This window comes from Microbacterium sp. NPDC090007 (genome assembly GCF_044748345.1).
Classification (GTDB): Bacteria; Actinomycetota; Actinomycetes; order Actinomycetales; family Microbacteriaceae; genus Microbacterium.
The window spans coordinates 1,365,044-1,421,439 of the sequence record NZ_JBIVFV010000001.1 but is presented as its reverse complement, the minus strand read 5'-3'; the positions used below and the strand labels follow the sequence as shown (position 1 = coordinate 1,421,439).

At 71.5% G+C, this 56,396-nt stretch carries 52 protein-coding genes (2 of these 52 running past the window's edge); 17 read left to right on the top strand and 35 right to left on the bottom strand.

What is annotated here, in order from left to right; translation table 11 throughout:
* From ACIPVB_RS06570 to ACIPVB_RS06515, 12 genes are all read right to left on the bottom strand, one after another.
* Positions 1–99, bottom strand: partial view of a FliH/SctL family protein gene (locus ACIPVB_RS06570; protein ID WP_400367712.1) — the start only. It extends 528 nt beyond the left edge of the window; the window shows 99 of its 627 coding nt (coding positions 1–99); it begins with the start codon at positions 97–99; its stop codon lies off the left edge, out of view.
* A 115-nt stretch (positions 100–214) separates the two neighbouring features.
* Positions 215–1,306 (bottom strand): flagellar motor switch protein FliG, encoded by a 1,092-nt coding sequence (locus ACIPVB_RS06565; protein WP_400367711.1) that lies wholly within the window; start codon positions 1,304–1,306, stop codon positions 215–217.
* Positions 1,303–2,925, bottom strand: a complete 1,623-nt coding sequence (fliF, locus tag ACIPVB_RS06560) for a flagellar basal-body MS-ring/collar protein FliF (RefSeq protein WP_400367710.1) — start codon at positions 2,923–2,925, stop codon at positions 1,303–1,305. The genes ACIPVB_RS06565 and fliF overlap by 4 nt, the downstream gene beginning before the upstream one ends.
* A gap of 14 nt (positions 2,926–2,939) precedes the next feature.
* On the bottom strand, positions 2,940–3,266 hold the full coding sequence (gene fliE / locus ACIPVB_RS06555; RefSeq protein ID WP_400367709.1) for a flagellar hook-basal body complex protein FliE: 327 nt from the start codon (positions 3,264–3,266) through the stop codon (positions 2,940–2,942).
* Entirely contained in the window at positions 3,266–3,658 is a 393-nt protein-coding gene (gene flgC / locus ACIPVB_RS06550) for a flagellar basal body rod protein FlgC (protein ID WP_400367708.1), read from the bottom strand. Before flgC ends, fliE begins: the two co-directional genes overlap by 1 nt.
* Complete coding sequence (locus tag ACIPVB_RS06545; RefSeq protein ID WP_400367707.1) at positions 3,655–4,002, bottom strand: flagellar basal body rod protein FlgB; 348 nt, start codon at positions 4,000–4,002, stop codon at positions 3,655–3,657. The genes flgC and ACIPVB_RS06545 overlap by 4 nt, the downstream gene beginning before the upstream one ends.
* A gap of 103 nt (positions 4,003–4,105) precedes the next feature.
* On the bottom strand, positions 4,106–4,381 hold the full coding sequence (locus ACIPVB_RS06540) for a hypothetical protein (protein WP_400367706.1): 276 nt from the start codon (positions 4,379–4,381) through the stop codon (positions 4,106–4,108).
* Positions 4,378–4,761, bottom strand: a complete 384-nt coding sequence (gene fliS / locus ACIPVB_RS06535) for a flagellar export chaperone FliS (protein WP_400367705.1) — start codon at positions 4,759–4,761, stop codon at positions 4,378–4,380. Before fliS ends, ACIPVB_RS06540 begins: the two co-directional genes overlap by 4 nt.
* Before the next feature lie 35 nt (positions 4,762–4,796).
* On the bottom strand, positions 4,797–6,167 hold the full coding sequence (fliD, locus tag ACIPVB_RS06530) for a flagellar filament capping protein FliD (RefSeq protein ID WP_400367704.1): 1,371 nt from the start codon (positions 6,165–6,167) through the stop codon (positions 4,797–4,799).
* Between the two features lie 101 nt (positions 6,168–6,268).
* Complete coding sequence (locus ACIPVB_RS06525; RefSeq protein WP_400367703.1) at positions 6,269–7,129, bottom strand: flagellin; 861 nt, start codon at positions 7,127–7,129, stop codon at positions 6,269–6,271.
* 125 nt (positions 7,130–7,254) lie between these two features.
* Positions 7,255–8,097 carry a sigma-70 family RNA polymerase sigma factor gene (locus ACIPVB_RS06520; RefSeq protein WP_400367702.1) on the bottom strand — a complete coding sequence of 281 codons (843 nt, stop codon included), beginning with the start codon at positions 8,095–8,097 and terminating at the stop codon, positions 7,255–7,257.
* Positions 8,098–8,191: 94 nt separating this feature from the next.
* The gene (locus tag ACIPVB_RS06515; protein WP_400367701.1) at positions 8,192–8,917 is read right to left on the bottom strand and encodes a hypothetical protein; all 726 of its coding nucleotides are present in this window, start codon (positions 8,915–8,917) and stop codon (positions 8,192–8,194) included.
* A gap of 132 nt (positions 8,918–9,049) precedes the next feature.
* Here ACIPVB_RS06515 and ACIPVB_RS06510 point away from each other — a divergent pair, with 132 nt between their 5' ends.
* Positions 9,050–10,537: an MFS transporter gene (locus ACIPVB_RS06510; RefSeq protein WP_400367700.1), complete on the top strand. Its 1,488-nt coding sequence runs from the start codon at positions 9,050–9,052 to the stop codon at positions 10,535–10,537.
* 13 nt (positions 10,538–10,550) lie between these two features.
* Here the strand turns inward: ACIPVB_RS06510 and ACIPVB_RS06505 are convergent, their stop codons facing one another.
* On the bottom strand, positions 10,551–11,321 hold the full coding sequence (locus ACIPVB_RS06505; RefSeq protein WP_400367699.1) for an SDR family oxidoreductase: 771 nt from the start codon (positions 11,319–11,321) through the stop codon (positions 10,551–10,553).
* A 166-nt stretch (positions 11,322–11,487) separates the two neighbouring features.
* Here ACIPVB_RS06505 and ACIPVB_RS06500 point away from each other — a divergent pair, with 166 nt between their 5' ends.
* Positions 11,488–12,810 (top strand): bifunctional o-acetylhomoserine/o-acetylserine sulfhydrylase, encoded by a 1,323-nt coding sequence (locus tag ACIPVB_RS06500; RefSeq protein WP_400367698.1) that lies wholly within the window; start codon positions 11,488–11,490, stop codon positions 12,808–12,810.
* A 96-nt stretch (positions 12,811–12,906) separates the two neighbouring features.
* On the opposite strand, the gene ACIPVB_RS06495 is transcribed toward ACIPVB_RS06500, so the two are convergent.
* A complete protein-coding gene (locus ACIPVB_RS06495; protein WP_400367697.1) occupies positions 12,907–13,605 on the bottom strand; it encodes an SDR family NAD(P)-dependent oxidoreductase in 699 nt (232 codons plus the stop codon).
* A gap of 123 nt (positions 13,606–13,728) precedes the next feature.
* Here ACIPVB_RS06495 and ACIPVB_RS06490 point away from each other — a divergent pair, with 123 nt between their 5' ends.
* Positions 13,729–14,934, top strand: a complete 1,206-nt coding sequence (locus ACIPVB_RS06490; RefSeq protein WP_400367696.1) for a homoserine O-acetyltransferase — start codon at positions 13,729–13,731, stop codon at positions 14,932–14,934.
* A 59-nt stretch (positions 14,935–14,993) separates the two neighbouring features.
* On the opposite strand, the gene ACIPVB_RS06485 is transcribed toward ACIPVB_RS06490, so the two are convergent.
* Positions 14,994–16,241 carry an MFS transporter gene (locus tag ACIPVB_RS06485; RefSeq protein ID WP_400368197.1) on the bottom strand — a complete coding sequence of 416 codons (1,248 nt, stop codon included), beginning with the start codon at positions 16,239–16,241 and terminating at the stop codon, positions 14,994–14,996.
* A gap of 219 nt (positions 16,242–16,460) precedes the next feature.
* Between ACIPVB_RS06485 and ACIPVB_RS06480 the strand changes: the two genes are divergently transcribed.
* The gene (locus ACIPVB_RS06480) at positions 16,461–16,919 is read left to right on the top strand and encodes a hypothetical protein (protein WP_400367695.1); all 459 of its coding nucleotides are present in this window, start codon (positions 16,461–16,463) and stop codon (positions 16,917–16,919) included.
* A 16-nt stretch (positions 16,920–16,935) separates the two neighbouring features.
* Here ACIPVB_RS06480 and ACIPVB_RS06475 read toward each other — a convergent pair whose 3' ends face one another.
* The 3 genes from ACIPVB_RS06475 to ACIPVB_RS06465 form a co-directional block, all read right to left on the bottom strand.
* Complete coding sequence (locus tag ACIPVB_RS06475; RefSeq protein WP_400367694.1) at positions 16,936–17,262, bottom strand: MTH1187 family thiamine-binding protein; 327 nt, start codon at positions 17,260–17,262, stop codon at positions 16,936–16,938.
* 76 nt (positions 17,263–17,338) lie between these two features.
* Positions 17,339–18,646 (bottom strand): hypothetical protein, encoded by a 1,308-nt coding sequence (locus ACIPVB_RS06470; protein WP_400367693.1) that lies wholly within the window; start codon positions 18,644–18,646, stop codon positions 17,339–17,341.
* A gap of 75 nt (positions 18,647–18,721) precedes the next feature.
* Complete coding sequence (locus tag ACIPVB_RS06465) at positions 18,722–19,570, bottom strand: NAD(P)H-hydrate dehydratase (RefSeq protein ID WP_400367692.1); 849 nt, start codon at positions 19,568–19,570, stop codon at positions 18,722–18,724.
* 29 nt (positions 19,571–19,599) lie between these two features.
* Here ACIPVB_RS06465 and ACIPVB_RS06460 point away from each other — a divergent pair, with 29 nt between their 5' ends.
* Positions 19,600–20,658, top strand: a complete 1,059-nt coding sequence (locus ACIPVB_RS06460; protein WP_400367691.1) for an NADH:flavin oxidoreductase/NADH oxidase — start codon at positions 19,600–19,602, stop codon at positions 20,656–20,658.
* 41 nt (positions 20,659–20,699) lie between these two features.
* On the opposite strand, the gene ACIPVB_RS06455 is transcribed toward ACIPVB_RS06460, so the two are convergent.
* Positions 20,700–21,755 (bottom strand): hemolysin family protein, encoded by a 1,056-nt coding sequence (locus ACIPVB_RS06455; RefSeq protein WP_400367690.1) that lies wholly within the window; start codon positions 21,753–21,755, stop codon positions 20,700–20,702.
* The gene (locus ACIPVB_RS06450; RefSeq protein ID WP_400367689.1) at positions 21,752–23,095 is read right to left on the bottom strand and encodes a hemolysin family protein; all 1,344 of its coding nucleotides are present in this window, start codon (positions 23,093–23,095) and stop codon (positions 21,752–21,754) included. Before ACIPVB_RS06450 ends, ACIPVB_RS06455 begins: the two co-directional genes overlap by 4 nt.
* 157 nt (positions 23,096–23,252) lie before the next feature.
* Here ACIPVB_RS06450 and ACIPVB_RS06445 point away from each other — a divergent pair, with 157 nt between their 5' ends.
* Positions 23,253–24,290, top strand: coding sequence for a glycoside hydrolase family 76 protein (locus tag ACIPVB_RS06445; protein ID WP_400367688.1), 1,038 nt, complete (start codon positions 23,253–23,255; stop codon positions 24,288–24,290).
* Here ACIPVB_RS06445 and ACIPVB_RS06440 read toward each other — a convergent pair.
* On the bottom strand, positions 24,280–25,740 hold the full coding sequence (locus ACIPVB_RS06440) for a GuaB1 family IMP dehydrogenase-related protein (protein WP_400367687.1): 1,461 nt from the start codon (positions 25,738–25,740) through the stop codon (positions 24,280–24,282). The two genes, ACIPVB_RS06445 and ACIPVB_RS06440, sit on opposite strands and share 11 nt — an antisense overlap.
* Positions 25,741–25,910: 170 nt before the next feature.
* Between ACIPVB_RS06440 and ACIPVB_RS06435 the strand changes: the two genes are divergently transcribed.
* Positions 25,911–29,600, top strand: a complete 3,690-nt coding sequence (locus tag ACIPVB_RS06435) for a multifunctional oxoglutarate decarboxylase/oxoglutarate dehydrogenase thiamine pyrophosphate-binding subunit/dihydrolipoyllysine-residue succinyltransferase subunit (protein ID WP_400367686.1) — start codon at positions 25,911–25,913, stop codon at positions 29,598–29,600.
* A gap of 59 nt (positions 29,601–29,659) precedes the next feature.
* Here the strand turns inward: ACIPVB_RS06435 and ACIPVB_RS06430 are convergent, their stop codons facing one another.
* From ACIPVB_RS06430 to ACIPVB_RS06410, 5 genes are read right to left on the bottom strand one after another with little or no spacing between them, the layout of a single operon-like run.
* Positions 29,660–30,961 (bottom strand): alpha/beta hydrolase, encoded by a 1,302-nt coding sequence (locus ACIPVB_RS06430; protein WP_400367685.1) that lies wholly within the window; start codon positions 30,959–30,961, stop codon positions 29,660–29,662.
* Positions 30,958–33,471: a phosphatidylglycerol lysyltransferase domain-containing protein gene (locus tag ACIPVB_RS06425; protein WP_400367684.1), complete on the bottom strand. Its 2,514-nt coding sequence runs from the start codon at positions 33,469–33,471 to the stop codon at positions 30,958–30,960. The genes ACIPVB_RS06430 and ACIPVB_RS06425 overlap by 4 nt, the downstream gene beginning before the upstream one ends.
* Positions 33,472–33,507: 36 nt before the next feature.
* On the bottom strand, positions 33,508–34,812 hold the full coding sequence (locus tag ACIPVB_RS06420) for a GNAT family N-acetyltransferase (protein ID WP_400367683.1): 1,305 nt from the start codon (positions 34,810–34,812) through the stop codon (positions 33,508–33,510).
* Positions 34,813–34,840: 28 nt separating this feature from the next.
* Positions 34,841–35,083, bottom strand: a complete 243-nt coding sequence (locus ACIPVB_RS06415) for a zf-HC2 domain-containing protein (protein ID WP_136586975.1) — start codon at positions 35,081–35,083, stop codon at positions 34,841–34,843.
* A complete protein-coding gene (locus ACIPVB_RS06410; RefSeq protein WP_400367682.1) occupies positions 35,080–35,754 on the bottom strand; it encodes a sigma-70 family RNA polymerase sigma factor in 675 nt (224 codons plus the stop codon). The genes ACIPVB_RS06415 and ACIPVB_RS06410 overlap by 4 nt, the downstream gene beginning before the upstream one ends.
* A 31-nt stretch (positions 35,755–35,785) precedes the next feature.
* Here ACIPVB_RS06410 and aroA point away from each other — a divergent pair, with 31 nt between their 5' ends.
* From aroA to bcp, 3 genes are read left to right on the top strand one after another with little or no spacing between them, the layout of a single operon-like run.
* On the top strand, positions 35,786–37,126 hold the full coding sequence (aroA, locus tag ACIPVB_RS06405) for a 3-phosphoshikimate 1-carboxyvinyltransferase (protein WP_400367681.1): 1,341 nt from the start codon (positions 35,786–35,788) through the stop codon (positions 37,124–37,126).
* A gap of 3 nt (positions 37,127–37,129) precedes the next feature.
* Positions 37,130–38,194, top strand: coding sequence for a ribosome small subunit-dependent GTPase A (gene rsgA / locus ACIPVB_RS06400; RefSeq protein ID WP_400367680.1), 1,065 nt, complete (start codon positions 37,130–37,132; stop codon positions 38,192–38,194).
* On the top strand, positions 38,191–38,664 hold the full coding sequence (bcp, locus tag ACIPVB_RS06395) for a thioredoxin-dependent thiol peroxidase (protein WP_400367679.1): 474 nt from the start codon (positions 38,191–38,193) through the stop codon (positions 38,662–38,664). Before rsgA ends, bcp begins: the two co-directional genes overlap by 4 nt.
* Before the next feature lie 60 nt (positions 38,665–38,724).
* Here bcp and ACIPVB_RS06390 read toward each other — a convergent pair whose 3' ends face one another.
* Positions 38,725–39,108 (bottom strand): histidine kinase, encoded by a 384-nt coding sequence (locus ACIPVB_RS06390; protein WP_400367678.1) that lies wholly within the window; start codon positions 39,106–39,108, stop codon positions 38,725–38,727.
* Between the two features lie 211 nt (positions 39,109–39,319).
* On the opposite strand from ACIPVB_RS06390, the gene ACIPVB_RS06385 reads away from it, so the two are divergent.
* Entirely contained in the window at positions 39,320–39,568 is a 249-nt protein-coding gene (locus ACIPVB_RS06385) for a WhiB family transcriptional regulator (protein WP_013583608.1), read from the top strand.
* Positions 39,569–39,769: 201 nt separating this feature from the next.
* Here ACIPVB_RS06385 and ACIPVB_RS06380 read toward each other — a convergent pair whose 3' ends face one another.
* Positions 39,770–41,266 (bottom strand): sensor histidine kinase, encoded by a 1,497-nt coding sequence (locus tag ACIPVB_RS06380; RefSeq protein WP_400367677.1) that lies wholly within the window; start codon positions 41,264–41,266, stop codon positions 39,770–39,772.
* Positions 41,267–41,627: 361 nt separating this feature from the next.
* Between ACIPVB_RS06380 and ACIPVB_RS06375 the strand changes: the two genes are divergently transcribed.
* A complete protein-coding gene (locus ACIPVB_RS06375; RefSeq protein WP_400367676.1) occupies positions 41,628–42,077 on the top strand; it encodes an Rv3235 family protein in 450 nt (149 codons plus the stop codon).
* A gap of 144 nt (positions 42,078–42,221) precedes the next feature.
* Positions 42,222–42,410 (top strand): hypothetical protein, encoded by a 189-nt coding sequence (locus ACIPVB_RS06370; RefSeq protein WP_400367675.1) that lies wholly within the window; start codon positions 42,222–42,224, stop codon positions 42,408–42,410.
* Positions 42,411–42,426: 16 nt separating this feature from the next.
* Here the strand turns inward: ACIPVB_RS06370 and ACIPVB_RS06365 are convergent, their stop codons facing one another.
* On the bottom strand, positions 42,427–43,653 hold the full coding sequence (locus tag ACIPVB_RS06365; RefSeq protein WP_400367674.1) for a pyridoxal phosphate-dependent aminotransferase: 1,227 nt from the start codon (positions 43,651–43,653) through the stop codon (positions 42,427–42,429).
* A gap of 358 nt (positions 43,654–44,011) precedes the next feature.
* A complete protein-coding gene (gene secA, locus ACIPVB_RS06360) occupies positions 44,012–46,798 on the bottom strand; it encodes a preprotein translocase subunit SecA (RefSeq protein WP_400367673.1) in 2,787 nt (928 codons plus the stop codon).
* 183 nt (positions 46,799–46,981) lie between these two features.
* On the opposite strand from secA, the gene ACIPVB_RS06355 reads away from it, so the two are divergent.
* The gene (locus tag ACIPVB_RS06355; RefSeq protein ID WP_400367672.1) at positions 46,982–48,301 is read left to right on the top strand and encodes a hypothetical protein; all 1,320 of its coding nucleotides are present in this window, start codon (positions 46,982–46,984) and stop codon (positions 48,299–48,301) included.
* A gap of 60 nt (positions 48,302–48,361) precedes the next feature.
* Here the strand turns inward: ACIPVB_RS06355 and hpf are convergent, their stop codons facing one another.
* The 5 genes from hpf to mtrA form a co-directional block, all read right to left on the bottom strand.
* Positions 48,362–49,024 (bottom strand): ribosome hibernation-promoting factor, HPF/YfiA family, encoded by a 663-nt coding sequence (gene hpf, locus ACIPVB_RS06350; protein WP_400367671.1) that lies wholly within the window; start codon positions 49,022–49,024, stop codon positions 48,362–48,364.
* Positions 49,025–49,128: 104 nt separating this feature from the next.
* Entirely contained in the window at positions 49,129–49,803 is a 675-nt protein-coding gene (locus tag ACIPVB_RS06345) for a ComF family protein (protein WP_400367670.1), read from the bottom strand.
* A 91-nt stretch (positions 49,804–49,894) separates the two neighbouring features.
* Positions 49,895–51,553, bottom strand: a complete 1,659-nt coding sequence (locus tag ACIPVB_RS06340) for an LpqB family beta-propeller domain-containing protein (protein WP_400367669.1) — start codon at positions 51,551–51,553, stop codon at positions 49,895–49,897.
* Complete coding sequence (gene mtrB, locus ACIPVB_RS06335) at positions 51,550–53,232, bottom strand: MtrAB system histidine kinase MtrB (protein ID WP_400367668.1); 1,683 nt, start codon at positions 53,230–53,232, stop codon at positions 51,550–51,552. Before mtrB ends, ACIPVB_RS06340 begins: the two co-directional genes overlap by 4 nt.
* Before the next feature lie 7 nt (positions 53,233–53,239).
* Positions 53,240–53,920, bottom strand: coding sequence for an MtrAB system response regulator MtrA (gene mtrA, locus ACIPVB_RS06330; RefSeq protein WP_400367667.1), 681 nt, complete (start codon positions 53,918–53,920; stop codon positions 53,240–53,242).
* A 163-nt stretch (positions 53,921–54,083) separates the two neighbouring features.
* On the opposite strand from mtrA, the gene ACIPVB_RS06325 reads away from it, so the two are divergent.
* The 3 genes in view from ACIPVB_RS06325 to ACIPVB_RS06315 are tightly spaced (each overlapping or abutting the next) and all read left to right on the top strand, a layout consistent with a single transcriptional unit that may run on beyond the window.
* Positions 54,084–55,421, top strand: a complete 1,338-nt coding sequence (locus ACIPVB_RS06325; protein WP_400367666.1) for a glycerophosphoryl diester phosphodiesterase membrane domain-containing protein — start codon at positions 54,084–54,086, stop codon at positions 55,419–55,421.
* A complete protein-coding gene (locus ACIPVB_RS06320) occupies positions 55,418–56,077 on the top strand; it encodes a DUF4129 domain-containing protein (protein ID WP_400367665.1) in 660 nt (219 codons plus the stop codon). Before ACIPVB_RS06325 ends, ACIPVB_RS06320 begins: the two co-directional genes overlap by 4 nt.
* Positions 56,074–56,396: the beginning of a DUF4350 domain-containing protein gene (locus ACIPVB_RS06315; RefSeq protein WP_400367664.1), read on the top strand. The gene runs 847 nt beyond the window's last position; 323 of the gene's 1,170 nt are visible here — the first part of the coding sequence; it begins with the start codon at positions 56,074–56,076; its stop codon lies beyond the right edge, outside the window. Before ACIPVB_RS06320 ends, ACIPVB_RS06315 begins: the two co-directional genes overlap by 4 nt.

The following is a 56,396-nucleotide window of genomic DNA, read 5'->3' as shown; positions in this document are numbered from 1 at the left end:
GTATCCGCGCGCCCGGGCCCGCTCGGCGGCCGCGCGGGGGTCAGCGGCGGCATCGCCGATGCGCGGCGGAACCAGCGGCGCGAAGGCGGAATCGGTCACGGCTATCACCCAGGGACGTGTGGCGAAGCCGATCCGTGGCCTCCTCGACGAGCGATCCGTGCTCGCCTCCGACTATCGCGACGACCGCGGCGGCCGGTAACCGCGCGCGGCGGTCTCAGTCGACGAGTTCGTCCTCGTCCTCTCGCGAGATCGTGATCTCTTCGGCGGCCTCGAGTTCGCGGATGACGCGCACGACCTCGGCCCGCGCCTCGTCCACCTGACGCACGCGCACCGGCCCCAGAGCTGATGCCTCTTCGTCGAGGTTCTCGCGATTGCGTTCGGTCATGTTCCGGCGGATCACCTCGGCGATCTGCGGGTCGGCGCCCTTGAGGGCCAGGGCGAGCACACGCAGGTCGATGCCGCGCAGGACGCGCTGGGCGTCGCGGTCCTCGAGGCGCGCGATGTCGGCGAAGGTCAGCATGCGGCTGCGCACCTCTTCGGCGAGCAGACGGTCGCGGTCCTCGAGACCGGCGAGGAGCGCCTTCTCGAGCACGGTGTCGGAGCGGTTGATGATGTCGACGAGCGGCTGCACCCCGCCCACGGGCTCGTGCGCATCGCGCAGCCCAAACACGCCGGTGCGGGCGCGCAGCGAGTCCGCGACCACGGCAATGGCGTCCTGCGAGGCCGCCCCGAGCGTCGCGATGGCCTGGGCGACGTCGGTGCGCTGCGGGTCCTGCAGGGCCGCCAGCACGGCCGCGGCACGGTCGGCCCGCAGGTTGGCCAGGACGACGGCCACGGTCGTGGGCATCTCCCCGTCCAGGAGGGTCGCCAGGTGCCCCGCGTCGACGCTGTCGAGGAACTTGAACGACACCACGCCCTGCGTCAGAACGCGCCCGACCATCCCGACGGCCTTCTCCCGACCGAATGCGGTCTCGAGAAGACCGGTCGCGGCCTCCTGTCCGCCGCGGCCCACCGTGGTGCCCCCCGACGCGATGCGGCCGAAGTCGGCGAGCGCGGTGGCGATCGCGGCGGTGTCGACGTCGCCGAGCTGCGTGAGCTCCGCGGCCAGCAGTTCGGCGCGGGTCTCGCCGAGGTGGCGCAGCACCTCGGCACCGACCTCGCGGTCGAGGGTGAGCATGACGATCGCGGCCCGCCGCAGCCCCGACAGGGGCGCGACCGGTACCGAGAGCACCTCGGTGGCCGCCTCCGGCGTCACGTCGGGTGCTACGGCATCCTGCACCGTCGGCCGAGGACCGAGCAGGCTCACGCGAGGGCCTCGTCCATCATGCGCGCCAGCGCCTGCGCGGCGGTGGAGGGATCGGCGCGGGCGAGCTGCTCCACGTCACGGCGGTGACGTTCGACGAGCACCTGCGGGGTCTCGGGCTGTTCCTCGACGTCGAGCAGCGTCGGCAGCACCCGGGTGGGCGGCGCCGCGGGCAGGGCGATCGGGTCGGCCAGGCCCTTGAGGGTCTTGAGCTTCTGCTCCTCGGTCTCGGTCAGGGTCGAGAGGTACTCGATGGGTCCCTCTTCGGTGTAGAGAGTGCGCCTCTTCATCCGGCGGCGGATCAGCAGCGCGATCACCAGGATGAGCGCGGCGAGCACGATCGAGGCGCCGATGATGCCGGAGCGCAGGATCTCGGCCTGCGCCTGCCGGGCCTGCTCGGCCTCGGCGGCCTGCAGCGCCGCGGCGGCCGCGTCCGCCCCCGACTGGCTGAACTCCACGAACTCCACCGTCACGGCGTCGCCCCGGGCCGCGTCGACGCCGGCGGCATCCGACACCAGCGCCTGCACCTGCTGCGCGGTGACCCCGGTGACCGCGGCGCGATCCAGAGCGATGCTGATCGTCTGGCGGGTCAGGCGTCCGGCGGGGGTGGTGGTCTTCTCGGTCGACTTGTTCACGGCGTTGCTGCGTGTGGCCTCCGAGGTCTCCACGGTCGCGGCGCCCCCGGCGCCCGGCACCGCGATGTTGTCGGGTCCCAGCACCCCGGCGCCCTGGCCCTCCCCGCCGGTGGACTTCTCGGTCTTGGTCTGCTCCGAGGTGCTCACTCCGCCCTCGGGCGCGGTGTAGGTCTCGTCCATCCGCTCCGAGGTGGAGGTGGCGAGGTCGGCCGAGACGCTGACGGTGGCGTTTCCCGGTCCCACGATCCGCTCGAGCATCGAGGTGACCGAGGCTGCCACCTTCGCCTCGTACTCGTTCGCCTGCGATCCGGCCGAGCCGGTCAGTCCCGTCCCCACCGCCGCGAGCACCTTTCCGGCCTGGTCGGTGACCGCGACGTCCTCGGGCGTCATCCCGGGGATCGCCGCGCTGGTGAGGTGCACGATCGCGGCGACCTGATCTTCGGTCAGGGTGGCACCGCCCTGCGTCTTGACGAACACCGACGCGGTGGGGTGGCGCGCCTCGGCCACGAACACGCTCTCTTCGGGGATGGCCAGCTGGACGGATGCCGCGGTGACCCCCGCCATCGCACCGATCGTGCGGGCGAGCTCGCCCTCGATGGCCCGCTTGTAGGTGACCGACTGCTGGAACTCGCTCGCGGTGACGCCCATCTTGTCGAGCAGGGTGTAGCCGCCGGTGGTGTCGCTGGGCAGGCCCGCGGCGGCCGCCGCGAGCCGCTGCGGGTACACCTCGGCGTCGGGCACGAGGACGGTGGCACCGCCCTCGGTCAGTTCGTACGCCACCCCGGCGGACTTGAGCTGCTCCACGACGGCCGAGGCGTCGGGGGCGCTCAGCCCGGTGAACAGCGGACTCATCTGCGGTTTGGTCAGCCAGCTGCCCAGGGCGATGGCCCCCATCACCAGCAGCGCCGCGCCGATGACGGCGATGGTGCGCTGGGCGACGCTGAAGCCCCCGACGACCCTCTTGGTCCGCTCGAGCAGCGAGGTCACGATCGCGGGCACGCTCAGGCCTGCATCCGCATAATCTCGGTGAACGCGGCGACCCCGCGGTCGCGCACGGCGACCATCAGGTCCAGCGTCACCCCGGCACGCGCCGAGGCGATCGTGGCCTGGTGGATGTCGTCGAGGTCGCCGGTGACGGCGCGCACGGCGAGTTCGTTCGAGGTTGACTGCAGCTGCTGCAGGTTCTCGACGGCGGCGCTGAGCGACCGGGCGAACGGGGCGGCGGTCGCGCTCGCGTCACCGTCGGCGGCGGGCGCGGCCCGCTCGAAGCTGAGCGGGCTGAGGCCGCCGACACTCATCGCCGCGACGGGGTCGAGGGGGGTGCTCATCAGCTGCGTCCGATCTGCAGGGCGGCCTCGTACGTGGTCTTGGCCCGATCGACCACCGCCGCGTTCGCCTGGTAGCCGCGCTGGGCGAGGATGAGCATGCTCATCTGCTCGCCCAGGTCGACGTTGGGGTACTGCACGTAGCCCTTGTCGTCGGCGTAGGGGTGGTCGGGCTCGTAGACCAGTCGGCCCTCGGCCGTGGACTGCTGCACGCCGGTGACGTAGACGCCGGGGCTCTGCTCGCCCGCGGCGACCGTGACGAGCTTCTCGCGGAACATGTCCTGTCCCGCCGGGGTGGCGGTGTTGACGTTGGCGATGTTGTCGCTGAGCGCGTCGAGCCACTTGCGGTGGGCGGTGAGTCCGGTGCCGGCGATGCCGATGGTGTCGAAGGTCATGCCGAGGCCTGCCCGATCGCCTTGGTGATGGATGCCGCTTGGGAACTCAGCGCCTGTGCGGCGAACTGGTAGCGCAGCACCGTGTCGATGTTCGACAGGGTCTCGGTGTCGAGGTTCACGTTGTTGCCGTTGAGCCGTGTGGGTTCCAGCGACCGTTCGATGCGCGCGGAGACCGCGCCGGAGCCGCCGTCGACGGCGCTGCGCAGGCGGTCTTCGAAGTCCACGCGTTGGGCGCGGTAGTCAGGGGTGTTGACGTTGGAGATGTTCTCCGCGATCGCGCGCTGGCGCATCGCGAGCGCGTCGAGCGCGCTGAACAGCGCGGTGGAGGTGACGGATTCGAGCACGGGGGCACTCCGGGGTGAAGAGCGAGCCGATCCGTGGCTGTTCGTCGAGCGATCCGTGCTCTTTCGCGACTATCGCGACAGGTGCGCGTGCGGTAACCGCGGGTCAGGCGTCGAGATCCAGGTAGATCGGCGTCTCGGACGCCGTCGTGGGGATCCGCCGGAGCGCGCGCAGTTCGCGCGCGAGGTTCTCGCGTGCGGCGTGGAGTGCGCTGATGCTGGCGCGTTGACGTTCCCGCACGAGGCGTGCCCGCTCGACCAGCTCGGTGGGCACGGGGCCCGTCGGGGCGTCGAACGCTCCGGGGGGCTCATCGTCCGGCGCGGCGAGCTGACGTTCGAAGTCCTCCAGCACGCGGGTCCAGGCCGCGAGCTCGTCGGTCACGATTGCGCGACGGCGGCGGCTGCGGCGTGCCACGCCTCGCGCAGCGGCGCGATGAGGGCGCGGCATTCGTCGATCGCCGCGGGGTCGTGGGCGACGTTGGCGACGATCAGCCGGCCGGTCAGGTAGGTGTAGAGGGCGCGCAAGTCCGGCGCCCCGTCCCAGCGGTCGTCGAGCGAGCCGTGCAGTTCGGCGATGATGGCCTGCGCGTGGGTGAGCGCGGCGCTCGCGGCCGGATGATCGGATGCCGTGTGCGCGGCGGCTGCGCGTTCGACGTCGACGAGCAGCCGGTCGTACAGCATGGTCACGAGTCGCTCGGGCGGGGCCGAGGCGACCTGCTGCTCGAGGTATTCGCGCCGGGCGCGGTCCAGGACGGTGGACATGGCTGCTCCTTCAGGGGCGATCACTTCGGGGACGATCACTTCGGGGACGACGACGTGGTCAGGGCGGACAGCTGCGAGCCCAGCCACTGCGAGCGGGACTGCAGGCTCGACAACCGCACCTCCATGGCCGCGTAGGTGCGTTCGAGGGTCGCGCGGCGCATCTCGAGGCGCGCGTCCATGCGCTCGACCTGCTTCTCCCAGGTCTTCACCTCGCTCTGCTGCCCGGTGATGCGCTGGGTCACCAGACCGTCGTACTTGTCGGCGTACCGCGTGGTGGTGACCTGCACGCGCGCGGCGACGGTGCTGAACAGGTTCTGCGTCGCCGTGGGGTCCGCGGCCATCGCCGCGGTGAACTTCTCGGCGTCGAACGACAGCGCGCCGAACTTGTCGATGCTGATCCCGACCGTCGAGGCCGAGACGCCGTCGACGGGGCTCTGCACGGCGTCGGCGAGGGCGGTGCGCAGCGAGCGGATGGTGCTGTCGCCGGTGAACACCCCGAGCGTGCTGGTCTTCCCGGGGGCGGCGACGGTGACGCGCGAGCCGTTGTCGATGCGGGTGAGGATCGCGGCGACGTCTTTGACGAAGGCCGCCGCGACGTCGGCCTGCACCGAGGAGTCGGGGGTGACGGTCACGGTGACCGGCTCGGTTGCGACCTTGCGGACGGTGAGGTCGATTCCGCGGCCGATGTCGGTGAAGGTGTTCGAGGCGCTGGTGACGACCTGCTCGGCGGCGGTCCCGGCGAACAGGCGCAGGGCGGCATCCGTCCCGCGGGTGAGGACGGCCGCTCCCATCTCGCTCGACACGTCGACGGAGGTGGATGCCGCCACCTCGGCGCTCGTCCCCCGGTGCAGCGAGAACGTGCCCTGCGCGCCGCTGCGGCTCGCGGTGATCTGCACGCGCGACAGTTCGGTGCCCTGCGCGTCGCGTCCGCCCGGGACGACGGTGGCGGTGACGCCGGCGCGCGAGGCGTTGATCGCCGTGGCGAGATCGGCGGCGCTGGAGCCGCGGGGGGTGATCTCGGTGCGGGAGCCGTCGCCCGCCACCACGGTGAACGGGCCGCCGAACGACGCCGCTCCCCCGGCGGCGGTGACGACGGAGTGCGAGGCGGCGAGGCGGTCGACGACGACGGAGGTCGAGAACGCGCGGGCGCCCTCGCGGGCGGTGACGGTGACGGCGTCGTCGGAGCTGGTGGTGCGCATGCGAGAGAGGGAGGTGGCCGTGGCCGCCGTGCGGGCCTTGTCGGTCAGGGCCTGGAGGGCGGTGTTGAGCGACTGCAGGTTGGAGATGACGGTGTTGCGATCGGTGATGCGCGTGGTCACCTGCGTCTTGGGGATCGCCGCGACCGCGACGAGGGCGTCGATGATGTCCGTGGTCTTCATGCCGGACGCGAGGCCGTCGATCTGCATCGTGGGGCTCTCCTTCGCGGGGGTGACGGGGTGGGACGGGAAGGGCGCCCGGCCGGGAGGAATCCCCCGTCCGGGCGCCCGAGGTCGCGCAACGCGACGACTCAGCGCAGGAGCTGCAGAACGCCCTGGCCGGACTGGTTCGCCTGAGCGAGCATGGCGGTACCGGCCTGCTGCAGGATGTTGGAGGCGGTGTACTTCACCATCTCGGCGGCCATGTCGGTGTCGACGATGCGGCTCTTGGCGGCCGACAGGTTCTCGGCCGAGACCTGCAGCGAGTTGATCGTCGACTCGAAGCGGTTCTGCACGGCACCCAGCTCGGCACGAGCCGACGAGACCGACTTGATGGCGGTGTCGACGGTCGTGATGGTGGTGGCGGCCGCCGCGGGCGAGGCGAAGCCGTCGGTGGTGACGATCGCGGTGCGCAGGTTGGTGGCGAGCTCCTTGATGTTGGCCGGACCCAGGTCGACCGCGATCTGGCTCGAGGCCGATCCGTCGGCACCGATCTGGAAGCTGAGCTTGCCGTCGCCAGCCGTGCCCGCGCTGCCGTCGAGCAGCTTGATGCCGTTGAAGTTGGTGGTGTCCGAGATGCGCTCGAGCTCGTCGACCAGCTGGGTGACCTCGGCGCTGACGGCGGCGCGCGAGTCGGCGTTGTTGCTGTCGTTACCGGCCTGCACGGCGAGGTCGCGCACGCGCTGCAGGATCGAGTGGACCTGCGTCAGTCCACCTTCCGCGGTCTGGATGACCGAGATGCCGTCCTGGGCGTTGCGCGCGGCGACGTTGAGGCCGTTGACCTGCGAGCGCAGGCCTTCCGAGATGGCGAGGCCGGCGGCGTCGTCCGCGGCGCGGTTGATGCGCAGACCGCTCGAGAGCTTCTCGAGCGACTTCGAGACGTCGGCCTGGTTGGCCGACAGGTTGCGGTACGCGTTGAGTGCACCGATGTTGGTGGCGATCTGAAGACCCATGTTGTTCCTCCGTGGATGGGATTGCTGCGGGGCCGTCCGTGGTCCCGTACCCCCACCATCGCGACATCGGGTGGCGGCGTAACCACGGCGACGCCGTCGGCGTTCCGCCGGTTCGACCGGGCCCCTCAGGCGGGGATTGCGACCGCCGTCCGCGTGCCGAACACGGCGTCGAAGAACGCGGCCCGGGTGGCGGTGGACCGGTCGGGCTCGGTGCCGTCGTCCCACGCGTCCAGCGCCTCGCGCAGCAGCGTGAGACCGGTGCGGCGCAGTTTCGAGACGTAGGCGTGGCTGACGCCCAGCTCGTGCGCCAGGTCTTTGACCATGCGCTCCTCGAGGTAGACGCCGCGGATGACGGTGCGCGTCTGCTCGGGCAGGGCGGCGACGATCTGGTCGAGCATGCGTTGCCGCTCGGCCTGCTCGACCGCGTGCTCGGGCAGGATCACCCGGTCGGTGAGCGCGGTCAGGCTCGCGCCCTCCCGCCCCTCGCCCTCGAACGTCGCCTCGAAGCTCGTGCCGGTGCGCACCATCTCGTCCAGCAGCTGCATGCGGGTGACGACCTCGGCATCCAGTCCCGACTCGACCGCGAGTTCGGCGACGGAGGCGGGGCGACCCGTCCGCACGCGCACCAGGTCGGCGGCGACGCGGATGCGCTCGATCTTGTCGCGACCGCGCTCACCGGCGGGGTCGGCGGCGCGCATCTCGTTGAGGATCGCCCAGGTGATCTTGGTGCGCGCGTACGCGCCGAAGGGGATGCCGCGTTCGGGTTCGTATTCCAGCGACGCGGTGGCCAGGCCGAGGTACGCGGCCGACAGCAGGTCGTCGAGGTCGACGTGCAGGGCGGTGCGGGCCTTCTCGACGGCGAGGTATTTCGCCAGCGGCAGGTTCTCGCGGGCGAGTTGCTCGGGCGTGGGTCGAACCGCGGGCGGTGTCGAGGGTGCGAGAACGGCCGACACGATGCTCCCCTGCATTTTCTGCTTGTTTATGAGCAGAAAATAACACATGAAGAGCACACCGGATGTCGAGTCCCCCACCGTCCGATCCGCCGGCGGGCGTCGGGGCGACTCAGGCCCGGCCGACCACCCTCAGCTCGACCTCGGCGACCGCGACCCCGGTCATCGGCAGTGGTGTCAGCGTCGGGTTCCAGATCACCAGGGGAAAGCGCGTCGAGCTCGAGCACTGGTCCTCGAACAGGCCGAACCGCGCGCGCAGTCCGTGGCGCTGCAGCAGCGCGGCGATGCGCTCCATCTCGACCCACCTCCACGCCCGCTCGGGACTGAGATGCACGCCCGCAAGCACGCGGGGCTGTGCGGGGTGGGCGAAGGCCCGGGCGCCCGTCGAGAACCCCGCCAGCACGGCCGCGCCGTCGTCGTCGGCGAGCGCGTCGGCGACGCGGCGCAGATCGGCGTCCAGGCGCAGCAGCGCCGCGCGCGTCCGCACGCGCGCCGCGGCCGCGAGGGTCAGCGCGAGTCGGGGGTGCGACTGCGGACCGCGCACCCGCGACCAGGTGACACCGGGGTGGGCGATGACACCGTGCAGCTGCGCCCAGCGACCGAAGAAGACCTCCGCCGACAGGCCGTCCCGGCTCGCCTCTGCGGCCAGTCGCGTGGCGACGGCGTGCGCGCGCAAGGTGGGGTATGCCGTGGCGAGGCCGTCGAGCTGGGCGTGCACCTCGCGCTCGTCGAGACCGTTGAGCCGGGCGAACCGCTCGATCAGATCGACCGCGCCCATACCGCCCCGCACGCCGGTGCCACTCGAGACCCGCGGCGTCCACTGCGCGCGCTCTGTCACCGCGGGGTCTCCTTTTTCTGCACGTTTACGAGCGAACATAGCAGAGGCGCGAGCGGCTCCCCACGCCCCTTGCACCCGGAGGACGGCCGTACCTCCGGCGCACCCCGCCCGCCCCGGTGCTACTCTCGCGCCATGTCACGCGTCTCCGGCGCGGTCGCGAGGGCGCGGACGTCGGCCCTGGGCGTGACCGCGGGTCTGATCGGCTGGTTCGTCGTGGTCGAGCTCGCCAGCGGCATCCTGCAGGGCTTCTACGTCCCCCTCCTGCCCGACATCGTCGTGCACCTGGGCATCCGCGACGCCGACGTCAACTGGTTCGAGGCCGCGCAACTGCTGCTGTCGGCGCTCGTGCTGCCCGTGCTCGCCAAGCTCGGCGACATGTTCGGGCACAAGCGCATCCTGCTGTTGTCCGCGATGGCCACCGCGGCGGCGAGCTGGGGGCTCGTGTTCGCGGACTCTTTCGCGACCTTCCTCATCGCGTGGGCCCTGCAGGGGTTCTACGTGGTCTGGCTGCCGTTGGAGATCGCGTTGATCTTCGACCGGGGGCGCCGGTCGGGGCGGGGGGTCTCGCGCACGCGTCGCGCGGCGGGACTGCTGGTGGTGGGCCTGCAGGTCGGCGCCATCGCCGGAGCCCTCGCCGCCGGACGGGTGTTCGCGGCCACCGGCGGCGACCTGCGCGTCGCGCTGGCGATCCCGGCGGTGGTCGTGACAGTGGTGTGCGCGGTGATCTGGCTCGGCGTGCCCGAGTCCGAGCGGGCTCCCGAGCGACGCCGCCTCGACGTGGGCGGGTTCGCCATCCTCGCGGGGGCTCTGCTGTGCGTCACGGGCGCGCTGTCCTTCGTCCGCCTCCCCGACGGCCCCGGTCCGGCGGTCGTCACCGGGCTGCTGGTCGCCGGGGCGGTGCTCGGCGTCGTGTTCGTGCGGTTCGAGCTGCGCCGCCCCGACCCGGCGATCGACGTCCGCGTGCTGCGGCGCCCCGAGATGTGGCCCGTTCAGGCGACGGCGTTCCTCGTGGGCATCAGCCTGCTGGGGGCGCAGGGCCCGCTGGCCACCTACGCCGGGACCGATCCGTCCCTCGGCTACGGACTGGGATTGGATGCCACCGACCGCTCCAACGTGATCGGGGTCTACCTGGTGTCGCTCATCGTCGGAGCGGTCCTGTTCGCCGTGACGTCGCGGCGCGCCAGTCCCCGGCTCGTGCTGATCGGGGCGGCCGCCCTGGTCGGGGTGGGATACGCCCTGTTCGTGCCGCTGCACACCACGCTGTGGCAGGTGCTGCTGTGCCTGGGGATCGCGGGCCTCGGCTCGGGCGCGCTGGTGGCGGCGATGCCCGCGGCGGCCGCCGCGGCCGCCCCGCGGGGGCAGACCGGGGTGGCCGCGGCCCTCACCAACACGACCAAGACGGTAGGCGGCACCATGTCGTCGGCGGTCTTCGGCGTGGTCCTCGCCGCGGGCGCGGGAGCCGTCGTCGGCACCGCGGCACCGTTCGCCGGATATCTCACCGTGTGGATCATCTGCAGCGTGGGCGGTTTCCTCGCGGCGATCCTGCTGCTGTGCGTGCCGAAGGTCGCCTTCGCGGATGCCGAGCAGGCCGAGGTCTCCGCGCGCGGCGAGCGCGCATGACGCGCGCCCGCGTTCAGCGGGTCGTGAGCGGCCCCCGGGCGAGCAGGTGCTGCGCGGATTGCGCAACCGGGCGCATCGTCACCAGGTCGAGGTTGACGTGCCCCGGCGCATCGAGCGCGTAGACGATCACGTCGGCGACGTCGTCCGCGACGAGCGGCGCCTCGACGCCCTCGTAGAGCTTGTCGGCGGCGGCGCGATCGCCGCCGAGACGGTTGAGCGAGAACTCCTCGGTGCGCACCATGCCGGGGGCGATCTCGATCACGCGCAGGGGTTCGCCGTTGAGCTCCTGACGCAGTGCGTGCACGAGCATGGATTCACCCGCCTTGGCCGCGTTGTAGCCGCCGCCGCCCGGGTACGCCGTCTGCGCGGCGGTCGAGGTGACGAACAGCAGGTCGGCGTGGCCGACGTCGTCCGCCGCGCGCCGCAGCGCCGGAAGAAGGGATGCCACCAGCCGTTGGCCCGTGAGCACGTTCGCCTCGAACATCCAGCGCCAGTCCTCGGGGTCGCCGTCCTCGATCCGGTCGCTGCCGCGCGCCCCGCCCGCCACGTGCACGAGCGCGTCCACTCCGCCGGTCTCGTCGAGCCAGGCCGCGAGGCCGGCGACGGCGTCGGCGTCGGTCAGATCGGCGGGGTAGGCCATGATGCCGGTCTCGGCGGCGAGGGCGGTCAGGCGGTCAGCCCGGCGGGCCACCCCCGCGACCTCCCACCCGCGGGCTCGCAATGCTCGTGCGGTCGCCTCTCCGATACCCGAACTGGCCCCGGTCACCATCGCGCGTCGCGTCATGGCATCCACGCTACTGCGCCCCCTCCAACGCCCCCGCGCCCCCTCGGCCCGGCTCCTCCCGTGGTATTACGGCGCGTGTCCCCAACGGTTGTCGGCGTCGCAGACCCTCTTTACGCTCGCAGCAGGCCCGGGCGACCGCCCGGCCGGACGAAGCTGAGGAGCAGTCATGTCGGCACCCGAGAACTGGCGTTTCGAGACCAAGCAGATCCACACGGGTGCCCAGCCCGACCCGGTCACCAAGGCGCGCGCGACGCCGATCTACCAGACGACCTCGTACGTGTTCGACAACGCCGACCACGCCGCGAACCTCTTCGCGCTCGCGGAGTTCGGCAACATCTACACCCGTATCCAGAACCCCACGCAGGACGTCGTCGAGCAGCGCGTCGCGGGCCTCGAGGGCGGCACCGGCGCCCTCCTCGTCGCCAGCGGGCAGGCCGCCGAGACCTTCGCGGTCCTCAACATCGCCCAGGCGGGCGACCACATCGTCTCGTCGAGCTCGATCTACGGCGGCACCTACAACCTCTTCAAGTACACGCTCGCCAAGCTCGGCATCGAGACGACGTTCGTCGAGAACCAGGACGATGCCGACGAGTGGCGCGCGGCGGTCCGGCCGAACACCAAGCTGTTCTTCGCCGAGACGATCGGCAACCCCAAGATCAACGTCCTCGACATCCGCTCCGTCGCCGACGTCGCACACGCGGCCGGCGTTCCCCTCATCGTCGACAACACGATCGCGACGCCGTACCTCATCCGCCCGTTCGAGCACGGTGCCGACATCATCGTGCACTCGGCGACGAAGTTCCTCGGCGGACACGGCACCACGATCGGCGGCGTCATCGTCGACGGCGGCCGGTTCCCGTGGTCGGAGCACGCCGACCGCTTCCCCGGTCTCACCACGCCCGACCCCTCTTACCACGGTGCGGTCTACACGCAGGCCGTCGGCGACGCCCTCGCCTACGTCATCAAGGCGCGCGTGCAGCTGCTGCGCGACCTCGGCGCCTCGATCTCCCCGCAGAGCGCGTGGCAGCTCATCCAGGGCATCGAGACCCTGTCGCTGCGCGTCGAGCGTCACGTGCAGAACGCCCAGGACATCGCGGAGTGGCTCGAGTCGCACCCCGACGTCGCGACGGTGAACTACTCGGGCCTGCCCACCTCGCCCTGGTACGCCGCGGCCAACAACTACGCCCCCAAGGGCGTGGGTGCCGTGCTGTCGTTCGAGCTCAAGGGCGGCGTCGAGGCGGGTCGTGAGTTCGTGAACGCGCTCAGCCTGTTCAGCCACCTCGCGAACATCGGCGACGTGCGCTCGCTCGTCATCCACCCCGCCTCCACCACCCACTCGCAGCTCACGCCCGAGCAGCAGCTGACGGCGGGCGTGACCCCGGGCCTCGTGCGCCTGTCGGTGGGCCTCGAGAACATCGACGACCTCAAGGCCGATCTGGACCAGGCCCTGGCCGCAGCGCGTCGCTTCGCCGAGGCCGCCCGCGCCTGACCCGCCTCCCCACCTCGCGCGAGTCGCCAGGATCTGTCGCCTCGACCCTCGGGTCGGCGACGGTTCCTGGCGACTCGCGCGTTGGGGTCAGGGGGGTCAGAGCTTCTGGCGGGGGCGCAGGCTGCCCAGGCCCCCGTCGACGCCGAGTACCTGACCCGTCATCCACGCGTTCTCGGGTGCCAGCAGGAACTCCACCGCCCGGGCGACGTCGTCGGGCTCGCCGAGACGACCGAGCGGATGCATCGCCTCCGAGACCTTGCGCGACACGTCGCTCGAGGTGAGCTTCGCGGTCAGGCGGGTCTGCACCAGACCCGGCGCCACCGCGTTCACCCGCAAGCCGTGCGCGGCGTAACTGGCCGCGGCCGACAGGGTCAGGCCGATCACACCGGCCTTGGCTGCGGCGATCCCGTCGTGGTTCGGCAGCCCCGCCAGGGCCGCCGCCGACGACACCAGCACCACGGCGCCGCCGTCGCGCATGTGCGCTCCCGCGGCCCGCACCGCGGCGAAAGCCGTCGTGAGCGAGGCGTCGATCAACCCGTCGTACTGGGCGCGAGATGTGAGGTGGGCGGGCTTGAGCAGCATGGAGCCCGCGAACACCGCGATGCCGTCCAGGTGGCCCGCCTCGGCGACGACGCGGTCGACCGCGTCGAAGTCCGTGGCATCCAGCACGTGGTCCGGCTCGATGACCGAGGAATCCCTCGCCGTGGTGATGACGCGGTGCCCCGCATCGCGCAGTCGTGTCGCCGTCGCCCCGCCGATGTCGCTCGAGGCCGCGATGAGGAGGAAGTTCGTCATGCCGCGATCCTGACGAGCGCACCCCACCCACGAAGGGGGGTGGACATTTCGCGCACGACGCGCTCGCGCATCGCAGACGTAACAGTCCGCGGCATCCCTCGCCGTCCGGGGAGAATGGATGCCATGGACTGGCAGATCTCCGAAGACACGGTGCCCTCGGCTCCGGTGACGGAGGCCGACGCACGGTCGCTGCTCGGTCGTCCCCCGGCGACGGGGGCGTGGCGGGACGGCGATCCCGTGGGCGAGCGGCGGTTCGCGTCGTTCGGGATGTTCGCCACCGAGAACGGCGAGTCCCTGCCCCACGTCCGGCTCGCGTACGAGTCGTGGGGCGAGCTCTCCCCCGACCGCGACAACGCCGTGCTGATCCTGCACGCCCTGACCGGCGACAGCCACGTGCGCGGCGCCGCCGGCCCGGGGCATCCCACGGCGGGATGGTGGAGCGACCTCGTGGGTCCCGGCGCCGCGATCGACACCGACCGCTACTTCGTCGTCGCCCCCAACATGCTGGGCGGATGCCAGGGCTCGACCGGTCCCGCGAGCATCGCGCCCGACGGGTACGAGTGGGCCTCGCGTTTCCCGTACCTCACCATCCGCGACCAGGTGGCCGCCCAGGCGCTCCTGGCCGACGAGCTCGGCATCCCGCGGTGGTACGCGGTGGTGGGCGGGTCCATGGGCGGAATGCACGCGCTCGAGTGGGCGGTGGGTCATCCCGACCGCGTCGCCCGCGCGGCGATCCTGTCGGCCCCGCCGGTCACCACGGCCGACCAGATCGCCCAGAACTCCGTGCAGGTGGACACCGTGCGCGTCGACCCGCGTTTCGCGGGCGGCGAGTACTACGACGCCGGCGACGGCGACGGGCCCCACCGCGGACTCGCCCTCGCCCGGCGCATGGCGTTGTTGAACTATCGCAGCCCCACCGAGCTGAATCAGCGCTTCCAGCGGTCGTGGCAGTCGGGCGTCAGCCCCCTCGGGCGCGGGGGCCGCTTCGCCGTGGAGTCCTACCTCGACTTCCACGGCAACAAGTTCACGCGACGCTTCGACGCGAACAGCTACCTCACCCTCGTCGAGGCCATGAACTCGCACGATATCGGACGCGATCGCGACGGCGTCGAAGACGCCTTGGCGCGGGTCACCGCCACGACCCTGGTGCTCGGCATCGACAGCGACCGGCTCTTCCCCATCGACGGTCAGCACCGCATCGCCCGCGGCATCCCCCGGACGCTCGACGGCGATTCGGCGGTCGTGCTCTCGAGCGACTTCGGTCACGACGGATTCCTCATCGAGACGGCGGCCGTCGCGACGCACCTGCGCCGCCTGTTCGCCGACTGAGCCCGCGTTCGCCCGGTCGGACGCGACGGGCCGGACGCCCGCGCCGCGCCGCGCCGGTATCAGCGCTGGGTGGGGATCGACCCGGTGATGGCCGTCGTCGCGGCCTCGGCAGCCGGCATCCGGTGCGCAGGGTGACGGCCGGATCGATCCTCGACCCGGTACGAGACCAGCGCGACCACCAGCCCACCCAGCGCGAGCAACGCGCCGACCCACGCGGGTGCGACCAGACCGAGACCCGCGGCGATCGCGAGGCCGCCGAGGAAGGCGCCCAGGCTGTTGCCGATGTTCAGCGCGGAGTGGTTGAGGGCGGCGGCGATGGACTGGTTGTCCTCGGCGACGTCCATCAGACGCGTCTGGATCGACGGGCTCAGCGCCGCCCCGCAGAAGGCCACCAGGAACGCGAACAGCACGAGCGAGACGATCCATGCCGCGGTGAGGGCGAGACCGATGGATGCCACGGCCAGGGCGATGAGTCCGACGTACAGCCAGAAGCGCAGGTCTTTGTCGGCGAGGGCTCCGCCGACGATGTTGCCGATCGTCATCCCCACGCCCACCAGCACCAGGACGAGTGACACCGCCCACTCGGGCTGACCGGCGACGTCGGTGATCATGGGCGCGATGTAGCTGTACATCGCGAAGAAGCCGCCGAACCCGACCGCGCCGATGCCGAGCGCAAACCACACCTGACCGATGCGGAACACGCGCAACTCGTCCCTCAGGCGACGCCCGGGGGTACCGGGGTGGTGGGGGACGAAGAGCGCGATGCACACCGTCGCGAGCAGGAAGATGCCCGCCACGACCGCGAAAGCGGCGCGCCAGCCGACCTGCTGGCCCAGCAGGGTGCCCAGCGGCACGCCGACGACGTTGGCGATCGTCAGGCCCGTGAGGACGAACGCGACACCCTTGGCTCGATTGCCGGGACCGAGGACGTCGGCCGCGACGAGCGCACCGATGCCGAAGTAGGCCCCATGGGGAAGACCGGCGAGAAAGCGCGACGCCGCGACGAGCTCGTAGGTGGGGGCGATGACCGTGAGCAGCGTGAAGAACGCGAGGGCGGCGGCGAGGACGATCATGACCCGGTGGCGGGGGAAGCGCGCCACGGACCCGGCGATGGTCGGGGCTCCCACCACCACGCCCAACGCGTAGAGCGAGATCAGCCACCCGGCCTGGGCGATGGCGTCGTCGGGGGACGCGGCCCAGGCGATGGGCAGCAGATCGCGGCCGATGTTGGGCAAGAGGCCCATCACCACGAATTCGGTCATGCCGATGCCGAAGCTGCCGATGGCGAGAGAAAGGAGCGCCCGCATCGCCGCACCTCTCGAGGTCGTCGAAGAGGTCACTCGACGATGCTAGTCGGCGGGACCGGCCCCGGTCGAATCGTTTCGAGATGAGAGGTGGACCCGCGCCCCTCCTCCCCCGCGGGCGGCCCTGCGGATCGATCCCCGATGTCAACCGCCGCGTCCACCGAGCGCACCCGAATGTGGCACCGTCGACATCCTCCACCGCATGCTGGAGGGATGCTGCACATGACGGAACCGCAGGTCTGGGTGCTCATCGGCACGTTCGCCGCGGCGATCCTCGGCGGCATGACGTTCACGACGAACCTCATCACCTCGACGCTCACCAAGGTCGTCACGGCCAACACCGAGCGCCTCGACATGAAGATCGACGCCGCCCGCGCCGAGCTCGCGGCCGAATCCGAGGCGACGCGAGCGCGCATCGAGATCGTCGAGGCGAGGCTCGACGCCAAGATCGACCGCGTCGAGGCCGGGCTCAACGCCAAGATCGACGGCGTCGAAGCCGGACTCAACGCCAAGATCGACGGCGTCGAAGCCGGACTCAACGCCAAGATCGACGGCGTCGAAGCCGGGCTCACGGCGCAGATCGCGAGCGTCGAGAGCCGGCTCCGCAGCGACATGGCGCGCATCGACGCCGACGTCACCGCGATCACGCGGCACATCTGGACCGAACCTCCCGCCGTGTGAGCGGGGGCCAGGGCGATCAGTCCTCGCGGCGCTCCAGTGCCCGCTCCAGCCGGTCGATCTTGCCGTCGAGCTCTCCGGTGCGGCCGGGTCGGATGTCGGCCTTGAGCACGAGGGAAACCCGCGATCCGTAGGGCAGAACGGCATCCGTCGCCGCCTTGACGACGGCGAACACCTCGTCCCACTCCCCCTCGACCTCGGTGAACATCGAGGTCGTGCGGTGGGGCAGGCCCGACCCGCGGACGACCGCCACGGCGGCGGCGACGGCGTCGTGGACGGACGCGTCGGGGTTCTCCGCTGCGGCGGTTCCGACGCCGGACGGGGCGACCGAGAAAGCGATGAGCATGGTCCGAGACTACGTCCACGCGCCCGTCTCGACGATCTCCCGCCCGTACGCCGTCGACGGGACCGGTGATGCCGGCTCAGAGGCGGACGCTCGACCGGGCGGGCACGGGACGACGCCCGGTGACGATCTCGCGCAGTCCCGCCGGCGGACGCACGCGCCCGACGGGTGCGCGGACCACGCGAACGATGGCCCACACGAGCAGCACGATCCCGAGGACGTTTCGCACCTCGAGCACCGCGGTCGGGAACGGGTTGGGGTGCTGCGCCATGAGTCCGTCGTACATCAACGGGTACATCCATTGCGTCAGCCCCGCGATGACGAGGGTGAGGGCGGCGAAGCCGTACCAGCGACGCCGCTCGAGCAGCAGTCCCAGCACCACGGGGGGGAACAGCCACACGTAGTACTGCGGCGACCCGACCTTGTTCAGAGCGATGAACGCGGTGACCAGGGCGAGCGCGAGGGGCGGGAAAAGGCTCAGGAACGTCGCCCCGTGGCGCAGCTTGCGGACGCCGACCAGAGCGACGGCGGCCATGACCAGCAGCATCAGCGGCGTCATCACGGCGATGACCACGTCCGCCCCGGGGCCCGTCACCTGGAAGGTCAGGACGTCGCCGTCGTAGTACACCTCGCTGCCGGGCACGTAGAACGCGGCGAGGAACATGTACAGGCCCCCGACCGGAGCCTCCATCTGGATGCCGCGCGAGGTCTGGTCCCCGACGAAGCCGAACACGTACGGGGCACCGCCCAGCGCGACGACCGGGATGATGGTCGCCAGCGACACCGTCACCGCCCCCCACACCAGGGCCAGGCGCCGACGCACCGCGACGAGCCCCGCCGCCAGGATGGCCGCGGGCCACACCTTCATCCACACCGCGATCGACAGCAGCACGGAGGCCAGGAACGGACGCCGCAGCATCCAGATACCGCCGAGGATCGCGAACGGGACGGTGATGCCGTCGATGCGGTACAGGCCCACCGGGCCGATCAACAGGATGGCGGCCACCCAGAACCATGCGGCGATGACGCGGCCGCGCGAGCGACCCGAACCGATGAGGATGACGAAGGCCACGAGGTTGAACAGCGAGACGGTGATCGCCCAGGCGGGGGTGTAGCCGACCGCCCACGCGAACACCCACGCGAACGTCATGGGCAGGAAGGCGAGCTGCGGGTAGATCCACTTCTCGGTGATCCCGGGCCACTCCCACGCGACGCTGCGCGTGCACGAGCTCAGGTCGACGCCTCCGAACAGGGCGCAACGCGACCACGGTTCGTACACCAGGTACACGTCGCCCATGGGCTCGTTGGGCTGCTGGTAGCCCAGCCACCCCACCACGACGTGCACGGCGACGAACGCGATCAAAAGGGGGACGACACGCCTCAGCACCGCCTCATCCTAATCGGGCGCTCCTGTGCGATCGGGACGGCCGGTGCGGCGCCTTCCCTGACAGCGGACGAACCGTTACGCGATCGAGTCCCCCAGCACCCCGGCGACCACCTCGGGAAGGGCTTCGGCCACGTCGAGTGCCGTGATCGGGCCGCCGGGTCGCCCCTGCCGCGACGACGCCGCCGAGCCTGCACGCCCGTGCAGCCAGGCCGCCGTGGCGGCGCAGGCGGCCAGGTCGGTCGCGCCGGTGCGTCCGGCGGCCACCGCCCCGGCGACCACGGCGCCCAGCACGCCGCCCAACACGTCCCCGGTACCCGCCGTCGCGAGCCACGGGGTCCCCGCCGACACACGGGCGGTCCACCCGCCGGGTGCCGCGACGAGGGTGAGCGCCCCTTTCGACAGCACGACGCCGCCGATCGCCTCGGCGGTCTCGCTCACCGTGCGCTCCCGGTCGTCGCGGTCACCGGGGGCCAGACCCAGCGATGCGCGCAGACGATCGAGCTCCCGCGCGTGCGGCGTCACGATGACCGGAGCCGCAGCCCCCGCCACGAGGTCCAGTGCGCCGGCGTCGACGACGACCGGCACCTCCGCACCCAGGATGCCGCGCAGGGCCGCCGTCTCGTCGACGGCGCGTTCCGCTGCATCCGTTCCCGAGCCCAGGACCCAGGCCTGCACCCGCCCGTCCGCCGTCACCGTCTCGGGGCGTCGCTGCAGCACGAGGTCCTGCGCGCGATCGGGTCCTAAGTAGCGGACCATGCCCGTTCCGGTGCGCCACGCCGCCTCGACGCCCAGCACCGCCGCGCCCGGGTAGCGGGTCGAGCCGGTGCGCAGGCCCACCACCCCGCGGGAATACTTGTCGTCATCCGCGGTTGGTCTCCGCAGCACGCGGGCGCACGCGTCCGCGTCCCAATCCGTCGCCGTCATGGCGTCACCATAGAACGAGAAGGACACCGATGAGCGCCCTCTTCACTCCCCTGTCGATCCGCGGTATTCAGACGCGCAACCGACTGTGGGTCTCGCCGATGTGCCAGTACAGCGCCGTCGACGGCGTACCGAACGACTGGCATCACGTGCACCTGGCGCAGTTCGCCGCCGGGGGCGCCGGTCTCGTGGTCGCCGAGGCGACGGCCGTCTCGCCCGAGGGGCGCATCTCGCCCCGGGACGTCGGCCTGTGGAACGACGCGCAGGCGCGGGCCTGGGAGCCCATCGTCGCGGCGATCCGCTCGCGCGGCGCCGTCGCGGGGGTGCAGTTGAGCCACGCGGGGCGGAAGGCGTCGACGTCGGCACCTCTCACGGGGGCTCGCGGGACGGTCTCCCCCGCCGACGGCGGGTGGTCCACGGTCGCCCCCTCGGCCCTGGCCTACGCGGACTTCGCCGAGCCCCGCGCCCTCGACGGTGCCGGCATCCGCAAGGTCATCGACGACTTCGCGGATGCCGCACGCCGCGCCGTCGCGGCCGGCTTCGAGGTGATCGAGCTGCACGCCGCCCACGGCTACCTGCTGCACCAGTTCCTGTCGCCGCTGACCAACCAGCGCGACGACGAGTACGGCGGGTCGTTCGGGGATCGCGTGCGTCTGCTGTCGCGCGTGACAGCGGCGGTCCGCGCCGCGGCCCCGGACGCGGCGCTGTTCGTCCGCTTCTCGGCCACCGACGCGGCCGAGGGCGGCTGGGACGTGGACGACACCGTAGCGGCCGCCCGGGTCGTCGGCGACGCGGGAGCCGATCTCATCGACGTCTCCAGCGGCGGACTGGTGCCCCACCAGCACATCGTCCCGGGTCCCGGTTACCAGGTCGACTACGCCGCCGCCGTGCGACGCGAGACCGGACTGCCGGTCAGCGCCGTGGGCATGATCGACGACCCGGAGCAGGCCGAGCAGATCGTGGCCGAAGGGCGGGCGGATGCCGTGATGTCGGCCCGCGAGTGGCTCCGCGACCCGCACTACGCCCTGCGCGCCGCCGCCGCTCTCGGCGCCGACTCCCCCGCCCCGGCGCAGTACCTGCGGGCGTACTGAGCGGCGGATGCCGCGAGCCCGGGGCCCGCGGCATCCCCTGTTCAGACGAAGCGGCGACGCTCGGTGGCGTCCTGCACCTCGCCGACGAGTTCTTCGATGACGTCCTCGAGGAAGAGCACGGCCCGCACGTCGCCGCTCTCGTCGCGCACCTGTGCGAGGTGACGACCCGACCGCCGCATGAGCGCGAGGGCGTCCTCGAGGTCGGTCGTCTCGAGCACCGACACCATGTGGTGCACGCGCTTGGAGGGGATGGGGCGCACCAGGTCGGCATCGGCTCCCTCGGCCGCGCGCAGCACGTCCTTGAGGTGCACGTAGCCGGTGGGGTCGCCGGCGGCGTCCACGATCACGTAGCGCGAGTAGCCGTGCTGGGCGACGGCGCGCTCGATCTCGGCCGGGGTGGTCGTCTCGGGCAGGGTGACCAGTGCGGCCATCGGCACCGCGATGTCGGCGGCCTTCTTCTCGGTGAACTCCATCACGGCCGTCACCGTGCCCGACGCGTCGTCGAGCATGCCCTCGCGCCGCGACTGGGTGACGATGGTGGCGACCTCGTCGAGGGTGTAAGTCGACGCGGCCTCGTCCTTCGGTTCGACGCGGAACAGGCGCAGCACGTGATTCGCGATCCAGTTCAGGGCGACGATGATCGGGTGGAACGCCTTGGACACCGCCACCAGGGGCGGGGCCAGCATCAGCACGGCACGATCGGGTAGCGAGAACGCCAGGTTCTTCGGCACCATCTCGCCGAACACGACGTGCAGGTAGGACACCAGCAGCAGAGCCACCACGAACCCGACCACGTCGACCGCGGCCTCGGGTAGTCCGGTGAGTCCGAGGGGCCCCTCGAGCAGGTGATGGATCGCGGGTTCCGAGACGTTCAGGATCAGCAGCGAGCAGATCGTGATGCCCAACTGGCACGTGGCGAGCATCAGCGTCGCGTGCTCCATGGCGTACAGGGCGGTCTTGGCGGCACGCGACCCGCGGTCGGCGTGCGGCTCGATCTGCGAGCGGCGCGCCGAGATGACGGCGAACTCCGCCCCGACGAAGAAGGCGTTGGCGGCCAGCAGCACCACCAGCCACGCGATTCCGGCCCAGTCGTTCATCGCTGGTCACCGCCCTTGGCGGCGCGGACGAGGTCGTCGACGTTCTGCTCGCGGGGCGTGGGGGTGAACTGCACCCGGTCGACCCGTCGACCGTCCATACGCTGCACCGAGAGAGCGCCGTCGTCGAGGTCGACCGTGTCGCCGACGACCGGGATGCGCTCGAGCGCGGCCATGATGAACCCGCCCACCGTGTCGTAGACGTCCCCCTCGGGCACGCGCACGCCGGCGCGGTCGAGCGCCTCGTCCGGACGCAGGTCGCCGGGGAAGGTCACGGATGCCGCGGACCGCACCACTCCGGCCCGGGAACGGTCGTGCTCGTCGAGCACCTCGCCGACGATCTCTTCGACCAGGTCTTCGAGGGTGACCACGCCCGCCGTCCCGCCGTACTCGTCGACGACGATGGCCATCTGGTAGCCGCGCGAGCGCAACTCGGCGACGAGGGTGTCGAGGTGGACGGTCTCGGGCACGCGCAGCGGTTCGGTCGCGAGGGCGGCGACGGGGACCTCGCCCCGCCGGTCGCGCGGCACGCCGATCGCGGCCTTGAGGTGTACGACGCCGACGATGTCGTCCATCGATTCGCCGTACACGGGGAAGCGGCTGTGACCCGTGCGCCGCGCGAGCTGCACGACGTCGTCGGCCGGGTCGCCCGCGGCGAGCGCGTGCACGCTCGGCCGCGGGGTCATCACATCGGCGGCGCTCAACCGGGCGAAGGTGAGGCTGCGGTCCAGCAGCGACGCGGTGTCCTTCTCGAGCATCCCGGCGCTCGCGGAGCGCTTGACCAGGCTCGACAGCTCCTCGGCCGATCGCGCGCCCGACAGTTCCTCCTTGGGCTCGACGCCCAGGGCGCGCAGGACGCCGTTGGCGCTGCCGTTGAGGACGAGGATCGCCGGCTTGAACACCGCGGTGAAGGCCACCTGGAACGGCAGGACGAGCTTGGCGGTCTGCCGGGGGATCGCCAGGGCGAAATTCTTGGGGACGAGCTCGCCGAGGATCATCGACAGCACCGTGGCGAAGCCGACGCCGATGACGGCGGAGACCGTCACGGTGAGCGCTTCGGGCAGCCCACCCGCCTCGAAGGCGGGCCGCAGCAGGTTCGAGATGGCGGGTTCCATCGTGTACCCCGTCAGCAGCGTCGTCAGGGTGATGCCCAGTTGCGCGCTCGACAGGTGGGTGGAGGTGATCCGCAGGGCGTCGATGGTCAGCGACAGCCGGGTCTCACCCGCGGCGCGGCGCGCCTCGAGGTCGGCGCGATCGAGATTGACGAGGGCGAACTCGCTCGCGACGAAGAGTCCCGTGCCCACGGTGAGAAGAAGCCCCACGCCCAGCATGACGAAGTCCATCAGGCATCACCTCCGCTCGCGGTGGCGGCGGAAGCGGGTCGGCGGGGCTCGGGTCTACAACTGGGAGGGTCGTCCATCGTGCCGTCGATTCTACGGCAGCCGGGTCTCCTCCGGCGTGGGCTGTTCCCACCCCTCCCACCCGCGACACCATGGGGTGATGCACGCCACCGCCTCGACGCAGCAACGCGCGGCGGCCGCCGAGGACGCGGTGATGCGTCGCTACCTGCATCGCTTCGGCCCCGTCGCGTGGGCTCACGCGGCCGTGGACGGGGGCCGGTCCGCGCGCACGTGGCACTACTGGTGGCACGCCCACCTCATCCACGTGCTGGCCGACGCGGAGCGCAACCGTCCGGACCCGCGTCGCCGGCGACTGCTGCGGCGGCTGCGGCGCGGCGTGACCCTGCGCACGCTCGGCACGTGGACGACGCCGTTCTACGACGACATCGCCTGGATGGGGCTCGCGCTGGTCTCCAGCGGCGCCGACACGCGCGCGCTGCGCCGCATCTCGGACGTCCTGCACCGGGCGGTCGACCCCGACCACGGTGCTCTTCCCTGGAGCGTCGACAGCCCCCTGTACAACGCTCCGGCCAACGCGCCGGGGGCCATGGTCCTCGCCCTCACGGGCCACCACGGTGAGGCCGTCGGTCTGGCCGAGTGGATGGCATCCACCCTGCGGGACGACACCACCGGTCTCGTGCGCGACGGCGTCGAACACGGGGTCGTCCGACCCGAGCTGTGGACGTACAACCAGGGCGCGACGATCGGCCTCGAACTGCTGCTCGGCGAGGCGGCGATGGGCGACGAGGCCGACCCCGCGTGGCGGCACGTGCGCCGCGCCCGCGCCCTGGTCCGGGCGGTCGATGCGTGGTGCGCCCGAGACGACGGGCTCTTCCCCGCCGCGGGCGGGGGCGACGGCGGCCTCTTCGCAGGGATCCTGGCCCGCTACCTCGCCGACGCCGCGACGGAGTGGGCCGATGCGGACGACGACGACGGCGAGACGGCCGCGGATGCCGCGCGCCGTCTCGTCCGACGCAACGCCGACGCCCTGTGGGCGGGTCGCCGCGACGGGATGTTCGCGGCCGATCCGCGCCGGGGCGCCGAGGCCACGGGCGACGACCTCGACCTGTCCGTCCAGCTCGGAGCGTGGATCACCCTCGAGGCGGACGCCGGCCTGGAGCGCAGCCTCACCAGCTGACGGGCAGCGCCTTGCCCTCTTCGTAGCCCGCGGCCGACTGCAGCCCCACCCGCGCGCGCTCGTGGAACTGCGCCACCGTGGCCGCACCGGCGTAGGTGAACGAGGAGCGCACCCCCGAGGTGATCATGTCGAGCAGATCCTCCAGGCCCGGTCGCTGCGGATCGAGATAGATCTTCGACGACGAGATGCCCTCGGCGAAGAGCTCCTTGCGCGCCCGCTCGAAGGGGTCGAGCCCGCCGAAGCGTCCCTGGACGGCCTTGGTCGAGGCCATGCCCCACGACTCCTTGTACAGCAGGCCCCGCTCGTCGCTGCGCAGCGGCCCGGGCGACTCGATCGTGCCGGCGAACCAGGATCCGATCATCACGGATGCCGCGCCCGCGGCCAGTGCGAGCGCGACGTCGCGGGGGTAGCGCACTCCGCCGTCCGCCCAGACGTGCGCGCCCGCGGCGCGCGCCGCCTCGGCCGTCTCGAGCACGGCCGAGAACTGCGGACGACCGACCGCTGTCATCATGCGCGTCGTGCACATCGCCCCCGGCCCCACCCCGACCTTGAGGATCGTGGCGCCCGCGTCGGTCAGATCGCGGACCCCGTCGGCGGTGACGACGTTGCCCGCTGCGATGGGGATGCCCAGCTCCAGCGCCGCGACCTCGCGCAGGGCCCGGATCATCTGCGCCTGGTGACCGTGCGCGGTGTCGACGACGAGGACGTCGACGCCCGCCGCCGCGAGCGCCCGCGCTTTGCCCGCGACGTCGCCGTTGACGCCCACGGCCGCGGCGACGATCAGACGACCGTCCGCGTCCACGGCGGGGCGGTAGACCGAGTCGCGCAGGGCGCTGCGTCCCGACAGCGTACCGACGACGCGATCGCCGTCGACCACGGGGACGATGTCGACGCCCGCGGCCTCGATGAGCGCGAACACCTCGCGGGGATCGCCGATCTGCGCGACCTCGACCACGGGCGCGTCCCTGCGCGCGATGTCGCCCAGGGTGGCGTCGGGAAGGGCGGTGGCCAAGCGGGGCGCGGGGACGATGCCGCGGAAGTCCGACAGCGAGACGGTGCCGTCGTCGCCGGCGTCGGCGACCACGATGCCGCGGCCGGGGACCGGCGGCAGGACGAGCCGCGCGTCGGCGACGGTCGCCGCGGGGGGCAGCACCAGTGGGGCGTCCCACGCCACCGGCTGCGACTTGACCCACTCGACGGCCTCGAGCAGCTCGGGCATCGCCAGATCCTGCGGCAGGACGCCGAGTCCGCCGCGGCGCGCCAACGTCGCGGCCAGGCGCGTTCCCGTGACCGAGTTCATGTTCGACGACACCAGCGGCAGCGTCGCGCCGCTGCCGTCGGCGGGGGCGAGGTCCACATCGAGGCGGCTGCGCACCTCGGAGTGGCGGGGGACGAGGAACACGTCCGAGTAGGTCAGATCGACGTCGGGCTGGGCACCGGAGAACTCCATGGCATCCACCTCATCACACCCTCTCGGCCGCGGAGCCGCGGGATTCGAAAGTAAAGGCCGAGCAAGGGCCACGGCTGCCCGCGGGAACCTCGGCTAGGCTGGCAGACGCGTGCGACGGCGACGTCGGCGCATCCACAGGAATCTTCATCGAGGAAAGCAGGCGATCGACTGTGTCGAGCCAGGTGACGGGCGTCGGTACTTCGAGCGAGGGCGAGTTCGGCGCGAACGAGTGGCTCGTAGACGAACTCTACGAACAGTTCAAAGTCGACAAGCACTCCGTAGACAAGGCCTGGTGGCCGATCCTGGAGGCGTACCATCCGGTCGTCGACGGATCCTCCGCCGCCGCTCCCCCGCCCCCGACCACCTCGTCGGCGGCCCCCGTCGAGCCGCGTCCCGTGACGGCGCCCATCCCCGTGGTCGGCCAGGCTCCGGTGGCGCGTACGACCGCCAAGCCGGCCAAGCCGCAGCCGATTCCGGCGCAGGCGCCCAACGCGGTGCCCTCGGCCGGTTCCGAGAGCACCGAAGAGGACCGGGTCACGGTCCTGAAGGGGATGCCGAAGGCCCTGGCGTCCAACATGGACGACTCGCTGACGGTCCCCACCGCGACGAGCGTGCGCACCATCCCCGCCAAGCTGATGATCGACAACCGCATCGTCATCAACAACCACATGTCGCGCACGCGCGGCGGCAAGGTCAGCTTCACCCACCTCATCGGGTGGGCGCTGATCCAGGCCCTCAAGCAGTTCCCGAGCCAGAACGTGTACTACGCCGAGGTCGACGGCAAGCCCTCGGTCGTGGCCCCCGCCCACGTCAACCTCGGCATCGCGATCGACATGCCCAAGCCCGACGGCACGCGCGCGCTGCTGGTGCCCAGCATCAAGCGCGCCGACACGCTGACGTTCGGAGAATTCCTCGCGTCGTACGAGGATCTCGTCCGCCGCGCCCGCAACAACAAGCTGACCCCGGGCGACTTCCAGGGCACGACCATCTCGCTCACCAACCCCGGCGGCATCGGCACCGTGCACTCGGTGCCCCGTCTCATGCGCGGTCAGGGCGCGATCATCGGCGCCGGCGCGCTCGACTACCCCGCCGAATTCCAGGGCGCGAGCGACAAGACGCTCAACGAGCTCGCCATCGGCAAGACGATCACGCTCACCAGCACCTACGACCACCGCGTCATCCAGGGTGCCGGGTCGGGCGAGTTCCTCAAGATCGTGCACGAGCTGCTCATCGGCCAGCGCGGCTTCTACGACGACATCTTCGCCGCGCTGCGCATCCCCTACGCGCCCATCCACTGGGCCGCCGACATCAGCGTCGACATCTCGGAGCGCATCGACAAGAGCGCGCGGGTCCAGGAGCTCATCAACTCGTACCGCGTGCGCGGCCACCTCATGGCCGACATCGACCCGCTCGAGTACGTGCAGCGCACGCACCCCGACCTCGAGATCGAGTCGCACGGGCTGACCTTCTGGGACCTCGACCGCGAGTTCGTCACCAACGGACTGGGCGGCAAGCGCGTCGCCAAGCTCCGCGACATCCTCGGCGTCCTGCGCGACTCGTACTGCCGCACCATGGGCGTGGAGTACATGCACATCCAGGACCCCGCGCAGCGACAGTGGTTCCAGCGCAACATCGAGGTCAAGTACACCAAGCCCGGCCACGACGAGCAGCTGCGGATCCTGTCCAAGCTCAACCAGGCCGAGGCGTTCGAGACGTTCCTGCAGACCAAGTACGTCGGACAGAAGCGCTTCAGCCTCGAGGGCGGCGAGTCGCTGATCCCGCTGCTCGACCAGATCCTCCAGGGCGCGGCGTCCGTGGGGCTGGACGGGGCCGCGATCGGCATGGCCCACCGCGGTCGTCTGAACGTGCTGACCAACATCGCCGGCAAGACCTACGGCCACGTCTTCCGTGAGTTCGAGGGTGCGGTCGCCATCGGCAGCAAGCGCGGATCCGGCGACGTCAAGTACCACCTGGGCACCGAGGGCACCTTCGTCGGCGATCGCGGCGACGAACTGCCCGTGTACCTCGCCGCCAACCCCTCGCACCTCGAGACCGTCGACGGCGTCCTCGAAGGCATCGTCCGCGCCAAGCAGGACCGCAAGCCGATCGGCACGTTCTCGTGGCTGCCCATCCTGGTGCACGGCGACGCGGCGTTCGCGGGGCAGGGCGTCGTGGTAGAAACCCTGCAGATGTCGCAGCTGCGCGGCTACCGCACCGGCGGCACCATCCACGTCGTGGTCAACAACCAGGTGGGCTTCACCACCACCCCCACCGATGCCCGCACCTCGGTGTACGCCACCGACGTGGCCAAGACCATCCAGGCACCGATCCTGCACGTCAACGGCGACGACCCCGAAGCCGTCGTCCGCGCGGCGGAGCTGGCGTTCCTGTACCGCGAGGAGTTCCACCGCGACATCGTCATCGACCTGGTCTGCTACCGCCGCCGTGGTCACAACGAGGGCGACGACCCCTCGATGACGCAGCCGCTGATGACCAATCTCATCGAGGCGAAGCGCTCGGTCCGACGCCTGTACACCGAGTCGCTCGTCGGCCGCGGCGACATCACCGAGGACGAGTACGAGCAGGCGAAGCAGGACTTCCAGAGCCGCCTCGAGGTCGCCTTCGCCGACACGCACGAGGCCGAGACGGGGACCACCCCCGTCGTCACCACCGACGCCGCCGACGAACCGGTCTCGGGTGCCCCCGAGACGACGGGGGTGTCCCGCGAGGTCGTGCAGCACATCGGCGACGCCTTCGTGAACAAGCCCGACGGCTTCACGGTGCACACCAAGCTCCAGCAGCTGCTCGACAAGCGTTTCGACATGAGCCGGAACGGCAACATCGACTGGGCCTTCGGCGAACTGCTCGCCTTCGGCTCGGTGCTGATGGAGGGCACCCCGGTGCGCCTGGCCGGCCAGGACTCGCGCCGCGGCACGTTCGTGCAGCGCCACTCGGTGCTGCACGACCGCGACAACGGTCAGGAATGGCTGCCGCTGGCCAACCTCAGCGAGAACCAGGGCCGCTTCTGGGTCTACGACTCGCTGCTGAGCGAGTACGCCGCGATGGCGTTCGAGTACGGCTACTCCGTCGAGCGCTCGGACGCGCTGGTGCTCTGGGAGGCGCAGTTCGGCGACTTCGCCAACGGCGCGCAGTCGGTCATCGACGAGTTCATCTCCTCGGCCGATCAGAAGTGGGCGCAGCAGTCGAGCGTCGTGCTGCTCCTCCCCCACGGATACGAGGGCCAGGGACCGGACCACTCGTCCGCGCGCATCGAGCGCTACCTGCAGATGTGCGCGCAGGACAACATGATCGTCGCGCGCCCCTCGACGCCCGCGTCGTACTTCCACCTGCTGCGTCGGCAGGCGTATCAGCGCCCGCGCCGTCCGCTGGTCGTTTTCACGCCCAAGGCCATGCTGCGCTTGCGCGGAGCGACCAGCCCCGTCGAGGACTTCCTCGAGGGCCGGTTCGAGCCGGTGCTCGACGACGATCGCGGCCTCGACCGCACGGGCGTGAAGCGCGTCCTGCTCCACGCCGGCAAGATCCACTGGGATCTGCGGGCCGAGCTCGACAAGAATCCGAACCCCGAGATCGCCCTCGTGCGCGTCGAGCAGTTCTATCCCGCACCGATCGACGACCTCACCCGTGTGCTCGCGCAGTACCCGGACGCCGAGCTCGTGTGGGTCCAGGACGAGCCCGAGAACCAGGGCGCCTGGCCGTTCATCGCGCTGGAGGTCGCCGACGAGCTCGGACGCCCCGTGCGGCGGATCTCCCGCGCCGCCGCGGCGTCGACGGCGACCGGCTCGCCGAAGGTGCACGCCGCCGAGCACGCCGCGATCATGAAAGAGGCGCTCGCGCGCTGAGACGACGCAGTCCGGGCCCGGTCGAGTTCACTCGGCCGGGCCCGGACTCTTTCGTGGACTCAGGATGCCGGCGCCGCCAGGCCGAGCGCCGGGGCGAGGGCGGGGATGGCCCAGGCGAGGCTGGCGTCGAGGGTCTCACCCGTGTGGCCTCCCCCGTCCACGACGTAGGTGAGCGTGGTGAACCCCGCCGCCTCGGCGGCCTGCGAATTGGCGAGCTGCCCGGGTCCGAACGTGGTGTCGGCGCTCCCCCAGGTGAAGATGGCCGTGTGGCCGGTGTAGGTCCCCGCCGGCGCCGCGGCCATGATGACGGACGGCTTGGCGGCCTGGAAGGCGGCCGCGTCGCCGTTGTAGACGTCGCTCACCGTCTGGGACACGTGCTCGGAGCCTGGGAATTCGTTGCCCATGACGTCGAGCAACTGCCCCCAGACATCCGGGTGCTTCGACCCGTACAAAGCGGCGCAGGAGCCGCCGTTCGAGAACCCGCCGATCGTCCAGTACCGGTGATCCGTGACGATGTTGAGGTTCTGCTGCGCCCACTGCGGGACGAGCTGGTTGATGTAGGTCGAGACGGCGCCGTATTTCGCGGAGTCCACGCACGCCGGGTCGCGGTCGGGGGCGGTCAACTGGTCGACCACGATGGCGATGGGTGCGAGGCCGTTGTTCTGCGCGGCGAAGGTGTCGAGCGCCTTCGCCAGCGCCGTGGGATCGGGGGAACCGGGTTGCCCCATCATGAACACCAGCAACGGCAGGGCAGGAGGATCGGCGACCTGCGCCGCGGGTGGCAGATACAGCGACGCGTCGCGCGGCGCGTACTGGCCGGTGGGGATCTTGGTCGATCCGGTGAGTGCGCTCACCGTCCCCTTGGCGGGCATGCCGGCCGGCGGCTGCCAGGTCCGGTACAGCGTCGACGGGTCTCCGGCGACGTCGGTCTGCGGCGGCAACGAGGCCGGGTCCAGCGCCTGCACGCCGAGGATGGCCGCCAGGTTGTGCGTCACGCCGTACGAGGAGTTCACGCCGAGTCCGCCGGACAGCAGGGCCGCGAGCACGGTGACGACGCCGATGATGCGTCGCGGCCAGGGGGCGCGGCAGATACCGACGACGCCGGCCGCGGCGGCGGCGACGGCTCCCGACGCCCACCAGATGGCCGCGCCCGGGAGGGGACCCTGGAAGGTGTCCATCGCCTCGAGCACCTTCGCGACCACGAACATCACCACCCCGGCGGCGACGGCGACCACCCCGGTCAGGATCGGGCGGCGACGCGGCCACACCACGACGGCCACGACCCCCGACCCCGCCACGACCGCGCAGATGATCAGGAGGGGACTGTCGATGAGCTCGAACGACAGCACGAACTTGTTCATCGACGCCCCTCCCACGCCGTGCGCGCCAGCGCGACCATCTCGCGGCGAGAGGCATCGGGCAGGTATGCGCGGCCGACCGCGGCGCCGATGCCGGGCAGCTGCAGCGGGTCGCGGTAGGCCAGCGCGAGCGGGCGGTAACGCGGGCGGAACTTGCCCTTGAAACGGAAGAGCGACGCGAACCCGTAAGCGGGTTCGAGCACCTCGGCCAGCCAGCGCAGCAGCGCGCGCAGGGGCGCGGGGTCGCCGTCGGCCGGCTCATCGGGATCGTCCGCGAGCGGAGCGCCCGACAGGCTGAGAACCGTCGCGCCCTCCTCCTGCAGCTGAAGGGCGGCCTTGGCGATGAGGAACTCCATCATGCCGTTGGGGCCGTTCGTCCGCCGACGCATGAAGTCCAGCGTCCATCCGGTGACCTCGCCGTCGGTCCAGCTCGGCATCCAACTGGTCACCGCCTCGATGCGGTCGTCGGGGCCGACGGCCAGCAGCAGGCGCACATCGCGGTCGCGCAGTTCGGCGAGGGAGCCCAGGGTGAACCCCATTTCGGGAAGCGCCCGGTCGGCGACCCATTCCTCGTCGATCGCGACGACCTGTGACACCTGCGACACGGTGAGCTCGCTCCACCGCGACCACACCGCCGTGTAGCCCTCGCGTTCGGCCCGGGTGAGGGGCTGACGCACCTTCTGCCAGGACTTGCCGGCGAAGGTCAGACCCGGCAGGTCCATCACGGTCTCGACGCCGACGGGGACGCTGCGCCACCCCAGGTCGACCAGGTCGGCGAGGGTGTCCGCGTGGACGCTGTAGAACGCGGGGATCCAACCGTGCTCGACGCAGAAGTCGGTGAACGCGCGCAGCGCCTCCGGTCGACGGCCCGACGGAGCGAGGGGGTCGGCGACCGCGAGGGCGACGTCGCCGACCAGCCGGTAGGCCACCGCGCAGGTGCGGTCGGCGGAGTACCAGTGGCGGTTGCCCTCCCATGTGCCGAGGAATCCGAGGGTGTCGCTCCCCCGTCGCAACAGCTCGCGGTACAGCCCGTCGCCATCGACGTCGGGCCGCTGGATGCGCCGGAACAGCCAGAGGATCGCCGCCACCACGATCGCCCAGAACAGCACGCCGATCCACTGGTAGGCGAAGAGCGCGGGTCCGCTGTGCGGGAAGGCGGGGGAACCGCCCGGGTGGGTGAAGGCCGGGGGAAGGAACCGTCGCAGCGTCAGACCGGCCAGATCGGCCGCCGACACCTCGCGGTCGAAGGCGCGTCGACCGATCGACTCCACGACGAACAGTGTCGTCGCGCACGCGACGAAGGCGGCGCCCACCACGACGGCCACGGTGCGAGCCGCCCGCGCCGTGGCGCGCACCGTGAAGCGACCGCGTGCCACCACCAGAGCGGCGGCCAGGACGAGGGGGATGACGATCGAGGCGACCGCCCACAGCACGTACTCGGCGCCGCTGCCGTCGACCCAGGGGTCGATGCGCAGGTGACCGTCCCACACGGACAAGATCGGCAGGACCGCCGAGGCGACGAGGACGAACACGGCGACGACCCAGGCCGCACGGCGGCCCTGACGAAGCCCCCAGGCCGCGACGAGCAGGAGCACGAGCGGCACGATCGCCAGCAGCGCGGGACCGGCGCCGCGGGTCATGAGCAGCGCGACCTGCTCGTCGCACACGGATGCCGCGACCGTCCCGCACTGCGCGAGCAGTTCGTCGTCGTACTGCGTGTACGCCTCGACGACGAGCGACAGCGGCCCGCGGCCGCCGCCACTGATCAGGGCGACGATCGGGCCCGTGCCGACGACGGCCACGAGCAGTGCCAGCAGGGTGCGGGTCTCTCGGGCAGAGCTGCGGTGCCAGGAGCGGCGCTCGCGCCCCCGAGCGGTCACGGCGCCGACCAGCAGACCGATGACCGCCGCGGTCACGCGGTACCAGGAGTCGGCGTCACCGGCGTAGAGGGCGAACAGCGCCAAGAAGGCGAAGCCCACCAGCCGCACCCGGCGCCGCCACAGGGTGGGCGCCAGAGCCGACGCGGCCATGACGGCGCCGGCGATGGGCGTCGTCGGGTCGAGGACGGGCACCTCGGCCGCCACCACCGGTCGCAGGTCGGTCAACGTCCAGGCGGCGGCGTGGAAGCCGATGCCCAGCAGCAGCCCCGAGAAACCGACGGCGCCCAGCACGACGGCCGTGCGTCGCGACCCCAGGAGCCGCTCGGCCCAGGCCAGCGCGGTCAGGGCGAGCATCGTCGACAACACCGCGTCGACGGCCGAATCGGGGACGACCAGGGCGGTCACCAGCGTCCACCAGCGGCCGCTGGCGAAGGTCGCCAGGGGGCCGGCACCCCAGATGAGCGCGCCCTCGTCGTTCCACAGCGATCCCGTCGCGGCGGCCGCGGCGAGTACGACGATCGCCGTGACCACGGCGACGGGGTTTCGTGCGAGGTAGCGGCGCGCGAACGCGGCCACCGCGCCCCACCGCGAGGGGGTGCGTTCTTCGGCCGGAGGCGGGGCTGTTTCGGACATCGGCGTCAGCCTACGAGCAATGCACCGCCGGTGGTATCAGTACCAGATGTCGAGCAGGGGAGTCATAGCCGGCGCGAAGGAGCGGTCGATCGCGGCGACGACATCGGCGGGCCCGTCCAGCATCCCCGCCTCGGCGAGCTCGCTCGCCCGCACGCCTCCGAGCAGGAGCGAACCGAGGGCGTTCACCGCGCACGAGACGACCGCGGCCGACGAGTCGTCCGCGCGCTCGACCCGTGCCTCGCCGTCATCGTCCACGCGCATGTGCCAGTCACCCTCGGCGAATCCGAGGGGGTCGCTCACCCGCAGCATCACGTCGAGGGGCGCGCTGTACCGGCGCGCCGAGAACGCCCCCTCGACGTCGAGGATGCGCAGCCACTGATGGTCCGTCAGGGTCGCCGTCACGGCGCGTCGGTCCGCGACCATCCACTGCACCGGCGGGACCGGCGGCTGCAGCCACGCCTTGACCTGGGCGACGAGGTCGTGCTCGATCGCGAAACGCCAGAGGGCCGCCGCCGCCTCGCCGCCGTCGGCGAAGAGCGCGCGCACGTTCAGCTCGTGCGCGGTGAAGGACTCCGCCTCGGTGAGGGTGTAGACCAGAATGCCGCGCTCCGCGCCCGCGGTGTCGCGATAGACGACGGCGCGCACCTTCTCGGCCTCTTTGTCGCCCGGAGCGGCCCCGGCCAGTCCCCGCCACCGGCCGTCCCACCCGGGCACGGACCCGGGGCGCTGGACCCGGATGCGCTCGTGCACCGCCGCGATGCGCTCGGCGAGATCCGCGCGCGGGACGAAGTCGAGCCGGCCGGGCGCGGTCGGCCCCGCCCACCCGGCCCGACGCGTGTCGATGACGACGTCCGACGCCCAGGTCGCTGGCGAGAAGCCCCACCGGCCGTAGATCGTCGCCTCGGTGACGGTCAGGCCGGCCACCGCGTAGCCCGCCGCGGCGGCCGTGCGCAGTTCTCCGCCCAGCATGGCCCGCGCGATCCCACGACGGCGATGCGTGGGCGCGACGGTGACGGCGCTGATCGACCACAGGTCGAGCCGGCGACCGGGCGAGGTGGTCATCGGCGCCACCCACGAGTCGATCGTGCCGACCGGGACGTCGGGTTCGAGGGCAGAGCGGTCGAACACGCCCGTCAGGCGGCGGTCGCGCAGCGACAGGCGGGCGTTCTCCGCCTCGTCATCGGTGGACTCCCCGCCCAAGAACCCCCGCGCCACGGCCCGCTGGAAGGGCCGGAAGCCGGGTCCGTCGGCATCCACCCGTGCGTACTCGAGCCCGGTGGCGGCGAGATCCGCCGTGGAGATGTCGTCGAGGGGCAGCGTCAGCGCGTCGAGGGATGCCATGACTCCACCCTACGGATGGCGGCGGACGTCAGTGGGTGGATTGGATCGCGCGCAACCGCGACAGCACCTGGTCGCGCAGCTCTTCGGGCGCGGTCTCTTTGCAGGCCCGGGCGACCACCTCGGTCAGGGTCCGCGCCACGTGCGCCTCGTCCTGGCATCCGGGGCAGTTCTCCAGATGCTCGCGGATGTCCTTCGCCTCGGTCTTGCAGACCTCGTTGCGCAGGTACTCCTCGAGGTCGCGTCGTGCCTTGTCGCAGCCGCAGTCGCTCATTTCTTCTCTCCCGTCGCGGCGTGGATGCCGCGCTCCTTCGCGTAGTCGGACAGCAGGTCACGCAGAAGGCGTCGTCCGCGGTGCAGACGGCTCATGACCGTGCCGATGGGGGTCTTCATGATGTCGGCGATCTCCTGGTAGGCGAAGCCCTCGACGTCGGCGAGGTACACCGCCATCCGGAAATCCTCGGGGATCGACTGCAGAGCGTCCTTGACGACGGATGCCGGCATGTGGTCGATCGCTTCGGCCTCGGCCGAGCGGGCGCTCGACGCGGTCGTGGACTCGGCGCCGCCGAGCTGCCAGTCCTCGAGGTCGTCGATCGCGCTCTGGTACGGCTCGCGCTGCTTCTTGCGGTACGTGTTGATGTACGTGTTCGTCAGGATGCGGTAGAGCCAGGCCTTCAGGTTCGTCCCCTGCGTGAAGGTGGCCCAGGAGCCGAAGGCCTTCACGAAGGTCTCCTGCACGAGGTCGGCCGCGTCGGCGGGGTTGCGCGTCATGCGCATGGCCGCCGCGTAGAGCTGATCCATGAAGGGCAGGGCCTGCTCTTCGAACTGTGCGCGGGGCTCCGTCGCATCTGCGGTGTCGTTCATCGGGCGCAAGTCTACGTCGCGCCCCGCCACGGCCACCGGGGTGGCTTCGGCGGTGCGGTCGCGCTCCAGAAGTGCGGTCACGTGTCGTCCCCTTTCAGTAGGCTAGGAACCGATGACTCCGCTCGGGTATTCCCCTTCCGCCGCCACCCCCCGCGGCGCGTGGGACGCGCCCGTCGCCGCCGGAGCGGTGGATGCCACCCTGACGGTGCCGGGTTCGAAGTCCCTGACCAATCGCGAGTTGGTGCTCGCCGCGATCGCCGATGGTCCCGGCATCCTTCATGCGCCCCTGCACTCCGACGACTCGGCGCGCATGATCGATGCGCTGCGCGCGCTGGGCGTGGGCATCGACGAGGTCGACACCGACTCCCCCTTCGGTCCCGACCTCAAGGTCACCCCGCCGGCCACGTTCACCGGTTCCACCACGGTCGACTGCGGGCAGGCCGGCACGGTCATGCGGTTCATGGCCCCCCTGGCCGGGCTCGCGCGGGGCGACGTGCACGTCACCGCCCACGAGAGCGCCCTGCACCGCCCCATGGGCGCGATGATCCGTGCGCTGCGCGACGTCGGCGTCGACATCGACGACGGCGGCCACTGGGCCCTGCCGTTCTCGGTGCGCGGACACGGGCACGTCCGCGGGGGCGAGGTCGAGATCGACGCCAGCCAGTCGAGCCAGTTCGTGTCGGGACTGCTGCTCGCCGCGGCCCGGTTCGACGTCGGCCTGCACCTGCGTCACGTCGGTTCGCGCCTGCCGAGCATCCCGCACATCGACATGACCGTCGAGTCCCTCTCGCATCGTGCGATCCACGTCGAACGCCCCGCCGCGGGCGAGTGGATCGTGCCCGCCGGACCGGTGCGCGCGAAAGACATCGCGATCGAGCCGGACCTCTCCAACGCCGCCCCCTTCCTGGCCGCGGCCATGGTCGCCGGCGGATCCGTCACGGTCGCGGGGTGGCCGCTGCACAGCACGCAGCCCGGCGCCCTGCTCGTCGACATCCTCGCCGAGATGGGCGCACGGGTGAGCCGTCGCGGCGGTGCGCTGACCGTCTCCGCCGGCGACGGCGGCATCCTCGGTGTCGACCTCGACCTGTCGGCCGCGGGCGAGCTCGCCCCGACGCTGTTCGGACTCGCCGCCTTCGCCGACGGCCCCACGACCCTGCACGGCATCGGCCACATCCGCGGCCACGAGACCGACCGCATCGCCGCCCTCGTCGGAAACCTCCGCTCGATCGGCGGCGAGGCGCACGAGCTCTCCGACGGCATCCGGATCGTCCCCCGCCCCCTGCACGGCGGCGAGTGGAAGGCGCACCACGACCACCGCCTGGCCACCACCGGCGCGTTGATCGGCCTGCGCGTGCCCGGCGTGCAGATCGACGACATCGGCACGACCGCCAAGACGCTCCCCCAGTTCGCCGCCCTGTGGCGGTCGATGCTGGACATGGATGCCGCGGACTGACGCGTGAGCTGGCTCGACGACTCCGACGACGACGACGACGACCTCGCCTACGACGAGTCCTCGTTCCGCGTCCGGCCCAACCCCAAGGCCAACCGTCCGCGCACCAAGCGACGCCCCGCGCACGCCGATGCCCAGATCGCGCGCGTGCTGGGCGTCGACCGTGGCCGCTACACCGTGCTCGTCGACGAGGACGGGCCGGACGAGCGCCGGGTGCTGGCCACCCGCGCGCGCGAGCTGCGCAAGCAGCCGATCGTCAACGGCGATCGGGCGCGCGTGGTCGGCGACCTCTCGGGTGACGAGGGCAGTCTCGGGCGCATCGTCGGCATCGAGGAGCGCACCTCGCTCCTGCGCCGCAGCGCCGACGACACCGACCAGGTCGAGCGGGTGATCGTCGCCAATGCCGACCAGATGCTCGTGGTCGTCGCCGCGGCCGACCCCGAGCCGCGCGAGCGCCTGGTCGACAGGTACCTGGTCGCGGCGCTGGATGCCGGCATCCGTCCCCTGCTCGTGGTGACCAAGACCGACCTGGCCGATCCGACCGAGTTCCTCGCGCACTTCGACGGGATCGACCTGCGCGTCTTCACCAGCGCCCAGGGTGAGATGCCGCTCGCGGCCATCGGCGAGGCCCTCGCGGGACACGCCACCGTCTTCGTCGGTCACTCGGGTGTGGGAAAGTCCACGTTGGTCAACGCCCTGACCGGGTCCGAGCGGGCGACCGGGCACGTCAACACCGTCACCGGCCGCGGTCGGCACACCTCGTCGTCCGCCGTGTCGCTCCGCTACCGCGGACCCGCCGGATCGGGATGGGTCATCGACACCCCGGGTGTGCGGTCGTTCGGCCTCGGGCACGTCGATCCTGCGCACGTGCTGGGCGCGTTCACCGACCTCGCCGCCGTGGCCGAGGAGTGCCCGCGCGGCTGCACGCACCTGCCGGACGCCCCCGACTGCGCGATCGTCGAGGCGGTGGAGTCGGGACGACTCGGTCCGGGCGCGGCGGCGCGCCTGGACTCGCTGCAACGCATGCTCACGACGTTCCAGGGCATCGAGCGTTCTAGGCTGGAAGGGTGACGAACCTTCAGCCCGGCACCGCCGCACCCGACTTCACCCTGATGGACCAGGACGAGCACCCCGTCTCGCTGAGCGACTTCCGGGGCCGACGCGTGATCCTGTACTTCTACCCCGCGGCGCAGACGCCCGGGTGCACGACGCAGGCGTGCGACTTCCGCGACAGCCTCGCCTCGCTGCAGGGTGCCGGCTACACGGTGCTCGGCATCTCGCGCGACACCCCCGAGAAGCTCCGCGCCTTCCGCGACAGCGACGGCCTGACCTTCCCCCTGCTGAGCGACCCCGATCACGCGGTGCACGAGACCTACGGCGCCTGGGGCGAGAAGCAGAACTACGGCAAGACCATCACGGGCGTGCTGCGCTCGACCTTCGTGGTCGACGAAGAGGGCCGGATCGTCGAAGCCCTCTACAACGTCAAGGCCACCGGCCACGTCGCCCGTCTGCGCAAGACCCTCGGCCTCGCGGCCGCCTGACCGTCTCGCGACGAAGACCCCGCCCCGCTCGCGCGGTCGGCGGGGTTTTCTCGTTCCGCGTCAGTCCTGGCCGTCGCCCCGACGCGGAGCGGCGGCGCGCACGGCGAGCACGAGCAGCACCAGCCCGACGACCGCGGGCAGGGCGATGACGACGGCGATACCGGGCGAAGCCCACTCCCCCGTCACGGCCCCGATCGCCACCGACAGGATGAGCAGCTGGGTGACGATGCCCCCCGATCGTCCCGCGGACACGTCGCGTGCGGTCGCGACGGCGAAGGCGCCGACGATGGCCGCACCGATCACGGTGAGCACGATGAGGGCTACGGCGCTGACGACCGAGTCGGTGTCGCCGCCGATGAGGGCCACGGTCTGCCATCCCGCGAGGGCCAGGATGCCGAGCGCCTCGAGGCCCAGGAATGCCGCGGCCGCCAGACGAATGGACATCGGAAGGCCTCCCCGACGGGCGCGGCTGCGCCGTTACGATCCGGAAACCTGCCGGTTACCTCTTGATCAGGCGGAAACGCTATGGGAGCATGGAACAAGCCGTGTGCTCCCACAGCGAAGTGGGGCGAGCAATCGCTCGCGTTCCCACCAGGGTACCGGACCCGAATCCCGGTGCCGAATCGTCGAAAATTCTGTTACAAGGAGCACCCCTATGGATTGGCGCGACAAAGCAGCCTGCCTGACCGTCGACCCCGAACTGTTCTTCCCCGTGGGCAACACCGGCCCCGCGGTCGACCAGATCGAGAAGGCCAAGTCGGTCTGCGCTCGCTGCACCGTCACCGAAGTCTGCCTGCAGTACGCCCTCGAGTCCGGCCAGGACTCGGGCGTCTGGGGTGGCCTGAGCGAGGACGAGCGTCGAGCGCTCAAGCGCCGCGCCGCCCGCGCGCGCCGCGCCTCCTGACCTCGGTATCCGCGAAGACGCCCGCCCTTCGGGGCGGGCGTCATCGCGTTGCGGGGGTCTCGGGCGCGGGTGCGTCGCACGAGTCGCGCCTGACGCCCCCCGGAGCCCGCGGCCGGCGCCGTCGCGCGCCGCAGGAACGCGATGCGGGCGTCGGGTCGCGGCATCCGGGACGATGCCACGGATGCCACCGTGCTCAGCGCCTCAGGACGCGGGATTGCCGATGTAGCGCAGCGGGATCTCGATCGTGACCTCGGTGCCGCTTCCCATCAGCGTGTGCCAGTCGATCGTGCCCCCGAGCTCGCCCTGGATGAGGGTGCGCACGATCTGCGTGCCCAGGCCGCGCCCGACCTGCCCCTCGGGGAGTCCCACCCCGGTATCGCGGACGCTGACCTCGAGCATCTCGCCGGAGCGCTCGGCGGCGATCTCGACGTCGCCCTCCTGACCGGCGAGCCCGTGCTCCACGGCGTTGGTGACGAGCTCGGTGAGCGCGAGGGCGAGGGGGGTCGCGAACTGGCTCGGGAGCGTTCCGAACTGCCCGGTCGTGCGGGTGCGCGCACGGGTGTTGGGGGCGGCGGCGACCTCGGCGACGAGCTTGAGCACGCGGGCGAAGACGTCGTCGAAGTCGACGTTCTGCGCCAGTCCCTCGGACAGGGTGTCGTGCACGACGGCGATGGCCGAGACGCGGCGCATCGCCTGGGTGAGGGCATCGCGCGCCTCGTCCGAGTGGGTACGACGTGCCTGGATGCGCAGGAGCGACGCGACCGTCTGCAGGTTGTTCTTGACGCGATGATGGATCTCGCGGATCGTGGCGTCCTTGGTGATGAGCTCCTGCTCCTGGTGGCGGATCTCGGTCACGTCGCGGCTGAGCACGATCGCCCCGATGCGGGTGCCGCGATCGCGCAGCGGGATGGTCCGCAGCGAGACCTGCACCCCGCGCGCCTCCATGTCGGCGCGCCAGGGCGCTCGCCCGCTGGTGACGACCGGCAGGGACTCGTCGACGTCCTGCCGCTTGGCGGGCAGGATGCGGGCGGTCACCTCGGCGAGGGACTCCCCCTCGAGCTCGTCGTCGAAGCCCATGCGGTTGAAGGCCGAGAGGGCGTTCGGGCTGGCGAAGGTGGTGATGCCGTCGACGTCGAGGCGGATGAGACCGTCGGATGCGCGCGGGGCGCCGCGGCGCGGAGCAGTCGGCGCCGAGAGGTCGGGGAACTCGGCCGACGAGATCATGCCGAACAGGTCGTCGGCGCAGTCGTTGAAGGTGATCTGCTGGCGCGACGGCGTGCGCGTCTCGCCCAGGTTGGTGTGGCGGGTCAGCACGCCGACCGTCGTGACGGCGTGCCCCTCGCGCGACAGCTCGCGCACGATCGGCACCGCGCGCACGCGCGTGGGCGTCTCTTCGAACCAGTCGGGGGATGCCGAGTCCACGATCCGGCCGCTCTGGAAGGCCTCGCGCACCTGCGTGCGCCACTGCGGGCGCACCCGGTCGCCGACGATGTCGCGGTAGAACAGCGTGGCCGCTCCCCCGGGGCGCGTGTGCGCGACGGCCACGAAGGAGTCGTCCTGCGTGGGCACCCAGATGACGATGTCGGCAAAGGCGAGGTCGGCCAGCAGCTGACCGTCGCCGGCGAGGCGGTGGAGCCACTCGACATCGGCCTCGCTGGAGCGGCCCTGGGCGTAGACGAGTTCGCTGAGTGTCGACACGCCTCCAGCCTAGGGGGCCGCGTTGCCTCGCAACCTTGTGATCGCGGGTCGTGCGCCGTCCGCGGGTGAACAGGGCCCTGAGTCCGCTCGCGCATGCGCACGGCGACAGGCGAACCGTGGGGTGATCGACGACCGGACGCCGATGCTGTGCCTTCGACTCCGGGCGAAGCCACCGGTCCCCCCGAACGGGGGACACGGTGACTCGCATGCTGATCGTGGCTGAACGGACAGCCGGTTTCAGGTGACATATCGCCCGTTTCACGCGCGCCCCACGGCGGACATATAAACATGTGTGCTCCCTTCGCCCTACTGTCGGCGTCACCCCCGCTCGCGTGTCCCACCCCACCGACGGAAGGGAACCATGTCCGACTCCACCACCCGCATCCCCCCGACGCGCGAGCGCGTCGCCGCCGCCCGAACCACGCCGGCGAACAGCGACTTCTTCGGCAGACAGAGAACACCCGTCTCCGAGCTGCCACCTCCCGAACCCTTCGCCGTCCAGGTCGTCCACGCGGTGCTCGAGGTTCTCGCCGGCGTCCGCGAGGTCGATCAGCTCGCACGTTGGCTCTCGGGCGACGTCTACTCGGCCGTCACCGCGCGGGCGAGCCTGACCGCCCGCGCGCGCAGCGCCCGCGGCCTGCCGGCGCTGCGCACCACGCACGCCATCCGCAACGTGCGGGCGTCGTCGCCCGCCGACCACGTCGTCGAAGCGACGGTCACGGTCGCCACCCGTGTCCGCACCCGCGCGGTCGCCCTCCGCCTCGAGGGGCTGGACGGCCGCTGGCGCGTGACTTCGCTCGGAGTCCTGTGACGCGCTCCCGGCCCGGTCCCCTCACGACAGAACCGTGAGGCGATCGGGCCGGGCCGCGGGGCGTCGCCCCGCCCGCTCACCCGCACCCTCGAGCCTCGGACCGAGGTGTCGGCCGACGCGCCACCCTCGAAAGGGGGACGCGCGATGAACCCGACGCAGATCGACCCCATCCCCGAGAACGTCGTCGAATCGGTGACGCAGCTGAGCCTGCTCTTGCAGATCCGACCCGACGAGGTCGGAGAGCGGTTCGCGCAGATCACGGTCGGCACCGTGGTCCTGATGCTCTCTCCCGACGCCCTCGATCCCTATCGAGAACTTCCGGACGCCCCCTGACCCCGAGACCCGCCGATCACGGCCGCCAGGCCGCCAAGAAGTTACCGAGACGCTCGATCGCGTCGCTGATGACGCGGGCCTCCGGCAGCGTCACGATGCGCACGTGGTCGGTCGCCGGCCAGTTGAAGCCCGACCCCTGCACCAGCAGCACGTGCTCGGCGACGAGGAAGTCGCGGACGAACTTGGCGTCATCCGGGATCTCGTACACCTCGGGGTCGAAGCGCGGAAAGGCGTACAGAGCCCCGCGCGGTTTGACGCACGAGACCCCCGGGATCGCCTCGAGGCCCTCCCACGCGGCATCCCTCTGCTCGTGCAGACGACCCGTGGGCGCGATGAGCGCGTCGATCGACTGCACCCCCGACAGGGCCGCCTGCACGGCGAACTGCGCGGGCACGTTGGGGCACAGACGGGTGGATGCCAGCAGGTTGATGCCGTGCAGGAATCCTCGCGCGTGCTCTTTGGGGCCGGTGATCGCCAGCCACCCCGAGCGGTACCCGGCGACGCGGTACGTCTTGGACAGGCCGTTGAAGGTCAGGACCAGCAGGTCGGGCGCCACCGTGGCCATGGGGATGTGCACCGCGTCGTCGAAGAGGATGCGGTCGTAGATCTCGTCGGCGAGGACGAGCAGCGAGTGCTCGCGTGCGATCGCGGCGATGCCCTCGAGCACCTCTCGCGAGTACACCGCGCCGGTGGGGTTGTTGGGGTTGATGACGACGATCGCCTTGGTGCGCGGGGTGATCTTCGAGCGGATGTCCTCGAGGTCGGGCTGCCACTCCCGCTGCTCATCGCACACGTAGTGCACGGGAGTGCCGCCGCCGAGGCTCGTCATGGCCGTCCAGAGCGGATAGTCCGGGGCGGGGATGAGCACCTCGTCGCCCTCGTCGAGCAGAGCCTGCATCGTCATCGTGATGAGCTCGGAGACCCCGTTGCCGAGGAACACGTGGTCGGGGTCGAGGTGGGGGAAGCCGGGTTCCTGCTCGTAGCGCGAGACCACGGCACGGCGGGCCGACAGGATGCCGCGGCTGTCGCTGTACCCGTGGGCGTTCGGCACCGACGCGATCATGTCGCGCACGATCTGGTGCGGCGCCTCGAAGCCGAAGATCGCCGGATTGCCGGTGTTCAGCTTGAGGATCGCGTGCCCCTCGGCCTCCAGACGATCGGCCTCGACGAGGGCCTCCCCGCGGATCTCGTACAGGACGTCCTTCAGCTTGGATGACTGGTCGAGGGGGCGCAGCGGGCTCATCGGTTCAGGATATCCCCGGGCCGCAGCGGCCAATCGACACCCGGTGGACCGCTCGTTCCCGCCCGCCGGCACCGCCGTTGCGCGGACGGCACCGCCGACATGCCGTCTCCGGGCGACCTCGGTCCGGCGCGTCGCGTCCGGCGTCCGCGCGACGGCACCGCGCTCCCGTCCGACGTCCGCACGACGGCACCGTGCGTTGCGGCCGATCCTCGACCGACGGCGCCGCGCTCCCGCCCAGTGTCCGCACGACGGCACCGTGCGTTGCGGCCGATCCTCGACCGACGGCGCCGCGGGCCCCGGGCGAAGACGACGGATGCCGTGCCCCGGCGAGGGACACGGCATCCGGCCTCTGCGGGCGTTACTTCTTCTTCGCCGCGCGCCGGTCGGCGCGGTTGGACGCCTCGGGCTGCTCGGCCACACCGGTGCGCTGACCGAACGCCCCACGGGCCGCGGCGGGCTCGGCCGCGGCGGGCTGCGCCTGGCGGACGCGGTTGGTCGCCGCCTGCTGCACCTGTCCTCGATCGTTGCGCACCTCGACCTCGCCCGCGTCGTTCGCGGCGGAGTACTCCAGGCGCTGCGTCTCGACGGGGGTCGGGGCGAGGCCCTTCGCCTCGACCTGCGCCGCGGGCTCTCCCTCGACGCTGCGCACCTCGACCTCGAGGTTGTAGAGGAAGCCGACGGACTCCTCTTTGATCTGGCCCATCATCGACTGGAACATCTGGTACCCCTCGCGCTGGTACTCGATGAGCGGGTCGCGCTGGGCCATGGCGCGCAGGCCGATGCCGTCCTTGAGATAGTCCATCTCGTACAGGTGCTCGCGCCAGCGGCGGTCCAGCACCTGCAGCACGACGCGGCGCTCGAGCTCGCGCAGCGCCTGCTCGCCGAGGCTCTTCTCGCGGTTCTCGTAGGCGATGCGGGCGTCCGAGATGATCTCGCGCTTGAGTCCCTCGGGCGTGATGCGACCCTTGTTGCCGCCGGCCTCGGCGACGACCTCGTCGATCGTCACGCTCACCGGGTACAGCGTCTTCAGCTCGGTCCACAGGGCGTCGAAGTCCCACGACTCGGTGTGACCCGACCCGGTGTGATCGTCGATGACGGCGGTGATCGCGTCCTCGATGAAGTGCTGCACGCGGTCGGCGATGTCGTCGCCCTGGAGCATGTGACGACGGTCGGCGTAGATCGCCTCGCGCTGGCGGTTCAACACGTCGTCGTACTTGAGGACGTTCTTGCGCATCTCGGCGTTGCGGGCCTCGACCTGCGACTGCGCGCTCTTGATCGCACGCGAGACCAGACCGGACTCGATCGCGACGTCGTCGGGGAAGTTCGTGCGAGCCAGGATCGCCTCGGCCGCACCGGACTGGAACAGACGCATCAGGTCGTCGGTGAGCGACAGGTAGAAGCGGCTCTCGCCCGGGTCGCCCTGGCGACCGGATCGACCGCGCAGCTGGTTGTCGATGCGGCGGGACTCGTGACGCTCGGTGCCGAGCACGTACAGACCGCCCGCCTCGGTGACCTTCGCGGCCTCTTCGGCCACCGTGTCGCGCATCGCCTTGTAGACGCCGTCCCACTCCTCTTCGTAGGCGTCGGGCGTCTCGACCGGGTCGAGGTTCTTCGCCTTCATCTCTTGCACGGCGAGGAACTCGGCGTTTCCGCCGAGCATGATGTCGGTTCCGCGACCGGCCATGTTGGTGGCGACGGTCACCGCTCCCAGGCGACCCGCGCGGGCGACGATCTCGGCCTCGCGCGCGTGGTTCTTGGCGTTGAGCACCTCGTGGCGCACGCCCTTCTTCGCCAGCAGGCGCGAGAGGTACTCGCTCTTCTCCACGCTCGTGGTGCCGACGAGGACCGGCTGACCCTTCTCGTGGCGCTCGACGATGTCTTCGACGACCTGCGCGAACTTCGCGGTCTCGTTCTTGTAGACGAGATCGGACTGGTCCTTGCGGATCATCGGCTTGTTCGTGGGGATGGGCACCACGCCGAGCTTGTAGGTCGACATGAACTCGGCGGCCTCGGTCTCGGCGGTACCGGTCATGCCCGAGAGCTTGTCGTACAGGCGGAAGTAGTTCTGCAGCGTGACGGTCGCCAGGGTCTGGTTCTCGGCCTTGACCGGCACGTTCTCTTTCGCCTCGATCGCCTGGTGGATGCCCTCGTTGTACCGGCGGCCGACCAGGATGCGACCGGTGTGCTCGTCGACGATCATCACCTCGTCGTTCATGACGACGTAGTCGGTGTCGCGCTTGAACAGCGCGATCGCCTTGATCGAGTTGTTCAGGAACGAGATGAGCGGGGTGTTGGCCGACTCGTACAGGTTGTCGATGCCGAGGTAGTCCTCGACCTTCTCGATACCGGGCTCGAGGACGCCGATCGTGCGCTTCTTCTCGTCGACCTCGTAGTCGACGCCGGCCTCGAGGGTGCGGGCGAGCTTGGCGAACTCCGCGAACCAGCGATTGGCCTCACCGGATGCCGGACCCGAGATGATCAGCGGGGTGCGCGCCTCGTCGATGAGGATCGAGTCGACCTCGTCGACGATCGCGAAGAAGTGACCGCGCTGCACGAGGTCCTCTTTGCGCCACGCCATGTTGTCGCGCAGGTAGTCGAAGCCGAACTCGTTGTTCGTGCCGTAGCTGATGTCGGCCTCGTACTGCTCGCGGCGCACCTCGGGCGTCTGGCCCGACACCACGGTGCCGCACGTCATCCCCAGGGCGCGGTAGACGCGGCCCATGAGCTCGGACTGGTAGCTCGCGAGGAAGTCATTCACCGTGATGACGTGCACGCCCTTGCCGGCGATCGCGTTGAGGTAGGCCGGCAGGGCCGCGGTCAGGGTCTTGCCCTCACCCGTCTTCATCTCGGCGATGTTGCCGAGGTGAAGGGCCGCACCGCCCATGACCTGCACGTCGTAGGGGCGTTGACCGAGCGTCCGCTTCGCCGCCTCGCGGACGGCGGCGAAGGCCTCGGGCATGAGCTGGTCGAGCGTCTCGCCGGCCTCGTAGCGGGCGCGCAGCTCGATGGTCTCGTTGCGCAGTTCGTCGTCGGTGAGCTGCTCGTAGTCCTCTTCGAGCGCCCCGGTCGCCTTGACCACGCCCTGCAGGCGGCGCAGGACGCGGCCTTCGCCGGCGCGCAGCAGTTTCTCGAGCGGATTTGCCACGAAGAATCTCCATCTGTCGGGTGCGACGCCCGCACGGGCGCCGGCCTGCGAACAGGCATGCACGCTCATGTTATCCGTGTTACCCGTTCGTGACCTGCGAGGCGGCCGCAATCCGAAAGCACGGACGCGCGCCCGCAGCGAACACACGGCGACGCCCGCGAATGCGCCGCCTAGGATCGAGCCATGGCCGGTTTCTGGGGCAAGAGGAAGCGCGAAGAGCAGGACGCGGCGGATGCCGATCTGGCACGCCGGGCGGAGTTGGCGATCGTCGCCGCCGACGAGCGTGTCCGACTCACCTCGGACGAACTCGACTTCGCGCGCGCCGAGCTCGGCGACAAGGCCACCGAGGACCTCGCCGCCGCTCTGGACTCCGTCCGCACCCACCTCGCCGAAGCGTTCCAGCTGCACCAGTTGAACCACGACGAGATCCCCGACACCAAAGACGAGCTGCGCACGCGCAATGCCCGCATCGTCCAGCTCTCGGAATGGGCCGAGGACCTGCTCGAGGAGCGGACGCAGGTGCTGCAGCCCAAGATCGACGCGGTGCGCCGTGCCCCCGAGACCCTCGCCCGGGTCCGCGCCGACCGCGAGCGACTGGCCGAGCGCATCCCCCACGCCCGCGACGTGGTCGACCGACTGTCGCGCCGCTACAGCGACTCCGCGCTCGCTCAGATCGGCGGCAACCCCGACGAGATCGAGCAGTTGCTGGACTTCGCGGTGCACACCGCCTCGGTGTCGGAGCGGCGCCGCGACGCCGGGCAGCGCGAGCAGGCGTCGGTCGCCCTCGAGGCGGCGACCGAGTCCGTACGGCGCGCGGAATCGCTGCTGGATGCCGTCGACACCTTCGAGATCGAAGCGCTGCGCGCCGAATCCACCCTCGCCGCCGTCGTCGACGATTCGCGCAACGATTTGATCGAGGCCCGCCGTGGCGCGCAGACCCCCGCGGTCGTCCAGGCGATGGCGGCTCTGCAGCAGGCGCTGACGGCGCTGCCCGCATCGGGGGCGCGCACCGACCCCTTCGATGCCCTGTCGTCGCTGCGTCAGGCCAACGCCGATCTCGATGTCGCGCGGGAACGCGCCGCGCGACCCGTGCCCTCTCAGGAGCAGGTCGAGCACGCGATCGACGATGCCGACCGTCAACTCGCCGTGGCGCGCGGGCTCATCACCGGACATCGCGGGTGGATCGGCGCCGACGCGCGCACGCGTTTCGTCGAGGCCGAGCGTCTGCGCGCCGGTCTGCCCCTCGGCCCGATAGCCGAGGAGGAGCGCGAGACGGCCCTCGCCACCGCCCGACGCGCCGGGTCGCTGGCATCCGAGGCCCTGCAGATCGCCCAGCGCGACATCGAGCAGTCCCGTCCCAACGACTGGGGCGGTGGCGGCGACGGCTACGGACGCGGCGGCCGGTACGGCCGCGGCGGCGGCATGGGCGGCGGCAACATGGTGGGCGGAATGCTGGGCGGCCTGGTCATCGGCTCGCTGCTCGGTGACATCTTCGACGGCTGAGCCCCGTCGGACACGAGCGACGCCCCCGGCCGCGGCCGGGGGCGTCGTGCGTGCGGTGGGTCAGGAAGCGACCTGGGCCGCGGGCGGCGCCTGCGTCGCGAGCGCGATCACGCCGTAGTCCCAGCCCTTGCGGCGGTACACCACGCTCGGCTGATCGCTGCGGGCATCGATGAACAGGAAGAAGTCGTGTCCGACCAGCTCCATGCGGTCGACGGCGTCTTCGACCGTCATCCACTCGGCTCCGAACTGCTTCTGACGGATGACGACCGGGGAGTAGTCCGCTTCTTCGGCCTCGGCGCTCTGGATGGGCACCTCGCCCGTCGCGACCGCGCGCAGCACCTCGACCGAGGCGGGTTCGACGTCGATCCCGGACAGCTCGCCCGTGTTCTTCTCGAACTTCGCGCCGCGGGGATGATTGCGCAGGTCGACGCGCTTGTCCTTCGCGCGGCGCACCTGCTCGGAGATCTTGTCGACGGCGAGGTCGAGGGCCGCGAACTTGTCGGCGTCCGTGGCTTCGGCGCGCACGACCGGGCCCTTGCCGTCGAGCGTGAGCTCGACCGTGTCGTCCTCCATACGACCGTTGCGATAGGAGCGATGCGTCACCTTGACCTCGAGCGTGTGGGCTCGGGGCGCCAGGTGCTCGATGCGGCTGACCTTCTCTTCGACCACCGAGCGGAAACGATCGGTGATACCGACTCCCACGCCGACGATGTTGGTGTCCATCCGTGACCTCCTTGTTCCGGGTTCCGCCCGGTCTAAGGGCGGAACGTCCGTCGCCTTCAGTCATCCCTACGCTAGTGGCCGGTCACCGCCGTGTCACGTGCGGATCACCTCGGATTCTCCTGCGGTTCTCCACCGTATCCACGGTTCCGCGGCGTGTACGCGAGCGCCACGGCGACGACGTGGTCGGCTCCGGCGGCGCGCAGCGCCCGATCGGCCTCGCCCAGAGTGGCGCCCGTGGTCACCACGTCGTCGACCACCACCACGACCCCGCCCGCGAGGGGGCGCGAGACGAGGGTCCCGTCGACGTTCGCGCGACGCTCCGCCCGGCCGAGCCCCCGCTGGTCGCGCGGCGTCCGGGCCAGGCGGAGCACGCGTTCCGGCCGCAACCCGCTCGCGCGCACGAGCAAGTCGACCGGTCGGTAGCCCCGCCGCCGGAAGGCGGAACGCGTCGAGGGCACCGTCACGATCCGCACCGGCCCGCCGTGGCCGGCCCGGTGGACGGCGACGGCGATCGCTGCGGCGAGAGCGGGGCCCAGGTCTCGCGCCACCGCGGTGCGCCCCTCTTCTTTCAGCGCCCGGATGGTCCGGGCCGCGACACCGTCGAAGGCGAGGGCGGCGGTGACCATCGTTCCCCGGCCGATCGCGTGGCGCCGGACGTCCGCGGCCAGGGCGGCGCGGCATCCCTCGCACAACGACACGTCCGCCGACCCGCACCCCGCGCACGACAGGGGCAACCAGAACGTCAGCGCGTCGGACAGGGAATCAAGGAGCCACCGCATGCGATCACCCTGCCGCCGGCGAGCGGGTCGATCTCGGCGCGGAACGCCCCGCCGGGGAGAACGGGGCCGCCCGCTCCACGGGGGAGGAACCTCAGGAGGTCGTGCCCTGCTGCGCGGCGAGCACGCGGATCCCGGATGCCACGAGCGTCCACGAGCTGCCGCGTCGGCTGTACAGCCGACCCTGGTCGTCGAGGACGCGCACGCTCGTGCTCCCGGCCGCCAGGGTGCGCGCACCGTCGGGGGCCGCCGCCTCGGTCCCGCGCCCGCCCACGTTCAACTCGCGCAGGCGCGTCGACCCCTCGACGGTGGCCAGCACGCCCACCGTGGTGTCGTCGAGCCACGCGAGGTCGAAGGCGCCCTGCTGCGAGAACGACAGGACGTGGGGCGCACCGAGCTCCACCGTGCCGCTGTCGCGCACGATGCCGGCCAACCACACCTCGCGCGTGCCCGAGACGGTGACGATCGCCGCCACACGCGTGCCGTCGCGCGAGACCTGCATCGCGGTGATCTCGGACGCGTCGGGCCAGGCGTTGCCGACGTCGCGGGGCACGCCCTCGGGGGTGATCGCGCGCACCTGCGTGGGCGAGGCCGCCGGCACGCTCCAGACCTCGCCTTCGCCGTCGATCGAGGGGGTGATGAGGCCGGGGCGATCGTCCAGCAGGAACGTGCGCCCGTCGGCGAGCGCGCTGGCGACGGTGCCGTCTTGCGACCGCACCGCCGCGAGGCTGCGGTCGGCCTCGAGCTCCACCGACGCGGGCACGAGGGACTCCACGGCGTCCGACAGCCCCGTGATCGGTTCGACGGCGTCGCCCGAGAGCGAACCGAAGACGCCCAGCGCGGTGAGCACCGCCGGCGCGGGGTCGACCCGGGTCACGCGCACGGGCACCTCGGACGCGGTGACGGGCGTTCCGTCCACGGTCATCTGCACGTCGCTGATCCCCGCGGTGACGAGGCTGCGCACGAGCTGGGTCTGCATGCGGTCCAGCGTCGTGCGGTCCAGGCTCAGCGCCGCCTGCGGAAGCTGCACCTGCGCGACCCCGCCCTGCGAGAGCGTGACCGAGCGTCCCACGAGCGAGAGCTCGTCGGGGAAGGCCGACCGCACCGCACCCGACAGCCAGGCGCTCGGCTGACCGTCGACGAGGGCGGTCGCCACGCGGCTGGCCACCAGCGGCCGCGGGAACCACCGCACGTCCGGGACGATGAAACTCCACGTCGGATCGAAGTACGCGATGGATGCCGACTGGTAGACGGTCGGGAACACCTCCTCGTACAGCACCACGCCGTCCGGCGCGGAGGTGATGCGCCACTGCTCGTCGACCCGGGCGAGGGTGAAATCCAGCGTCTCGCTCACCCCGGAGGCGGACGGGGCGTAGGCGCCGGCGGCATCCACGCCGGCCACCGTGGTCAACGCCACCGTGACGCCCGTCCCCTCGGAGGTCGCCGCCGCCCGGCGGTCCGAGAGGCGGTCGATCGTGACGCGGGCGCGGGGATCCCACGACGTGCCCGGCGCGAGGAACATCTTGGCCGTGGCCCAGTCGTCGGCGGGGCCGGAACCCGCGCGCAGGAACCCTTCGACGATGTCGGTCGGCGACGCGTCGTCCTGCGGGCCGTCGGGAACGAAGGCGAAGGCCTGGGTGTCGTCGGTCTGCGGCCCCCGCCCGGGATTGACGTATCCCGAGGTGGGCAGGCCCGTGCACGCGGTGAGCACGAGCACGAGCGCCAGGCTGACGAGGGCGAGCGCGCGTCTCATGACGTCCTCCGGATGCCGGGTCGGGTGGCGATCGGCTGGGTGAGGCCGAACGCCTCCAGGGCGCCGCCCTGCTCGTCGTCGGGCACGAGGGGCAACGGCGAACTGCTCACCGGCCGCCCGTCGCGCGGAAGGGTCAGGACGAAGTTGGACCCTCGCCCGGGCTCGGACCACACGGCCAGAGTGCCGCCGTGCAGGCGCGCGTCGCCGAGGGCGATGGACAGACCGAGACCGGTGCCGCCGATCGTGCGCACGCGCGAGGGGTCGGCGCGCCAGAAGCGGTCGAACACGCGCTCGACGTCGTCGGGCCGCATGCCGAGTCCGAAATCGCGGACGCCGAGGGCCACGGCATCCCGGTCGCTGTCGACCGACACCACGATGGGCCGCCCTTCTCCGTGCTCGATCGCATTGCCGAGCAGGTTGCGCACGATGCGGCGCACGCGGCGGGCGTCCATTTCGACCGGGGTGTACCCGCCCGGTGCGACCAGCCGGACGTCGGAGCCGTGGCCCTCGGCCAGCTGCTCCATCGACAGGATGACGTCTTCGGCCAGGTGCGCGAGGCTGGTGGCCTCGAGCTCCAGCTGCACGGAGCCGGCGTCGTAGCGGCTGATCTCGAGCAGATCGGTCAGCAGCACCTCGAAGCGCTGCACCTGCGCGTGCAGCAGCTCGGCCGCGCGGCCCGTGGCGGGATCGAACTCCTCGCGCTGATCGTTGATCATGTCGGCGGCCAGACGGATCGTCGTCAGGGGCGTCCGCAGCTCGTGCGAGACGTCGGACACGAAGCGCTGCTGCACGAGGGAGAGGTCGGCGAGCTCCTTGATCTGCGACTCGATGCTGTCGGCCATCGCGTTGAACGAGCGGTTCAGGGTGGCCAGCTCGTCCTCGCCGCGCACGGGCAGGCGCACGCCCAGATCGCCCGCCGCGAGCTTGGCGCTGGTCTCGGCGGCATCCGCGATGGGGGTCGTCACCGAACGCAGCACGAACCAGGCGATCGCCCCGATGAGCACGACCAGCACCAGCCCGACCACCCACAGCAGCACCTGCACGAACGCGAGCGTCTGCGACGCGCTGGTCAGGTCGTACCCCATGTACAGCTCGTAGTAGTCGACCCCGTCCTCGGCGGGGAAGCGCAGCTGATGCCCCACGAGGATGCCGGGCACGTCCCGCCCGCTGTCGGCCGGCAGGGCGACCGACTGCCACCACTGCAGGTCGGCGCTGGACTGCACCTGCGTCCGCAGGGCCTCGGTCACCAGGCGCGACTGGAACGCGGGCGAGATGAAGGGCTGCGGTGCGAGAGGAGAGGGCGGACCGATGCGGTACAGCGCGATCAGATCGCTCGAGGACTGCTGCGACAGACGTGTCGCGATGCCGTTCATGAGCGTCTGCGCGGCCGCGGGATCGGTGGAGTCGACCGCCGCGTCCAGGGTGGCCTGCGCCGCGGCCGTGGCGCGCTGCGCCTCGAGGAGCACCTGGTCCTTGCGGGCGGTGAACAGTTCGTTCTGGATGACGAGGGCCATCGCCACGCACGTCACGAGGATCGTCACGGCCGTCAGCGTGACCGTGATGACGATGGTGCGGAAGCGCAGCGAACGCCGCCACAGCGTCGCGAGGCGATCGCGGACGGCGCGCCAGTCCCGGATGCCGCGCCGGGGCGGAGGGAGGGTCCGCACCACGCCCGTCATGGGGTGCTCAGGCCACCGCGCCGGCGCGATAGCCCACGCCGCGCACGGTGGTGACGATCCGCGGGTTGTCGGGGTCGGCCTCGATCTTGGCGCGCAGGCGCTGCACGTGCACGTTGACCAGACGCGTGTCGGCCTTGTAGTGGTAACCCCAGACCTGCTCTAGCAGCATCTCGCGCGAGAACACCTGCTGCGGCTTCTCGGCGAGCGCCACGAGCAGTTCGAACTCCAGCGGGGTCAGGGCGATCGGCGCCTCCCCGCGACGCACCTCGTGCGCGGCGACGTCCACGACGAGGTCGCCGATGCGCAGGGTCTCATCGGCCGGAGCCTGGGCGGGACGCAGGCGGGTGCGGATACGGGCGACCAGCTCTTTGGGGTTGAAGGGCTTGACGATGTAGTCGTCCGCTCCGGACTCGAGCCCCTTGACCACGTCGGCGGTGTCGGTGCGCGCGGTCAGCATGATGATCGGGATGCCGGACTCCGCCCGCACGCGCGTGCAGATCTCGATGCCGTCCACGCCGGGGAGCATGAGGTCGAGCAGGATCAGGTCGGGGCGCTCGGCGCGCCACGCCTCGACCGCCTGCGCTCCGTCCGCGCAGAACACGGTGTCGAATCCCTCGGTGCGCAGCACGATGCCGATCATCTCGGCCAGAGCGGTGTCGTCGTCGACAACCAGGATCCGTGAAGTCATTCGGGTGTACGTCTTCCGTCTCGAACCCGCTCGGGAAAACGGGCCACGCCCCGGGCGGGGGCGCGTCCCAACGAGAGTAGTCGACGTGCCTGCGAGCGGGGCGAGCGTGTCGGGGGTGTGTGACACGATGAGGACACCCCCACGTGGACGAGGAGGCGGCACCGTGAACGCGTATCCGGCCTGGACCCCGGCATCCCGCCCGGGAATCGTGCCCCTGCACCCCTACGGCTTCGGGACGATCCTCGGTCGCTCGTTCGTCGCGCTGCGGCAGAACCCCCGGGTGCTCCTCGGCTTCGCGCTGATCGTGCAGGCCGTCGCCTCGGTCGTGCTCACCGCCGCGATCGCCGGGGTCGCCCTGGCGAGCTTCTCGCGCCTCGACACCGTCACGCCCGGCAGCGACGACTTCGACGCGATCCTGACCGGCTCCATCGTGATCACCGCCGCGACGGCGCTGGTCCTGGGCCTGGCGAGCGGCGCGCTGGGCGTCGTCGTACAAGGTGTCGTGGTGGCCGAGGTCGCCCACGCGGTCGTCGCCGAGAAGCCCACGCTCCGCGCGACCTGGGCGCGCGTGAAGCCCGTCTTCTGGCGGCTGATCGGCTACAGCGCCCTCGTCCTCGCGGTGACGGTCCTGGTGGTGGGCCTGCTCGCGGGCATCGTCGCCCTGGTCGCCTTCGCTCTCGGCTGGGTCGCCGTCCTGGTCGGCATCCTCGCGATCCTCGCGCTGATCCCCCTGTACCTCTGGCTCGCCCCCAAGCTCTTCCTCGTGCCCTCGGCGATCATCCTGGAACGGGCGGGCATCGTCCGCGCGATCGGGCGATCGTGGGCCCTCACCCGTGGACGCTTCTGGTCGACGCTCGGAGTGATCGTGGTCATCTCCGTCGGCTTCAGCATCGTCGCGCAGATCATCTCGATCCCGCTCAGCCTCGTCGCCGGGATCGTCCCGGGCATCCTCGCCCCCACCGGAGACGACGCCGTCGCCGCGATCGTCGGCACCATCGTGCTGCAGGTGGTCGGACAGTTCGGCATCCTGCTCGTGCAGTGCATCGCCCTGGTGGTGCAGTCGACGTCGGCCGTGCTGGTCTACGTCGACGCCCGGATGCGCGTCGAGGCCCTCGACCACGATCTGCAGAGCTACGTCGAGGCCCGCGACGCGGGAGCGGACGAGCTGGCGGATCCATACCTGGTGGGAGTGGGGCGCGTGGTGACGCGACCGGCGCCGATCGCGGTGGGGGCACCGCCCGCGTACGCCGGGTACGCGGCACCGGGGTACGGAACACCGCCCGGGTACGCGACGCAGCCGTCCGCGCCGCCCGTCGCGTCACAGCCCGGGTACGGAGCACAGCCGGGGTACGCGACACCGCCGTCCGCGCCGTCCGCGCCGCCCGTCGCGTCACCGGCTCCGCCGTCGGACCCGCCGGTCGACCTCCCGCCCGCCCCCGGGTCCTCCTCCGCCGCCGCGCCCGACTCGTGGGCGCCCCCCGGATCGAACGGCGACGCGTGAGCGTTCCCGCTCCACGGATCGGCGCCGTCCTGCCCCTGCTGCCCGACCCCGACCAGGCGCGCCAGTGGGCCGAGCAGGAGCTCTCCGACCCGGCCTATCGAGCCGCCGAGCCGACGCTCGTCGACCGCGTCTCGCAGGCCGTCGCGCGGTTCATCAGTGACCTCTTCACCGTCCCCGACACCGGAGGCTGGGGCCCGTGGACCTTCGTGGTGCTCGGCGTGATCGTCGTCGCGCTCGTGGTGGTCGCCCTCCTGATCTGGGGACGCCCCCGCCTCGTCCCGCGCGCGGCCCCGGCCGCGCACTCCCTCTTCGACGCCGACGACACCCGCTCCGCCGACGAGCTGCGCGCCGAGGCCGCCGCCGCGGCCGCCCGCGGCGCCTGGGACGACGCGATCGTGCTGCGCTTCCGCGCGTTCGCGCGCGGACTCGCCGAGCGCGGCCTCGTCGACCCGCCCCCGGGGGCGACCGTGCGCGCCTTCGCGCGAGCCGCGAGCGCGGCTCTGCCCCCGCTGGCCGACCGCCTCGACACCGCCGCCGACACCTTCGACGACGTGCGCTACCTGCGCCGTCCGGGCACCGCCGACAGCTATCGGGTCGTCGCCGACCTCGACGACGCGGCGGTACGGGCGCGACCGACGCCGGCGGCCCCCGCGTGACCGCGCTCGCGACCGCGCCTGCGCGCTCCCGGCGCCGCAGCGCAGGGGGGTGGATCGCCCTCGTCGGGAGTCTGCTGCTGGTCTCTCTGATCGGCGGGTCCTTCGTCTACGGCGGCTACGCGCAGCGCGGCATCCTGGACCCGGAATCCGCCGGCCCGGACGGTACCCGGGCGGTCGTACGGCTGCTCGAGCAACAGGGCGTGCGGGTGGAGGTCGCCCGCGACCGCGGCGCCGCCGAACGCGCCCTCGCCGGCGGGGGCGCGACGCTCGTCCTGCCCGACGCGCCGATGCTCTCGGACGACGGCCTGCGCGTTCTGGC

Coding starts and splice junctions, on each gene's coding strand:
- mtrB (WP_400367668.1), bottom strand. CDS start 53,232: ATGACGGGCGTGGTGCGGACCCTCCCTCCGCCCCGGCGCGGCATCCGG.
- ACIPVB_RS06390 (WP_400367678.1), bottom strand. CDS start 39,108: ATGTCCATTCGTCTGGCGGCCGCGGCATTCCTGGGCCTCGAGGCGCTC.
- ACIPVB_RS06490 (WP_400367696.1), top strand. CDS start 13,729: ATGGACTGGCAGATCTCCGAAGACACGGTGCCCTCGGCTCCGGTGACG.
- ACIPVB_RS06430 (WP_400367685.1), bottom strand. CDS start 30,961: ATGAACAAGTTCGTGCTGTCGTTCGAGCTCATCGACAGTCCCCTCCTG.
- ACIPVB_RS06370 (WP_400367675.1), top strand. CDS start 42,222: ATGAACCCGACGCAGATCGACCCCATCCCCGAGAACGTCGTCGAATCG.
- ACIPVB_RS06375 (WP_400367676.1), top strand. CDS start 41,628: ATGTCCGACTCCACCACCCGCATCCCCCCGACGCGCGAGCGCGTCGCC.
- fliE (WP_400367709.1), bottom strand. CDS start 3,266: ATGAGCACCCCCCTCGACCCCGTCGCGGCGATGAGTGTCGGCGGCCTC.
- ACIPVB_RS06425 (WP_400367684.1), bottom strand. CDS start 33,471: ATGTCCGAAACAGCCCCGCCTCCGGCCGAAGAACGCACCCCCTCGCGG.
- ACIPVB_RS06420 (WP_400367683.1), bottom strand. CDS start 34,812: ATGGCATCCCTCGACGCGCTGACGCTGCCCCTCGACGACATCTCCACG.
- ACIPVB_RS06495 (WP_400367697.1), bottom strand. CDS start 13,605: ATGACGAACTTCCTCCTCATCGCGGCCTCGAGCGACATCGGCGGGGCG.
- ACIPVB_RS06485 (WP_400368197.1), bottom strand. CDS start 16,241: ATGCGGGCGCTCCTTTCTCTCGCCATCGGCAGCTTCGGCATCGGCATG.
- aroA (WP_400367681.1), top strand. CDS start 35,786: ATGACTCCGCTCGGGTATTCCCCTTCCGCCGCCACCCCCCGCGGCGCG.
- ACIPVB_RS06450 (WP_400367689.1), bottom strand. CDS start 23,095: ATGGACTTCGTCATGCTGGGCGTGGGGCTTCTTCTCACCGTGGGCACG.
- hpf (WP_400367671.1), bottom strand. CDS start 49,024: ATGGACACCAACATCGTCGGCGTGGGAGTCGGTATCACCGATCGTTTC.
- ACIPVB_RS06475 (WP_400367694.1), bottom strand. CDS start 17,262: ATGCTCATCGCTTTCTCGGTCGCCCCGTCCGGCGTCGGAACCGCCGCA.
- ACIPVB_RS06355 (WP_400367672.1), top strand. CDS start 46,982: ATGGCCGGTTTCTGGGGCAAGAGGAAGCGCGAAGAGCAGGACGCGGCG.
- ACIPVB_RS06365 (WP_400367674.1), bottom strand. CDS start 43,653: ATGAGCCCGCTGCGCCCCCTCGACCAGTCATCCAAGCTGAAGGACGTC.
- ACIPVB_RS06525 (WP_400367703.1), bottom strand. CDS start 7,129: ATGGGTCTTCAGATCGCCACCAACATCGGTGCACTCAACGCGTACCGC.
- ACIPVB_RS06340 (WP_400367669.1), bottom strand. CDS start 51,553: ATGAGACGCGCGCTCGCCCTCGTCAGCCTGGCGCTCGTGCTCGTGCTC.
- ACIPVB_RS06520 (WP_400367702.1), bottom strand. CDS start 8,097: ATGCAGGGGAGCATCGTGTCGGCCGTTCTCGCACCCTCGACACCGCCC.
- ACIPVB_RS06415 (WP_136586975.1), bottom strand. CDS start 35,083: ATGAGCGACTGCGGCTGCGACAAGGCACGACGCGACCTCGAGGAGTAC.
- ACIPVB_RS06455 (WP_400367690.1), bottom strand. CDS start 21,755: ATGAACGACTGGGCCGGAATCGCGTGGCTGGTGGTGCTGCTGGCCGCC.
- flgC (WP_400367708.1), bottom strand. CDS start 3,658: ATGACCTTCGACACCATCGGCATCGCCGGCACCGGACTCACCGCCCAC.
- ACIPVB_RS06385 (WP_013583608.1), top strand. CDS start 39,320: ATGGATTGGCGCGACAAAGCAGCCTGCCTGACCGTCGACCCCGAACTG.
- ACIPVB_RS06445 (WP_400367688.1), top strand. CDS start 23,253: ATGCACGCCACCGCCTCGACGCAGCAACGCGCGGCGGCCGCCGAGGAC.
- ACIPVB_RS06460 (WP_400367691.1), top strand. CDS start 19,600: ATGAGCGCCCTCTTCACTCCCCTGTCGATCCGCGGTATTCAGACGCGC.
- ACIPVB_RS06510 (WP_400367700.1), top strand. CDS start 9,050: ATGTCACGCGTCTCCGGCGCGGTCGCGAGGGCGCGGACGTCGGCCCTG.
- fliS (WP_400367705.1), bottom strand. CDS start 4,761: ATGTCCACCGTCCTGGACCGCGCCCGGCGCGAATACCTCGAGCAGCAG.
- fliD (WP_400367704.1), bottom strand. CDS start 6,167: ATGCAGATCGACGGCCTCGCGTCCGGCATGAAGACCACGGACATCATC.
- mtrA (WP_400367667.1), bottom strand. CDS start 53,920: ATGACTTCACGGATCCTGGTTGTCGACGACGACACCGCTCTGGCCGAG.
- ACIPVB_RS06480 (WP_400367695.1), top strand. CDS start 16,461: ATGACGGAACCGCAGGTCTGGGTGCTCATCGGCACGTTCGCCGCGGCG.
- ACIPVB_RS06500 (WP_400367698.1), top strand. CDS start 11,488: ATGTCGGCACCCGAGAACTGGCGTTTCGAGACCAAGCAGATCCACACG.
- ACIPVB_RS06440 (WP_400367687.1), bottom strand. CDS start 25,740: ATGGAGTTCTCCGGTGCCCAGCCCGACGTCGATCTGACCTACTCGGAC.
- ACIPVB_RS06505 (WP_400367699.1), bottom strand. CDS start 11,321: ATGACGCGACGCGCGATGGTGACCGGGGCCAGTTCGGGTATCGGAGAG.
- ACIPVB_RS06465 (WP_400367692.1), bottom strand. CDS start 19,570: ATGACGGCGACGGATTGGGACGCGGACGCGTGCGCCCGCGTGCTGCGG.
- ACIPVB_RS06345 (WP_400367670.1), bottom strand. CDS start 49,803: ATGCGGTGGCTCCTTGATTCCCTGTCCGACGCGCTGACGTTCTGGTTG.